Raw genomic sequence first — 57671 nt, 5'->3', positions numbered from 1 at the left:
TGCAGCAGAAGCCGGAGCAGTAGGGACGGCCCACGGATTTGTCGCGCGAGCCAACGCACTGCACAAAGACGATGTTCTTGGGCTCCCTGCCGTCAGAGGGGCGCTTCACATGGCCGCCCGTGGGGCCGGATGCGGAGAGCAGACGCTCGTACTGCAGGGAGGTGATAACGTCAGGGTAGGCACCGCCGCCGTATTCCTTGTACACGGTCCAGTCCATGAGGTCGTAACCGGTGGCGGCAACAATGCTGCCCACTTCTTCGGTGATGATCTCATCTTCCATGTCGTACTTGATGGCCCCGGTGGGGCACACCTTGGCACACACGCCGCACTTGCCCTTGAGAAGCTGGCGGCAGAATTGCGGATTAATGACGGCCTTCTTGGGAATGGCCTGAGGAAAGGCGATGGTGATGGCCGTGGTGTTGCCCGTCAGCTCATTGAAGGTGTCGGGCGTTTTCTTGGCCGGGCACTTTTCGGTGCAGGCACCGCAACCTGTGCACAGGTTCCAGTCCACGTAAGTGGTGCGCTTGCGGATCTTGACCGTAAAGTTGCCCACATAGCCCGAAATGTCTTCCACTTCGGAATAGGCGTAAAGCGTGATGTTGGAGTGCTGGGCCACGTCCACCATCTTGGGGCCGAGAATACAGGCCGAGCAGTCGACGGTGGGGAAGGTCTTGTCCAGCTTGGCCATTTTGCCGCCGATGGTGGCATCGCGTTCCACCAACACAACGGGCACGCCGCCGTCGGCGCAGTCAAGCGCCGCCTGAATGCCCGCAACGCCGCCGCCAATGACCAGCACGCGCTTGTTGACGTCAAAGCTCTTGGCCATGAGGGGCTTGTTGTTGCGCAGCTTTTCCACCGCCAGGCGCACCAGTTCGGCGGCCTTGTTGGTGTTGGCTTCCATATCCTTGCCAATCCACGAAACGTGCTCGCGGATATTGGCCATTTCAAGCATGTAGCGGTTGAGCCCCGCGCGTTCCACCGTGCGGCGGAAGGTGGGCTCGTGCATGCGCGGCGAGCAGGAGGCCACAACCACGCCGTCGAGCTTGTGCTCGTGGATTGCTGCTTCAATGGCCGCCTGGCCCGGTTCGGCACAGGTGTACATGGGGTCGTCGGCATAGACCACGTCAGGATAGGTGCGGGCAATGGCCGCCACCTGGGCGCAGTCGACAGTACCGGCGATATTGCTGCCGCAGTGGCAGATAAAGACGCCTATTCTCATTACCTGCCTCCTTCAGCGCGGCGCAGTTCGTCGAGCTTGCGCATAAGGCCGTTGGGGCTCACGCACAGCTTGTTCAGGCCCAGCTCTTCCTCGGGCAGATCAAAGGCAATGCCCATCATCTGGGTAAAGTAGAGCACCGGCATGCGGAACCTGGTATCCATGGCCGCGCTGGCCTGATCCTGACGCAGGTCGAGGTTCATCTGGCAGAGCGGGCAAGCCACCACAACGGCGTCAGCGCCAAGGCGGGTGGCCAGCTCAAGGATGCGGCCCGAATTCTTGGCCGTCATGGGCCGCTCGGGAATGCCGAACGATGCGCCGCAGCAGGCTGTCTTGAGCGGAAAATCAAGCATCTCCGCCCCGCAGGCCGACATCATTTCTTCCATGAGCGTGGGGTTTTCGGGGTCGCCGAAGTTCATCACTTCGGCCGGGCGGCTCATGAGGCAGCCGTAGTAGGCCACAAGCTTGAGCCCCTTGAGGCTCTGGCGTACGCGGCCTGCAATAGCGCCCATATCCATCTGTGCGGCAATGCCCTGCATGACGGAGGTGACAGGCGGAAACTGTTTGGCCGAAGGGCCGTCGAGCAGTTCGTCAACGCGGCTGCGGAATGCGGGGTTTTCCATACGCTTGGAAGCCAGGCGCAGGTTTGAAAGACAGCTGGGGCAGGGGGTCAGCAGAACCTCGGCCTTTTGCTGGGCGGCGATATCAAGATTGCGTACGCACAACGCAGCCGAAAGCTCCGTGTCCACCGCGTGGGCCGGGGTAGAGCCACAGCAGTTCCAGTCGGGAATATCCACAAGCCTCATGTCCAGGGCTTTGCACACAGCCTGGGTGGACATTTCGTAATCTTTGGATGAACCTCTGGCAGAGCAGCCGGGGTAGTAGGCGAAATTCATGGGCGCACCCCCTCGCGCTTGGCGCGTTCCTTATAGCGCGTAAAGATACGGGTAACCGGCCCCGCCCCGCCGGGCAGAATATGGGGCTTGAGCCCCAGCTTGCCCTTTTTGAGTGCTTCTGGCGCAAGGTCAACGTCGGTAAACACACGGAGTGAGCGCATCATGTAGAGTGCCATGGTGCCGATTTCGTGGGTGCGGCCAAAGGTGCGCACCGTATCCAGGAAGGAGAACCAAAACTTTTCCACCTTGGGAACGGCCACGCGGCCTTCCTTGCGGGCCATGTGGCGCAGGGTCTCCATGACTCCGGCCACATCGATGTTGTTGGGGCACCGCTGGCTACAGGTGGAGCAGGACAGGCACATCCAGATGGAACGCGAATCAAGTACCGCGTCCTTCAAACCCAGCTGTACCGCCCGCATGATCTGATTGACCTGCAAGTCATAAACGAAACCTGCTGGACAGCCGGCCGTACAATTGCCGCACTGATAGCAGGTGGACACTTTCTGTCCGCTGTGCGCGTCCACTTCCTCCGTAAAGGCGGGGTCGCGCAGGCGGTTCAGGTTGATGGCGTCGTTCATGGGAACTCTCTGGTTAGAAGCTGATGGGGTGCCGCTGTGACAAGTCTGTCTACAACGCTACAGCAGAAAAAGTCAAAAATCTAGGCTCGCACCCGTACAAATCATATACTGCGTATCTGCTCTTGTTTATTTTGCGTCTTTTATCACAAGCGTTTGGGCTGCCCGCAAACCCAAAAGATAACTTTCTACGCCAAAGCCGCACACGCTGCCCGCACACACCGGGGCCAGCACCGAATGGTGTCTGAATGCCTCGCGCGCATGGACATTGGACATGTGCACCTCAACCACGGGCACGGGCAGTATGGCCAGCGCGTCTGCCAGCGCGTAGCTGTAGTGCGTCCACGCGCCCGCATTGATGACAACGGCGTTTATGCCTTCGCCCAGGGCTTTGTGAATGCGTTCAACCATCTCGCCTTCGTGGTTGGTCTGAAAGCATTCAACAGTCACGTCCAGCTCTTTTGCTAGCTTTTTCAGCGCGGCATCAATGTCTGCCAGTGTTGCTGTTCCGTACTGTGAAGGATCGCGTTTGCCGAACATGTTCAGGTTGACGCCGTGCAGCACAAGAATTCGCATGGAGGCCTCGCTTTTCGTGTCTGGTTAACGTGACTGCTGCCCCAGGGCAGCCTCAAGGGCACTGCGCGACTCTGGCGGCAGGCCTTGCCCTGTCCACAGGCGGAACTGTGCATCGCCCTGACCAAAAAACATCTCCAGCCCCGAAATGCAGCGGCGGCCAGCGGCACGTGCCTCACGCAAAAAACGTGTTTCAAGCGGGTTGTACACGATGTCGTAAGCGAGGGGTGTTGCTTGGGCAGCACTTGTGGGTGCAAGGGGCGCGGAGAGCGAAAAATCGTAGGGGGTCTCTTCCTCGGCCTTGCCACGCATGCCAAGGGGGGTGGTGTTGATGACCAGCAGGGGCGAAGGTTCGTGGCGGTCTTTCCACAGCAGGGGGGTAAGGCCAAATTCTTCGGCCAGCGACAGGTGCGATTTGTCGGAAGGCGTGGTCACAAAAATTCTGGCAGGGCGTTGCTGCACCGTCTCCACAAGGCCAGCTGCAACGGCCCGTGCCGCACCGCCAGCTCCCAGCAGCAGCACATCCGCGCCAGCAAGGGGCACGTTGGCGAGTGGGGCCATAAAACCCGCCACATCGGTGTTTTCACCGCACAGGTTCTCGCCTTTCCAGTAGATGGTATTGGCCGCGCCCACGCGTCTGGCCAGCGGGCTCACCTCGTCCAGCAGGGGGAGCAACTCCACCTTGTGGGGAATGGTAACGGAACAGCCGCGAATGTTGAGCAGGCGCACGCTTTCCACAAAGACGGGCAGCTTCTGGGGGGGCACTTCCCACTTCATGTACAGGGCATCGATGTCGAGAGCTGCAAAACCCGTATTGTGCAGCAGGGGCGAAAGGCTTTGGCTCAAGGGCCAACCGATGACGCCATAAAGGGCCGTGCCGGTTGCAGGGGAAGCGGCTGCGCTCATGGGGGGCGTGCTCCTGAAAAAAGTGCGGCAAAAACGTGTGTTTTTTATACAATAATCCGCAACACAGTAGAGCACTGTACCCTATGGGACGGTTAGGGGCAATGCCGCAAGGTCTGGATTACCCGCCAAATCCGAGATGCTGGATATGTTGTATCCGCACCGGAGTGTGTGGATATCAAAAAGCCCCGGCGAACCGGGGCTAGAAAGAGTTGTACGGAAGCGGGAGCTGCAGGCCGCGTGACCTGCATTATGAGCGCTTGAGCTCCATGGCCTTTTGCAGCATCTGGTCAGCAGTGGTCACAACCTTGCTGTTGGACTGGAAGCCCCGCTGGTTGATGATCATGTTGACCATTTCCTTGGACATGTCCACGTTGGAATTTTCAATGTTGTAGGCATTGACCTTGCCGTAATTTTCCGTTCCGGCCACGCCCATCTGCATTTGTCCCGAATCTTCAGTGGCAGAAAAAACATTGTTTCCTTCCCGCCGCAGGCCGTCTTCGCTGGTAAAACGGCACACAGGTATCTGCCACAGGTTCATGCTCTTGTTATTGGAAAACTTGCCCACAACAGTGCCGTCTTCACTGATGCTGATGTTGTTCAGCGTGCCAGCGGCGTATCCGTCCTGATTTTTGGAGCGCATAACCGGTGAGGAAGCGGTGTAGTTTGTGGTGGCGTCTGTGGCGCGGGTATAGGAATTGCCCATGCTTGCAAGAGCGGTGGGGTCTGTGCCCACGCTGGCAGCCGTGCCAGGCGTGTTTTGCCAGCCGCCTGTGGCAGAGATGCCCAGGTTCAGGGTGACGGGCGAGCCGTTAAAGGTCATTTGCGGCAGACCTGTGGAAGAAAGCGTGGCCGCGTTCCAGTCGGCAAGATTTGTGCTGCCTGCGGTGGTTGGCGTGTAGGCCGACATGCCCGTGAGCTCGCCTTTGGCGTTGAAACTCAGGGTTCCCGCCATGAGGGCCTGGGCCGTGCCGCCGCTTGTGTCTGCGTCAGAGGCGATGAGGTATTCCGCAGTGGTGCCCGTGCCGGTGGAGGGCGCGCCGTCAAAATAGATGGTGGCGTTGTGGGCCGTGCCGTCGGCTCCGTACAGGGTTACGCTTTGGGCATATCCGTAGCCGGAGCTGCTGATGGGCGGCGTATTGGCGGCATTGTACTGGCCGACAAGGCTGAAATACGGGTTGGTGGCGTCAACGGCAGTGTCCTTGGCCTGCGCGACGTTCAGCCGCAGATCCAAAGCCGTGGTGGCCTTGGCCGGCATTTTGGCAAATCTGTCTATGGTAACCTGAGCCAGACCGCCCTTGGTGCCGTCTTCCGCATACTTGTAGCCCATAAGGGCCATGCCCGCCGGCGTACGCAATACGCCTGAGTTGTCAGGGCGAAAGTCGCCCGCGCGGGTATAATACGCGTCACCATTCTTGTCGGTTACCTGAAAGAATCCCTTGCCGCTGATGGCCATATCCGTGACGGTGTTGGAAGACTCAAGCGCTCCCTGACCGTATCTGGTAAGCACGGCGTCCATCTGCACACCCTGACCCACCTGGCCGAGAGCCACACGCGAATTGGTCTGCGCTCCCCACCAGTCGCCAATGCTGCCCTGCTGCGCATAAAAAACGTCAGAGAACAGAGCGGTCTGCTCTTTGTAACCGATGGTACTCACGTTGGCGATGTTGTTTGAGATGACGTTCATGCCGTCACCCAAGGTCTTCATGCCAGTGGCACCGATGTACAATGATGAGTTCATGCTCTGCCTCCTGCCGGGGGGAATAATTTTCCTCATACCCGGTAACGGCAGGCCGCCCCTGCGGGAGGGCGTACATGCCGCTGTGCCGCAGATATGCGCGGCACGCTTAGTCTGCCGCGTAATAGGGCAGACAAAGTAAAGGGCGAAGAGGAAAAACATTCCTCTCCGCCCTGAATAGAAGCAGAATTCGTGCCAGTGGCAACGCTCTTTGCGCTGTGTCTGAGGCCTATTTTTGCACGGGCAAACCGGCCTGCTGCCATGCGGTGATGCCCTGATTCATGTGCAGAATATTGGTAAGACCTTCTTTTGTCATGGTATCGTATGCACCAGCAGACCGATTGCCCGTGCGGCAGTACAGCAGTACGGGCTTGTCCTTGGGCAGTGTGAGTACCTGCGATTCAAAGTCCGCACCGAAAAAATCCATGTTTACAGCGCCAGCAATGTGCCCCTCGCGAAATTCAGCCGGGGTGCGCACGTCCACAATGGTCAGGCCCTGCGGCGGGTTCTGCAACAGAGCCGCTGCTTCCTTGACGCTGATATCCTTGGCGGAAACCTGAACGGCCACCAGTAAAAGAAGGCAGGCAAAGGCCGCAACAAAACCACGGAGCAGCCCGTGGGGTGTTTTTGCAAACGGTGATTGCATCATGTCGGTTCCCTGTGATTTCTGCGGGGCGGTTTTGCCGCCCCGCAGGCATGATGATTACTTGAACTCGGCGCGGGCCTTGGCAAAGCCGTCGGCGGCATTGCGAATGACCTTTTCGTCCACGCAGAAGGCAAGGCGGAAGTAGCCGGGGCAGCCAAAGCCGGTACCGGGCACGGCCAGCACGCGTTCTTCAACCAGCCTGTTCACAAAGGCCACATCGTCGCCGCCGGGAGCCTTGGGGAAGAAATAGAAAGCGCCCGCAGGCATCTGGAATTCGTAACCGGCATTTTTGAGCACTTCGCCCATGGCCTTGCGGCGGGCTGCGTAGATGCCCAGGTCAACCTGGCTGCCCAGAGCGGCGGCCATGATGTGCTGGCCTACCACGGGCGGGTTCACGAAACCGAGAATGCGGTTGGTGAGGGTAAGGCCAGCCATGAGCTCGGCCTTTTCGTGCAACAGGGGCGACACTGCGGCAAAGCCCACGCGTTCGCCCGGTAGCGAAAGATTTTTGGAGAACGAACTGATGACCACCGCGTAAGGGTAGAGGGGCAGCACCGAAGGAACTTCAGCGTTGTCATAGGCCAGAAAACGGTAGGGCTCGTCGGCCACCAGCCAGATGGGCTTGCCGTATTCCTGACTCTTGTTTTCGAGCAGTTCGGTCAGCGCCACCAGATCCTTGCGGCTGTATATCACGCCGGTGGGATTGTTGGGCGAGTTGATGAGCACCACGCGGGTTTTGGGGCTTATGGCTTCCTCAAGCGCCGCGAGGTCGGGCGCAAAGGTGTCGGGCTTGCTCATGACCGCGCGGAACGTGCCGCCGTGATTGGCCACGTAAAAGCCATATTCAACAAAGTAGGGGGCAAAGCCCAGCATTTCTTCGCCGGGATTGATGACCGCGCGCAAAAAAGCGTTGAGCACACCGGCGGCACCGCAGCCCAGCAGAACGTCATTGGCGGTGAGGGCCACGCCCTGTTCCTTGCTGAGGTGCGCAGCCAGTTTTTCTCGCGCCCACACAAAACCGCCGTTGGGCATGTAGCCAAAGGCAAAGGGTTCAGAAGCGTGTTCGGTAAAGGAGCGCAGGCCGGACACCACGGCAGGAGGTGCTGGCAGGTCGGGGTTGCCCAGGCTGAAATCATAAACATTGTCTGCGCCAAAACGGGCCTTGAGCTGGCCACCGGCCTCAAACATGCGCCGGATCCACGATGAGTGTTCCAGATACCCCGAAACGCTGTCTGCAAGAATGGACATATACTGCTCCCACTGGTTGTTGTATTCGACCTGACTATTGGTTATGCTTCCAAAAGGCGTATAAAGCAATTGTCATTTGGAGGCTCTGATGCGTTTTGAATTTTTAGGCAAAGCCCGGGTCGTGCTTGTTCCTGTGCTGTTGGCAGCGGCACTGTTGCCTGCTTGCGCCTCCAAGGAGACGCAGGAAGTTCCTGACGGCATGGCCGTTACTGTTACCCTGCGCGATGTCCATCGGTGCTCACGCATCTCGCCTGAAATTCAGGTGGCCCAAACTCCAGCCAACACCGATTACTATGACGTGCGGTTGATGGAGCTTACCAGCGATTCCCAGGAAATGTTTCTGGGCGGCGGCAACTGGACCAACGATGGCTCTGGCGTTATTCCGGAAGGTGGCCTGACCCGTCACTACCGTGGCCCCTGTCCGCCCAGCGGCCAGAGCAGGGATTATGTTTTTGTTGTGTCGGCCATGAGCCGGCAGAGCATGCAGCCTATTTCCGTGCGTCTTTTCCGTTTCACCCAGGAATAACCTCTGGCAGACACGCCCTTGGCAGTCCCGTGGACTCAGGGACCCGTGCATGAAAACGGACTTTCCGCCCCGCAGCTTAACCGCGCGGGGCGTTTTTTTGTTCAGGCCAAAACAGCAACAGGCGCTGGGGGCGATAATTCGCCGCCAGCGCCTGTTGCTTGGTATTTTCTAATAATCGTCTTCGTCTTTGAGCTCGGGGGGCACAGCCACAGCACCGGTGATGATGCGACGCCGGGGCGCGGCAGCGGGGGCTTCCGGCGCGGCGGAACGGCGAATGGCCGGTTCGGGCAGCGTATTGTACAGAGCCCAGAAGGGGGGGTAGAGACCGGTCATGATGCCGGGGTTGCCCAGCTTCTGGTGTGGGCTTGCGCATGCGGCAAGGGCAAGGGCCATTGCCCACACCGGATCGGGTGCGTTCCAGCCCGGCTTGAGGCCGGATTGTTCTTTTTTGCACAAGCGGCTGTTTTCATCCAATTCGAGACCCACAGCAGAAAGAAAACTTTCTACCGTAGTTCTGTCGGTTCCGCTGGGCAGCGTGGGCAGGTTGGTCTTCTCGCCGCGCAGGGCGGCACAGGCGGCCAAAGCCAGCGGCAGGGGCGCCCACGCAGCGGGGAAACCAGCGGGCAGGTCGCCCTTGGCATACTGCTTGAGCGGCGCAGAAGCGGTGGCGCAGACCTCGCCGCCTTCCTTGCCAGCCTCGTAGCGCAGGTCAAGGCCGAGCTGTTTGAGCAGGTCCCAGCCAGCTTCTGCGGCGGGCAGGGCAGGCCACTGGCCGCCCAGATGGGCCTCGCCGCCAAGGGCCAGCGGCAGGGCCAGCAAAAAGAGCGCCAGCTCGGCTTCCATGCTGCTTTCAGGTCTGGCGGGCAGGCTGAGCGGGCCGGGGTTTACGCGCACTTTTGCGCCCTCGGTCTGCACATCCGCGCCAGCTGCGCGCAAAATGGGCACCACGCGGGCCACGATGAGCCTGTGATCAGGGTGCGAGGAAAGGTCAAGGGTAATGGCCCGCTCGTAACCGGGGGCCGCCAGCAGAATGCCCTCGGCCAGTTCGGCGGGCACATCGGCGGGCAGCTTTACGGAGTCGGGCAGAATGCCGGAGCATTCAAGGCGTGCGGGCAGGCCGTCGCTTTTGGGAACAACGTGCACAAGGCGCGCACCCAGAGCGGGCAAAAAGTGCCGCACGGCAGAGAAATCGGCCAGTTTCAGGCTGGAATCGCCGGTGAACTTGGCGCGCGAGGGGCGGCCAAGGTAGTGGCCCAGCAGCATAAAGAAGTTCCAGGCGCTGTCGCCGGTGTGGATAACCTTGTCGGCCGCACCCAGCGGGGCCGCCGGACGGGCGGAGACGCCTTCATCCTCGCGGGTAAGCGAGGCTCCGGCCTGGTTGAGCATTTTTACGCAGTCCACAATGGGGTCGTTCATGAGGCCGGGCGCCAGATGCAGCGGTTGGCCCGTGGAGGCGGCCAGCATCAGCCATGCGCGGGTGGCGCGGCAGGCCAGGGGTGCGGGCATGCGCAAACGCACATGCTTGGCTGGCGGCGCAAGGTTAAAGGCCGTGCGCGGTGGTTCCTTCAAAGCAGCGCCGCCATTGTCACCGGCCTCGTCTGCGTCGTTACGCGCAGAGGCTGGGCGGGGCTGAAATTCCACTTCCTGCATAAGCGAAAAAAAGTGGCCGGAAAGGCGCGCATCGCGGCTGATGTGGGAAACAGCGGCCTCCCACGATTCGCGAATGTTTTTTTCTTCGGCAGAGTCGAGCCGGGGCTTGTCGCCGCGCATGCGCTCAAGAAGGTTGTTGCGGCGCAGCAGCAGGCGCAGAATGTCGCGGTCTATTTCGCAAACCACTTCGCGCAGCGGCTTGCGGGCGCGCGAATCGCCGGTGTCATGGCTATTGCGCGGGCTGCGCGGGGCGCGTGGGCCCTGTCCTTCGCGCTTATCACGTGGTGCGCGGGAATCGTTGGAGTTGTCGGTCATGCCTTGTCCTGTACTGATAATGAAATTTGGATAGGAGGGGTTCGCCCGTGGGGCTGCGCTGGAAAAACAACGGGTTGCCGACTCATGGTTAGTTTTGGCCCAGGGGCTTCCCTTATCTGCCCAAGCGTGTTAGCTTGAAATGAGTTCTCTTGCAAGGGTTGTGCGACCAGCACCAATGTATGGTCTGGCAGTAGGCATTTGAAATGCTTGTGACACGCAAGGCTCAAAAATGGCCAAGAGATTTTTTTTCACAAGGCTTCTAAGGCATTGATTCTGTAGTAAATCTGCATGACGGGTCTGTGAAGTTTCCACGAAATTTTGCAGAGGGGGGTTGACGCAAAGGCTAAGTGCTTGTTACTAATTGCGCAAGCCATACGCCCAACTTTCGTTGTGGAGGCGCTCGGCTAACCCCGGCGTGACGGATTTTGCCGCGCGCCTCGCCGAACCCGGCGGGTTTTTCTGAAACACTTTTAAAAGAGTTGGAGGATACGTATGCCGACGTTTGTCGATCCGTCCAAGTGCGACGGCTGCAAGGGTGGCGAAAAGACGGCCTGCATGTACATTTGCCCTAACGACCTCATGATCCTGGATTCTGAGGAAATGAAGGCTTACAATCAGGAACCCGAAGCCTGCTGGGAATGCTATTCCTGCGTTAAAATCTGCCCCCAGGGCGCCATCACGGCTCGCCCCTACGCAGACTTTGCTCCCATGGGCGGTACCTGTATCCCCATGCGCTCGGCCGACTCCATCATGTGGACGGTTAAGTTCCGCAATGGCAACGTGAAACGTTTCAAGTTCCCCATCCGCACTACGCCGGAAGGTTCCATCAAGCCCTTCGAAGGTCATCCTGAAGGCGCCAACATCGAAGATGAACTGCTGTTCACCGAGACTGCCTTGGTCGCTCCCAAGACCGCCCTTGGCAAGAAGTTCGATGTTAAGGACGCTGGTAAGTCCTTCACCTGCATGGAACACGGCCGCTAGGCTATTGCAACCGCTAGTGCGATAAGGAGAAACAATTATGCCAATGATTCCCGTCAAGGAAGCGACGAAGGGTGTGGCCATTGCCGAGCCTGAAGTGAAAGAACATGCTGTTGACCTGCTGATCGTGGGTGGTGGCATGGGTTCCTGCGGCACCGCTTTTGAAGCAGTGCGCTGGGGCGACAAGCACGGCCTGAAGATTATGCTGGTTGACAAAGCCACCCTCGAACGCTCCGGCGCCGTGGCTCAGGGTCTTTCCGCCATCAACACCTACCTGGGTGATAACGACGCCGATGACTACGTCCGCATGGTCCGTACCGACCTTATGGGCCTGGTTCGCGAAGACCTTATCTTCGACTGCGGCCGTCACGTTGACGATTCCGTGCATCTGTTCGAAGATTGGGGCCTTCCCTGCTGGATCAAGGGCGACGACGGTCACAACCTGAACGGCGCTGCCGCCAAGGCCGCTGGCAAGAGCCTGCGCAAGGGCGATGCCCCTGTGCGTTCCGGCCGCTGGCAGATCATGATCAACGGTGAATCCTACAAGTGCATCGTGGCCGAAGCTGCCAAGAATGCCCTGGGTGAAGACCGCATCATGGAACGTATTTTCATCGTGAAGCTGCTTCTCGATAAGAATACCCCCAACCGCATCGCTGGCGCCGTGGGCTTCAACCTGCGCGCTAACGAAGTGCACATCTTCAAAGCCAACACCATCATGGTGGCCGCTGGCGGTGCCGTTAACGTGTACCGTCCCCGCTCCACCGGTGAAGGCATGGGCCGCGCTTGGTACCCCGTGTGGAACGCCGGTTCGACCTACACCATGTGCGCTCAGGTTGGCGCTGAAATGACCATGATGGAAAACCGCTTCGTGCCCGCCCGCTTCAAGGACGGTTACGGCCCCGTGGGTGCGTGGTTCCTCCTGTTCAAGGCCAAAGCCACCAACTCCAAGGGTGAAGATTACTGCGCCACCAACCGCGCCATGCTGAAGCCTTACGAAGATCGCGGCTACGCCAAGGGCCATGTCATTCCGACCTGCCTGCGTAACCACATGATGCTTCGTGAAATGCGCGAAGGCCGCGGCCCCATCTACATGGACACCAAGACCGCCCTGCAGACCACCTTCGCTACCCTTAACGAAGAACAGCAGAAGGATCTTGAATCCGAAGCTTGGGAAGACTTCCTCGACATGTGCGTGGGCCAGGCCAACCTTTGGGCCTGCACCAACACCGCACCTGAAGAACGCGGCTCCGAAATCATGCCCACCGAACCCTACCTGCTCGGCTCCCACTCCGGTTGCTGCGGCATCTGGGTTTCCGGTCCCGACGAAGCTTGGGTGCCCGAAGACTACAAAGTGAAAGCTTCCAACGGTAAGGTCTACAACCGCATGACCACCGTTGAAGGCCTCTTCACCTGCGCCGACGGCGTGGGCGCTTCCGGCCACAAGTTCTCCTCCGGTTCGCATGCTGAAGGCCGTATCGCTGGCAAGCAGATGGTTCGCTGGTGCCTCGATCACAAGGACTTCAAGCCTGAGTTCGCTGAAACCGCCGAAGAACTGAAGAAGCTCGTTTACCGTCCCTTCTACAACTTTGAAGAAGGCAAGGCCGCTTCTACCGATCCCGTGGTGAACCCGAACTACATCACGCCCAAGAACTTCATGATGCGTCTCGTGAAGTGCACCGACGAATACGGCGGTGGCGTGAGCACGTACTACACCACCTCGAAGGCTCTGCTCGACACCGGCTTCAACCTGCTTGCCATGATGGAAGAAGACTCCTTCAAGCTGGCCGCCCGTGACCTGCACGAACTGCTTCGCTGCTGGGAAAACTACCATCGTCTGTGGACGGTGCGCCTGCACATGCAGCACATCTCCTTCCGTGAAGAATCCCGCTACCCCGGCTTCTACTACCGTGCGGACTTCATGGGCCTGGACGACGACGCTTGGAAGTGCTTCGTGAACTCGAAGTACAATCCCGCCACCGGCGAGACCAAGATCTTCAAGAAGCCCTACTACCAGATCATCCCCGACTAGTCGGCGGCACTGATGCCAAATGGGGGCGGCCGCAAGGCCGCCCCCTCTGCTGCAAGCTCTGGCTTTGCCCGGGCTTGCAGCGGCGAAAAACGCGTGCCGGCGGCGGCCCAGCCCTGCCGGAAAAAGAGCGGTTTTCGTGCCACCTGTTCGTGTGCTGCATGCTTGGCATGCGGCGCGCTGCACAAGGCAATTGTTCGGCAAGGGGATGACCGGCAGCAGGCCCCCCATTGCCGGCGGGCGTGGTGCGGGCAGTTTTGTGCGCTGACGCTCGCAGAGGTCGGCCACGGGGCCGCTCCTTTTTTTTCGCGGCGGGAGTCCTTTTCCTTCTTCAGCCGCTATGCAACAACGCAGGAGGATATCCAGGATGTCCAATGCCATTCTCGTCGTGGGCGGCGGCTTTGCAGGCCTCACAGCCGCCATTGAAGCGGCGGAACTGGGCCACGACGTCTTTATCGTCGAAAAGTCGCCCTGGCTTGGTGGGCGCGTGGCTCAGCTCAATAAATATTTCCCCAAACTTTGTCCCCCCTCCTGCGGTCTGGAAATTCAGTTCCAGCGCATCAGGAAGAACCCGCGTATCAAATTTTTCACACAGGCCGAAGTAGTCGGGTTCATGGGCGTCAAGGGCGACTATAAGGTGAAGGTGCGCATCAGCCCCCGCCATACCGCCCCGCACAATGTGGACTTCAGCCTGCTTGCCTCCAGCCTGACCGGCGAAGTGGAAAGCGAATTCGAGCTTGGTCTTGCCACGCGCAAGGCCCTGCACAAGGATATGCCTTTCGCCTTCCCCAGCCGCTATACCCTCGACCTCAACGCGCTCTCCAAGTCTGACAGCGCGCGGGTTGCCGGGGCACAATTCCTGGATGTCAACGAACCGCAGCGCGAGATTGATCTCAATGTGGGCGCGGTTGTTGTTGCCACTGGCTGGAAGCCCTACGACGTTACCCGGTTGACCAACCTTGGCGCTGGCAGTGTGAAGAACTGCGTGTCCAACATGCAGCTCGAACGCCTTGCCTCGCCCTTTGGCCCCACCGGTGGCCGTATTGTCCGTCCCAGCGACGGCAGGGCCCCGCACAGCGTTGCCTTTGTGCAGTGTGCGGGTTCGCGCGACCAGAACCACCTGAACTACTGCTCGTATATCTGCTGTATGGCCACTCTCAAGCAGTGCCTGTACATCGCCGAGCAGAACCCCGATACGCAGATCACGGTGTACTACATCGACCTGCGCGCCCCGGGCCGCTATGTTAAGGTGCTCGAAAAGGTCAAGGCGCTGCCCAATGTCAAGTTTGTCAAGGGCAAGGTTGCCAATGCCGAACAGGCCGAAGGCAACCGCGTGCGCATCACGGCTGAAGACGCCGTGCGCGGCGAAAAGATGACCCTTGATTATGATCTTGTTGTGCTGGCCACTGGCATGCAGCCCTCGCTGTCTGGTGAAAATGCGCCCCTGCCCCTGCCGCTTGATGAAGACGGCTTTATTGCGGGTGGAGATGAGGCTGGCATTTTCGCCGCTGGCTGCGCGCGCATGCCCCTTGACGTGATGCGCTCTGCGCAGTCTGGCACAGCCGCCGCCCTGAAGGCGGTTCAAACGGTGAAAGGGAGGTAGGCGGCATGTCGGGTAAAATTGGCGTCTATTTTGACCAGCAGAACATTGGCGGCGGGCTTGATCTGACCGCTCTGGCCGAGCAGACGAGCCAGAAGTGGGGCGGTCTTGTGCCTGTGGTCAAGGTTGTTCCTGTGCTGGCCCTGGCCGTAAGCGAAATCAAGGCCGACATCGAGGCGCAAGAGCTGGACGGCGTACTGCTGTGCGGCGCTTCTCCGCGCGTTGATTCGGAAATCTACCGCCTGCCCGTGCAGGTGGAATTTGTAAACCTGCGCGAACAGTGCGTGCAGGCCTATAAAAATCCTGACAAAACCCCCGTGGACACAGCCAGCGGCGCGCCGGAGCTTCTGGCGATCATGGCCCGAGACTATGTGAACATGGGTGTGGTTAAACTGCAAAAGAGCGAAGTGCCCGATTCTGCCGCCGTTACCGGCGTGCAGCGCGTGCTGGTTATCGGTGGTGGCTGGACGGGTCTTACCGCCGCCGCAGAGGCTGCCGAAACCGGGTATGAAGTTGTGCTGGTTGAAAAAGCCGACAAGCTCGGCGGCGCAGCCAACAACATTCCCATGGGTTCGCCCCTTGCTTCGCCCTGGACTGACAAGCAGCCCACCAACGTGGCCGACAAGATCAGCAAGGTGCTTGGCAACAGCAAGATTGCGGTGCACATGAACACCCGCATGGAAAAGTTGGAAGGTCAGCCCGGCGAGTTCAAGGCCACCTTTGTGACCCCTGCTGGCTCGCAGACCATCGACGTGGGCGCAGTGGTGCTGGCTACCGGTTGGGTTCCGCTTGACCAGCAGTACCTCGCCTCCATGGGCCTTGGGCAGAGCACCAAGGTTGTGGACGCCGCCACCTTTGGCAAAATGCTGGTAGCCGATCAGGTGAGCGCCCGCCGCATCGCCTTTGTGCTCGACACCACCATTGCCGAAGAAGCTGTCAAGAAGGCTGCCGAAGAAGCTGCTGCCGCTCCTGCGGAAGAAGCCGCCAAGCCTGCCGAAGGCGAAGAAAAGGGTTTTGTGAAAGCGAACCTCGAAAGCTTCCGCCATGTTGCCTACTCCAACGCGGTCAACAGCGTGGGTATGCTTCGCCTTGCCAACACGGTTTGCGAAAAGACCAACGACACCTGTCAGACCTTTATCCTGTACAAGGATATGACCGTCCCCGGCATTCTGGAACGCTTCTACAAGAAGATGCAGGAGCGCCTGGGCGTCATGATGACCAAGGCCGACGTGACCGAAATCCGCGAAGCTGGCGACCACATGGTTGTGAGCTGCAAAAATACCCTGCTGGGTATGGATTTTGACCTCGACGTTGACCTGGTTGTTGTGCCCACGGGCCTTGTGCCCACCACGGCCAAAGACGTCACTGTCTGCTTTGACTATCGCCAGGGCCCGGACTTCCCGGATCTGAACCTGTTTGATGGTTTTGCGGATTCGAACTACATCTGCTTCCCCTACGAAACGCGCCGTACCGGCGTGTACGCAGCGGGTTGCGTGCGTCAGCCCCTGACCATGGACGCCTGCGAAGAAGACGCCAAGGGCGCTGTGCTCAAGGCCATGCAGTGCATTGAGGCTGCCAGCCACGGCGTTGCTGTGCACCCCCGTTCGGGCGACCTTTCCTATCCCGTGTTCAACTTTGTGCGCTGCACCCAGTGCAAGCGCTGCACGGAAGAATGCCCCTTCGGCGCTCTGGACGATGACGAAAAGGGAACGCCCAAGCCCAACCCGGCTCGCTGCCGCCGTTGCGGCACCTGTTTCGGCGCCTGCCCGGAACGCGTTATCTCCTTCGCCAACTACAATATCGACCAGATCGGCTCCATGATCCGCGAAGTTCAGGTTCCCAAGGACTTCAAGGCCGACGGTCCCCGCGTGCTGATTCTGGCCTGCGAAAACGACGCGTACCCCGCCCTTGACATGGCCGGTGCACGCAACAAGCCCTGGAGCCCCTACTGCCGCATCATTCCGGTGCGCTGCCTTGGCTCGGTCAACGCCATCTGGGTGTCTGACGCCATGAGCAAGGGCTACGACGGTGTTATGCTGCTGGGCTGCAAATATGGCGACGACTACCAGTGCCACTTTGTGAAGGGCTCTGAAATCTGCGCCCGCCGTAAGGAAAACATCGCCGAGACGCTCAATCGCCTTGGCGTGCAGCCCGAACGCGTGGAACAGCTTGAAGTGGCCATTGACGAATACGACAAGGTTCCCGACCTGATCGACGGTTTCGTTGACCGTATCATGGCCATGGGCCCCAACCCGTTCAAGGGCATGTAGGAGGAAGGCAGCAATGGCACAATGTTCAATCAAACCTGATATGGAGTTTGTCAGGGCACTGGAAGAATCTGGGGGTGAATCCCTCAAGAAGTGCTACCAGTGCGCCACCTGCTCCGTGGCCTGCCCCCTCGCCCCGGCCAATGCGCCTTATCCGCGCAAGGAAATGGTCTGGGCTTCCTGGGGCCTCAAAGACAAGCTTCGCGCCGACGTTGACCTGTGGCTCTGCCACAACTGCGGCAACTGCTCTGACCTTTGCCCACGCGGCGCAAAGCCTGCCGACCTCATGGGCGCGGCACGCAACGTCATTTACCGCGAACTGACCGAACCCACCTGCGTGGGCAAGCTCATGAGCAAGCCTTCTGGCCTGCCTGTGCTGTTTGCCATCCCCGCAGTGCTGTGGCTCTTTGTGTGGTGGATCCGTGCCGGCTTCAACGGCGGCCAGTGGTTCCCCCGCGCTGCCGATGGCCGCATCGTTTTCGGTCAGGTGTTCTACGGCGACTACACCATCGACCCCATTTTCATGGTCACCTTCTTCGGCGCTGCCTTTATCATCGCCCGGGGTGTCATGAAACTGTGGGCCATGTTCAAGCCTGAAGGCTCTGTGGCCGTTATTGGCAAGCAAAAGTGCTGGATCTGGCATTTGTGGGACGTGCTGTGGGATGAAGCTATCACCCACCGCAAGTTTGACGACTGCGAAGACGGCCCCGCCACCGGCTCCGATACCCCCAACCGCAAGTTTGGTCACATGCTGCTGGTTTACAGCTTTGCCATACTGGCCTTTGTAACGGCTGTGGTTGCTGTGGGTCACTGGGGCGGCAAGGTTATTCCGCTCATCCACATTGAAACGCCCATGTCGCTGACCTTCCCCGTGAAGATACTGGCCAACCTGGGCGCCCTGATGCTGCTGGCCGGTCTCGCCATCCTCACGGTTCGCCGTGTGATGCTGAATCCCAAGTTCCAGGGTTCCAGCTGGTACGACTGGTATCTGCTGGGCATCATCTGGCTGGTGGCCGTAACCGGTGTGCTGTCGCAGTGCTTCCGCCTGGCGGACGCCATTGTGCCCGCTTTCCTGGTGTACTACCTGCACCTGGTATTTGTGTGGATGCTTTTCGCTTACCTGCCCTGGTCTAAACTTGGCCACTTCGTGTACCGCACGGCGGCCCTTGTTTACGCCCGCATGTACGGCAGAAGCTAACGGCGTTGGCCCCCGGCTGCGTGCTGGGGGCCGCCCTTGAAGTTGCGCACAGTTCCCCGTGAGCTTTTACTGAAAAATTACGATCTCCGAGGAGGAGGCCGCCATGTCTGATACATCTCGTAAAGTTTTTCCCGTGGAGTCCGTGCTTGCCCTGGTCGTGGGCAAGGAGGGCGTAGACGTCAAGGAAATCGCCGGTTTCGTTGCCGGTCGTTCCGTTGCCTGTGACACCTGCGCCAAGGCTGTGGGCCCCTTTGCCGCCGCCTGGCTGGCTCGCTGGTACCCCAAATTTGCCGACCTGAACTGGGTTGAAGGCCAGTCCTGGGAAGCCTTTGTCAACACCGGCCGCAGCGTGCTGGGTGACAATGTTTCCCTTACCTGCATGGACGGTCTTACCAAGACCCTGTGCGACAAGGTACTGACCTACCTTGGCGATACCTACGCCAGCATGGCCGCTCAGACCGCCGCTGCCGCTGCTCTTGAAGAACGCGTGCGTGCTCTTGAACCCGCTGAAGCCCGCGCCGCCGCTCTTTCCAAGAAGGTTGACGAACTCGAAGCCAAGATCAAGACCATGAACACCGATATGGGCGGCCTGCGCAAGCAGGTGGCCGAATTCCAGGGCAAGGTCGCCATCAACCATGACGAACTGATGATGAACATCAAGGACGCCATTAAAGACGGCCTTAAGGGCATGGTCGTGGGCGGCGTTGCCGCTGGTGCTGCCGCTGCTGGCGATGATGCCGCACCTGCTGCCGAAGAAAACGCCGTGCCGGACGATTTCGGCTTTGGTTCCTCTGGCGCCAACAACGACGGTTTCGGTTTCTAAAACTCGGCTTGACTGCATGAGTGCCCAGGGTTTTGCCTTGGGCGCTCAGCCAAATAAAAAACCCGCCTTCTGGCGGGTTTTTTATTTGCTATGTTCAGCCATGGTATGCGTTTCGGCGGTCAGCGCCCAAACAGTTCACCAGCGTTCGGGCATGGAGTGGGGCGGCAGCGCATTTTCAGCCTGGTCGCCAAGTTTTTCGCGAAGCTGCCTGATTACAGAGGTGGCGTCGGCAAATTCCTTTTCCAGCTTGTCCAGCTGTTTTTGCTGGGCGGTCAGGGCCGCATCAAGTTCCTTGAGCCGCTCCTCCTGAAAAAAAGTCAGCTCTTCCAGCCGGGTCAGTCTGTCTTCGCTTGAAGTACCGATTGGGGACATGGTTGCCTCCTCATGGAAAGCATTGGAAAATGTTAGGAGCGCCGTCCGCCGTTGCGCCCGCCTGTTCTATCGGGCTGGCCGCCGCGTCCTCTGGAGGTGCGGTCGTCAGAGTCTGGTCTTGTCTTCCGGTTATTCAGAGGTCCTGCTGGCCTTTCCTGCCTGCGTTGGCCCCCTGCCGGGCGGTCATCACCACGCCCCGCTGAGGGGGCGTTTCTACGGCCCGGATCTCTTTGGCCTGAATTGCGCGGATCAGACCCACGAGAACCGGCCTCTTCCTGTCCCGGTTTTCTGCTGGCGGGGCGGGCACGGTCCTGCCCTCTGCTGTCTGCTGCGCCACCACGAGTGCGCGGCCGCGACGGGGCCTCATCGTCCTGCGTACTGGGCATGAGAATGTAATGCTGCCGCATGCGTTGCGCATCGGTGCGGGCCACATAGATGGGTTCGCCCGTCTCGTCGCGCCCACAGTAAAACATTGCCGTGGCGATTGTGCCGGGTGTGGGAATGAAACACTGCGTCTGCTGGGGATTCCAGTGCCGTTGCCGCAGCCAGCGCGAAAGAGTGCGCATGTCTTCATCGCTGCAGCCGGGAAAACCGCTCATGAGGTAGGGTACAACGTATTGCTCACGCCCGGCGGCGCGGCTCTGGCGTACGAAGCTATCCAGAAAAACCTCAAAAACGTCCAGCGAAGGCTTGCGCATGAGTTCAAGCACAGATGGGGCGCAGTGTTCTGGTGCCACCTTGAGCTGGCCGCCCGTAAACTCGCCAGTATATGCCGCAAGAGCATCTGCATCGCGCAGCGCCAGATCGGCGCGCACGCCGCTGGCCACGCGGGCCTGTTTGACCTCTGGCAGGGCCGCAACCTTGCGCAGCAATTCCACATGTCTGCGTTGTGGCGTGATAAACGACTTGCACACAGAGGGAAAACAGCAGCTTGCTCTGCGGCAGGCGCTTTTGCCCCGTATACTGCCGCCTTCATCATGCTGGGCGGTGCGTGCGTCGAGGGCGCAATGCCCCTGCCACATGTTGGCAGTGGGGCCGCCCACGTCTGAAATTGCCACCGGCCCCTTGCCCCGGGCCACGTTCTGTTGGCCCAGCAAACTGGCTTCTGCAAGGATGGACTGCTCGGAGCGCGAGCTGATGCGCCTGCCCTGATGCAGGGCCAACGAGCAGAACGAGCAGCCGCCGCCACAACCCCGGTGACTGGTGATGCTGGTACGCATCATCTCAGCCGCGGGTATTGCTTCCTTGTAGCGCGGGTGGGCCTGCCGGGTGAAGGGCAGGGTGTAGAGATCGTCCATTTCTTCCGTGCTCAGTGGCGGGGCTGGCCGGGCCAGCACAACGGCGCGGTCGCCCACAGGCTCAAAGGCCCAGGCGTCGAGCCGGTGCACCTGCCGTTCCAGTTCCTGCGTCAGTTTGAGCAGCTGAAAAGAATCGGCGAGAATTTCATCGTGCGAGGGCAGGGCTATCCAGGGGTCACCCTCAAGAGCGGCGGGCAGATTTGCCGGATGCCCGGAAGCGTCGAGCTTGTCCATCCATGCGGTGCCGGGAATGCCGCGCAGGTCTTCGCCTTTGTGCAGGCGTTGGGCGCATTCGATAATGGCTTTTTCGCCCATGCCCCAGATAAGCAGATCGGCCTTTGCATCCATAAGAATGGGTTTGCGTAGCGAGTCTGTCCAGAAATCGTAGTGCGAAACACGGCGCAGGCTGGCCTCTATGCCGCCAAGAATGACCGGCAGACCGGGAAAAGCCCGCCGCGCAAGGTTGGCGTAGACCAGACAGGCCCGGTTGGGCCGCGCTCCGGCCTTGCCGCCAGGGGTGTAGGCATCGTCGTGCCGCTTTTTGCGAAAGGCCGTGTAGTGCGCCAGCAGTGAGTCAAGCGCGCCAGCGCTGACACCGGCAAAAAGGCGGGGTCGTCCCATAACCAGCAGGTCGTCAGGATTTTCCCAGTTGGGCTGTGCCACAATGCCGGTGCGAAAACCGTGGCGGATAAGCCAGCGGGCCAGAAGCACGTTGCCAAACGAGGGGTGGTCAACGTAAGCATCCCCGTTGATGAGCAGCACATCCAGCTCGTTCCAGCCTAGCGTGCGCATTTCTTCCATGCTCATGGGCACGAAGCGCGGCTGCCGCAGGGCTCCTTCGGCTGTGCTGGAAGACTCGGTATCGTCCGCCCAAACGTTATTGTTCGAGCCTTGCTTGCGCTGGGGCTGCGTGCGAGAACCCTCGCGCAGCAGGTCAGGAAAATGAGGTTTGCGCGCGGCGGGTTTGCTGTCTGTCGTCTGGGTATTCGGTCTGGCATTGGCAGGCTTGCGGCGCGGCGCATCTTTACGCGAATTGGCTGACGCGTCAGAAGAAAATGGAGCGGCAGCCGTTTTGGAACTGTCGGGCTGCCGCTCGAAAGCAGGGCCGCTCTGGCTGTCGGTTTGACGCCAGGGCTGCGGAAATGAAGGGGAACGTTTATTTGCCATTGGGAGGAGTCACCAGGGGCATATCGGCACTGCCGGGCGCAGGCATCATGGAATTGCCGGGCATGGAGCCCTGGCCGCCCATCATGTTGCCCATGCTGCCGCCCATATGGCCGGAAGAATGGTTGCTCACAAATTCATCCCACTCGGAGCGGTCGATGGCTTTGTCGCCGTTTTTATCAATAACGGCAAAGGCTTCTTCGCGCATATTGGGAAAATACGCCTTGAATTCCTCGTAGGTGACCTTACCGTCCTTGTTGGCATCCATCAGCGCAAATTTATCAACCTTGGCACCATCGGCGGTGGGATTGGCCTGAGCTGATACGGCCCAAAGGCAGAGCACGGCGGCAATGGCTATGTGCAGAAGCTTCATGTGGGATCTCCTTATGGTTTGAGGCAGCAAGACAGACAATGCCCTGCCCGCTGCAATGCATACATAAAGCCTTGCGCCAGATGGGCAAGGCCACAACCCAAGATTGGGCTAATCCTTTCTGAATTCGAGACCTAGCTTTTCCATGCGGTCTATGCACTGGGTCAGGTTGTCGGGCTGGCCGGGCTTGTGGTCGTCGGGATAAAGCAGGGCAGACATATAAAAAACCGAGTTCAGACGCAAAGACATTCTCGCACTTGCCGAAAAGCCTTCTAGGGCCAGTGCGTAATTAAAGCGCGCTTCGCCGGGCAGAGGTTCAAGCAGGGGCTTGGCGTCATCAGCCATGGCGGCCAGCAGCTCTGCCTTGCGGTGCATGAGTTCATTATGGCCGGGGGTATCCCCCGCGTCAAGGCGGGCCAGAGCCTGCGCTTCAGTTGTCATCACTTCCGCATGGCGATTGCGCAGCCAGGTAATCAGGCTTGTCAGGGGCTGTTCGTTGGTGTTGGCGCTCACGGGAATCTCCTTGCTGGGTTCGGCACGCTTTGGTGCACTGCGTGCGTGATGTTTAAAATGATACAGTTCAAAGAAGAAGGCAACGCCGTAACCCCATTTTGCCGCGCGGATATGGGCGGTAATTGACAGCTGTGGGCGTTTGGGAGAACAGTTATACTGGTTCCCCCCTCACTGTGGTTGAGCGTTGTGGAGGGTCATATGGGTATGTCACTTAGAGCCAAACTGGCGAGCGGTTTTGGCGTAATTTTGCTGATTTTTGCCATTACAGGCACAGTGGCCATGCTGGCCATGCGCGCGCAGCGTGAAACGCTGAGTATGATAGGCAGGCATGAGCTGCCCACCATCAACCTGCTGCACGAAGCATCGCTCGGTATGCAGCTGTACCGCAAGGCCGAAAAAGACATTTTGCTCAATCTGGGCGACGCCAAGGCGCTCAAGGGGTATATGGGCAAGCTTGGCGACATTGCAGACGATCTCAAGGAAACCCTGCGCAAACTGCAAGATTCGCTGCGGGGCAATCCGCAGGCAGGGGCCAAGGCTGAAGGGCTTGCACAGGAATCCCTGCGTGCCTTTGCGGCCTACGATGACGTGGTGCGTCGCACCTCAGCCGAGCTGGCCTCCGGATCAAGCCGCTTTGACGCCGCGCAGGCCAATGCCTTTTACACTACCTACAAAGACAACGTGCACACCACGGAAAAAAATCTGGAAACACTGGAAGCCCAGTTCATGGATCGGGTTGTTGCCAGCCAGCGTGAACTGGCCGAGCAGACCCGCGGCACGGAAAAGCTGCTGCTGATTTCCATTTGCGGCAGTGTGCTGTGCGGCGCGGGCATCGGGCTGCTGGTGCTGCTTTCCATAACCCGGCCTCTGGGTCGTGTGGTGGGGTTGGCGCGGGCTGTGGCCGCTGGCGATCTGGAGGCCAGGGCAAGCGGCAGCTACAGCGCAGAAATGGCTGTGCTGCGCGACAGTATCGAAGCAATGGTGGGCACACTTAAAGCCAAGATCGCCGAAGCCGAAGGTCGCAGCGCCGAAGCAGCAGAAGAAGGCAAGCGAGCACGGCAGGCTGCGGAAGAGGCACAGGCCGCCAAGGCCGCCGCAGAGCGCGCAAAGGCCGAGGGCATGATAGAAGCCGCAGGCCAGCTTGAACGCACGGTAGAAGGCATTTCTGCGGTCACAGATGCTATATCTTCGCAGGTGAGGCAGGCCAGCACGGGTGCAGAGCGGCAGTCTGTGCGCGTGGCCGAGGCCGCAACAGCCATAGAGCAGATGAACGCCACAGTGCTTGAAGTGGCGCAAAACGCAGCCAATACGGCCCACAGCACCGAGGCGGCGCGCGGCAGGGCCAGCGAAGGCTCTGTCGGTATGCGGCAGGTGGTGGACGGCATGGACGAAGTGCGCCGCGTGTCTGCCGAGCTCAAGGATTCCATGGATTCGCTGGGTGGCATGGTGAACAACATCGGGCAGATCATGTCTGTTATTTCCGACATTGCCGACCAGACAAACCTGCTGGCCCTCAATGCCGCCATTGAGGCGGCGCGCGCGGGTGAAGCAGGACGCGGCTTTGCCGTGGTGGCCGACGAAGTGCGCAAACTGGCCGAAAAGACCATGGGCGCAACCCGCGAAGTGGGCGAAGCTGTGACCGGCATTCAGAACGGCACGCGGGTGAACGTGGCCAACATGGAACGCGCCCTTGGTGCGGTGGAGCACACTACAGAGCTGGCCGCGCGCTGCGGTGAAGTCTTGCAGGAAATTGTGAGCATGGTGGACAGCGCCAGCGATCAGGTGCGGGCCATTGCCACGGCCAGCGAAGAGCAGTCGGCCACGTCTGAAGAAATTACCCGAGGTGTGGACGAAATAAACGGTATTTCGCGCGATACGGCGCAGGCCATGGCCAGTTCTGCCAAGGCGGTGGAGCAGCTTGTGAGCGAAGCCAATGACCTCAAGGCGCTGGTGAACAGGATGAAGTCTGGCGCGTAGCCGCAAGACAGGCAGACCCGTAAAGTGGGTGTGGTATCAAAAAAACAAGCCCGGCCAAAAGCCGGGCTTGTTGCGTATATCTGCGGGTTAATCCCAGTGACGCTTGTCTTCGATGGGCCTGATCTGCGGGGGCAGGCTGCCGGGAGCCAGCACGCGCAGTTCGGGGCGCAGTTTGATCTTTTCGCGGAACTGGTGCAGCAGCTCTTCTTCGCGCTTGAAACCGCTGGTTTCCACAAACAGGGTCATTTCATCGATGCCGCCGGGGTTGGTGACTTCGATCTGCCAACGCTTGATTTCTTCAAAGCGGCTCATGACCTGTTCAACCTGGTGCGGGTACACAAACATGCCCATGATGCGGGCGGTAGTATCCACGCGGCCCACAATGCTGCCAAGGCGCGGGCTGGTACGGCCGCAGGCGCAGGGGCTGCGGTCGATGTACGAAAGGTCGCCCGTGGCAAGGCGGATCAGCGGGTAGGTCTTGTTGAAGGCCGTAACCACGATTTCGCCCACTTCGCCGTCCTTCAGCGGGATACCCGTGTCGGGATGGCAGATTTCCACATAGCAGCGGTTGGCGATGTGCAGGCCAGTTTTGTGGAAGCATTCGTAACCGATGCAGCCCACGTCGGCCGTGCCGTAGCCCTGACGCATGACGAGGTCGTACTTTTTTTCCATCTGCGAGCGCATCTTTTCAGACAGGCGTTCGCCGGTGACAAAGGCCACTTCGAGGAAAAGATCCTTGCGCAGGTTAAGGCCTTTTTCTTCGGCCTTCTGGGCAAGGTGCATGAGAAAGCTGGGAGTGCCCACATAGCCGGAGACGCGCAGCTTCTGCATGATGTCGAGCTGGGTGGCGGCGTCGGTGGGGCCGGCGGGAATAACCGCGCAGCCCAGATTGCGCAGCGGCTCTTCAAACATGAGGCCAGCGGGCGTCAACTGGTAGTTGAACGTGTTCTGCACGGCGTCGCCGGGACGGAAGCCAACGGAATAGAAGGCTTCGGTATAGCCCCAGTAGTCTTCTCCACGGTCTTCGGGATCGAAAATGGGCCCAGGCGACAAAAAGATGCGCTTGAGTTCGCCGATATCCTTGGTGAGCAGACCGCCCAGGCGCGGCCCCATGGACTGAAGGAAGATAAGTTCTTTCTTCTTCAGGATGGGAATGTGTTTTATATCGGTAAGAGTCTTGAATTTCTCCACATTAAACTGCGCACGGTCGAAGCGCTTTTTAACGTCTTCTGAATAGCGGTAGGCGTAGGAGAGCAAATCTTTGAGCTGAATAAGGCAGTACTGGCGGCGCTCACTCTCATCCAGTACTTCACGGCGGCTGTATATGCCTTCTGTGCGGTCTTTACGGGTCATACCTACTCCATGGGGCGCGGTTGATTTTGCAATTGGTGAACATAGACACTCCATTTGCAAAACGCAAGCTTTTTTTTAAAAATTCAAGTATCTCAGCATGTTATATATAAAATTTTTCATGGCAATTTGCGCTGTTTTCGCGACCTTTCATTTTTGCAGTTGCTCTGCACTGGCTGACGCATCGGGATCATTGCCTTTGTTGTCGTTTTTTGCAGTTGCGCCAGCAAGAGCAATGCAGCGGGCGCGCAGACTGTCGTACACCGGTTCAGAGTGCAGGGCGTTGGCAGTAAAAGCGGCAATGTAGGCCGTAAGCACCACAGCAGGCATGTTGTGGAACGAGCCAGTCATCTCGAGCAGCAAAAAAGCGCCGGTCAGGGGCGCGCGCACCGAGCCCGCAAAAAGCCCGGTCATGCCGAGAGTAAGTACTGTGGCTGTCTGCTCTGCACTTATGACATCTGCGGCCAGCAGGCCAGAGGCCATGCACGCCCCGCCAGTGGAGCCCATGAGAAGCACGGGCATGAGCAGGCCGCCAGACACGCCAGAGGCAAAGCTTATCCACGAAAAGGCCATCTTTACCGCCAGCAGGCCAAACAGACCCAGCAGGGGCAGGGGCAGCTGCTCAAGCTGCAAGGTGCTGATGCCAAAGCCCACCAGCACCTGCGGGCAAAGGTAGAGCAGCGCGCCAGCCGCCATGAAGGGCAACAGCGCGCGCAGAGGGCGGGGCATGAGGGGGCTGCTGTCGGCCCAGAGCGTGAGGCGCAGCAGCACAAGATTATAAAAAGCTCCCAGTACGCCCATGAGCACCCCGGCAGCGGGAATGACCCACCACTGCGTCCAGTGGATGAAGGGCTGCTCCGCAAAGGGAAACACAAGGCCGAACCCAAAAACGACCTGTACCACAAACCATGCGGAAAGCGCGCACACGCCCGTAAACAGCAGCATGGGGGCGCTGAGGATGGTTTTCATTTCTTCAAAGGCAAAGAACATGCCCGCGATTGGCGCGCCAAAGGCCGCTGTCAGACCGGCCACGCAGCCGCCCACAAGGTAGCGGGGCAGGCTTTGCTCATTGCGTTCGCCCCACAGATTCCCGACGCCTGCGCCCACTGCCGCGCCCATCATAATGGACGGCCCTTCGCGGCCAACGGAAAGCCCGCCGCTGAGCGAAACCAGGGTTCCCGCGAACTTGCACAGTAATACGCGCAGCCAGTTCATGCGCATTTGCCCGCGCACCATAAGCTCTATCTGCGGAATACCGCTGCCGCTCACAAGGGGCTCGATGCGCAGAGCCAGCAGGGCCAGCAGGCCAAGAACGGCCAGCCCGCCAAAAAGGCAGGCCGCCACGGCGGGATCATAAATATTGTGGCGGTGTACTGCCTGCACGAGGGCTTCGTTGATATGGTCGTAGCTGAAGCGAAACAGGCCTATGACACCGCCGGTAATGCCGCCAGTGGCCATGGCCTGCAAAATAACGCGCTTGACGCCGATGCTGCGCAGGGCATCAAGATCGCGCAGCGTTGGAGGAATGGGGCTGAAAAAAGGCACGGTGAATCCTTGATTGTTGGCTGTTGACGGGGCCAAGTATGGCCGGAAGGGGTGCGCTTTTCAACCCATTGTAAAAAAAACTCAAAAAAAAGCTTGCCAAAGGCAACACAACTAGATAGAAGACTTTTCCAGCCGCTGTGAAAGAGCAAACGCTCTGGCGGCAAGCCCTAATGGGCCGAGGTAGCTCAGTTGGTAGAGCAGGGGACTGAAAATCCCCGTGTCGGCAGTTCAATTCTGTCCCTCGGCACCATATAGATTTCAAGGACTTATGCAGTATATGCATGAGTCCTTTTTTATTATTACCTCGTCAGTATTGCATTCCTCTTTCTGTTCCCATTGTATTTCCTGTCCATGTGACGCAAGCTTTGTCTGCCCGTAACGCAGCCGTCACCAGCCTGGGAGAGCTTTAGCACATTGCAGAGCCCGCAGGCAGTCTTGCGTGATTTTGGGGAAGGCTGGCCGATGTCATGGGCTTTTTACCGTGTGCTTTCATGCAGGAGGTTCGGTTCATGGCCCAGTTTCGTTGGCACAATGCCGCGCGCGCGGTGTTTATTCTCTGCGTCATGCTGTTTGGTTTTATGGGTGTTGCCCAGGCGGGGCAGGCCAAGTACGTTATTCTGCTCATAGGCGACGGCATGGGCATGGCCCAGCGCAATGCGGCCGAGCTGTATCTGGCCGCGCAAAAGGGCGATACCACCCCCGGCATCGTCAAGCTCAACATGAGCCAGCTGCCCGTGCAGGGCGCTACCACCACCTATTCCATCGATTCGCTCATCACCGATTCTGCCGCCGCCGGTACGGCCATGGCCTGTGGCGTCAAAACCACCAACCGTGGCCTTGGTGTGGACGGCAAGAACGTACCTGTGGTTTCCATTGCCGAGATGGCTCGTGACAGCGGCATGAAGGTGGGCATTGTGACCAGCGTTTCGCTCGATCACGCCACCCCCGGTTCGTTTTACGCCCATCAGCCCAGCCGCAAAAATTATTACGAAATCGGCCTTGAACTGGCCGCCAGCCGCATGGACTATTTTGCTGGCGGCGGTTTTCTTGATCCTTCGGGCAAGAAGTCCAAGATGGAGGGCGACAAACGCAACGTGCTCGACGCCATACGCACCAGCGGATTCCACTACGTAAACAGCGCCCAGGATTTTCGCGCCCTCAAGCCCGGCAAGGAGCGCGTGGTTTTCGTCAATCCGCGCCTGCAGGACGAAGAGGCCATGACCTACGCCATGGACGCGGCGGCGGGCGATGTTTCGCTGGCCGAGATGGCGCGCAAGGGTTTTGAACTGCTCGACAACCCCAAGGGCTTTTTCATGATGGTCGAAGGCGGCAAGGTTGACTGGGCCTGCCATGCCAACGATGCCGTAAGCTCCATCACCGACGTGCTGGCCTTTGACTCCGCCGTGGCCGAGGCCATGCGCTTTATGGCAAAACATCCCGATGAAACTCTGGTCATCGTTACGGGCGACCACGAAACCGGTGGCATGTCCATTGGTTTTGCGGGCACAAAGTACGATTCGTACCACACCCGTCTGAAAAACCAGAAAATTTCCTACGTGGCCTTTGACGAAAAGTTCAGCGCATTCCGCAAGGCGCATCCTCAGGCCAGACTTGAGGACGTGTTGCCCATGGTTAAAGAAAATTTTGGTCTTGTTGTGCTGCCTGAAGCCGAAGCCGCAGCCCTGCCCAAGGAAGGCGAAGCCGCAGGCATGGTGCTGAAGCCCTACGAGGTTGAAGAACTGCGCGCCGCCTTTGAGCGCAGCATGCAGGGCGGTGAACGCAAGAACCAGAGCGATCAGGACTACCTGCTGTACGGCGAATACGAGCCCTTTACCGTTACCCTCACCCACCTGCTCAACCAGAAGTCGGGCATCGCCTGGACAACGTATTCGCATACCGGCGTGCCGGTGCTGACCTCTGCCGGTGGAGTGGGTGCAGAACGTTTTGGCGGTTTTTACGACAATACAGACATTTTTTCGCGCATGGCTGAAGTCATGGGGCTGAAAAAAGCCGCTGCTGCGGTATCCGGCTCAGCCTCAGGGGTTGGTGTTTTGACTCAGGCCGCCAACTAGCCAGGGCAGGTAAAATGTTCGCGGGTCGGGCGGCGGGGCAATGCCTGCCGCTCGGCCTGTTTTTTGTGGTTACAAAAAAGAAGTGTGCAATGGGGTAAGCCATGCGGCAGCATGATGAAAAAAATACCTTGTCGGGCTCCGTAACAGATGAGAGCAGGGCCGGGCAGCCAGCTGCGGGTGCAGTGGAGCAGCAGACGCAGAGACTGATGGCAGAGGCGCACAGGCCCCTGCGGTCAACCCGGCGTGACACCCTGCTGTGCACGGTGCTGGCGCTGGCCTGTATTGCACTCTATCTGCTGCCCACGGGTTTTGAAAACCGCCTGCCCGCAAACGCGGTGCGCTGCCGTGCCACGGTGCTGAGCGTGGACAACGAGCGGGTGCACCAGTATGGCATTGTGCGCATGGGTACGCAGTATGTGACCATGCGCGCGCTGGATGGCCCCTATGCCGGGCAAACCTGGCAGGCTGGCAATGACCTTGTGGGCAAGATGGAGCTGGATAAAGTATTTGCCCCCGGTGACACAGCCTTGCTGGTGCTTACCCTGCGTGACGGCAAGGTGGCCGACGCCGTGGCGCAGGATCATTACCGGCTGCACACCCAGGCCGTGGCCTTTGGCATATTCGCCCTGTTGCTGCTGGTTTTTGCAGGGGTAACCGGGCTGAAGGCGCTGCTTTCTTTTGTGTTTTCTGCCCTGATGATCTGGAAGGCGCTGGTTCCCGCACTGCTGCGCGATGTGGATCCCATTTTGCTGGGGCTGGGCGTGACCACGGCCATCACCGGGGCTACCATTTTGCTGGTGGGCGGCATGAACCGACGAGGGGTAGCCGCGTGGCTGGGCTCGCTGCTGGGCATTGCCACCACCTGTGCGCTGGCCCTGATTTTTGCGGGGCCATTTCAGCTGCACGGCGCTGTGCGGCCCTATGCGGAAACCGTGCTCTATTCCGGTTATCCGCACCTCAACATGACGCGCATCTTTCTTGCCAGCATATTCATGGCTTCTTCTGGCGCGCTGATGGATCTTGCCATGGATGTGGCTGCCAGCATGGCCGAGCTGGCGGCGCAAAGCCCCGGCATTTCGCGGCGGGCTGCGCTGGCCTCGGGCCTGCGGGTGGGCCGCGCCGTGGTGGGAACCATGACCACAACCCTGCTGCTGGCCTATTCCGGCGGCTACATCGCCACCCTCATGCTGTTCATGGCGCAGGGTATTCCGCTGGAAAACGCCCTCAACCTGCCCTTTGTTTCCGCAGAAATAATGAACACCCTGGTGGGCAGCATCGGCCTTGTGACGGTAGCGCCCTTTACCGCGCTTACAGGCACGTGGCTGCTGATCCGGCCAGAGGCTGCGGGGCCAGCGCATGCGCGAGAGCCCGCCAATGCCGCCGGGGCAGCGAGTGGCGGCAACAATGATGCGCCATAGGGAGCGTAGTAGTCGGGCTGGCTGTTTCTAGGTTTGTGAGTGTTGCCCGCTCTTGCTGCACCAGCGCGCAACCATGTCGGCGAGAGCCTGCGGGTCGATGGGTTTGGAAATGTGGTCGTCCATACCTGCCTTGAGGCATTTTTCCCTGTCGCCCACCATGCCGTGGGCCGTAAGGGCGATAATGGGCAGCCCGCGCAACAGGGGGTTGGCCCGCACAAGGCGTGTGGCTTCGTAGCCGTCCATTTCTGGCATCTGAATATCCATGAAAACAGCGGCATAATCATTGAGCGCAAGCATTTCCAGGGCCATGCGGCCATTGTCGGCAATATCAACGGCAAGGCCCATGCTCTCAAGCAGTTCCTTGGCCACAAGCTGGTTGATTTCATTGTCTTCGGCCAGCAGCACGCGCTGGTTTTCAACCCCGGATACAGGCAGGAAGGGCACGTTTTCGTCGGGCTGGCGAATATCGGGCCGCTGCCTTTTGCTCTGTGCCGCTTCCTGAATGGTTTGCAGCAGCATTGTTCTGCTCAGGGGCTTGGCAACCACCTGCTTGATGCCCGCAGCGTTGGCCTGTGCGGTAAATTCGTCCATGTCCGGCATGCTGGCCATGATAATGACAGGCGCGCCCGCGCCATCAAGATTTTGCAACCAGCTTGCCTTTTGCAGGCTTTTTTCGTTGGGGCGTATCCAGTCGATCAGTATTGCCTCAAAAGGATCATTTGCCGCAGCGGCGGCCTGCAGCAGACGCGCGGCATCGTCGCCGTCAATTTCTTCGGTATTCCTCATGCCAAGGCCGGTAAGTGTTTTGCAAAGCTTTTCGCGGGCAGACTGCGAGCGGCTGAGCACCAGCACCCGCATGTCAGAGAGCGCCAGCAGCTCTGTCATGACGCTGTGGCCCGCCTGCGGCAGCTCAAAAGGCACGGTGAAATAGAATGTGCTGCCCTGGTTGAGAGTACTCTCTACAAAGATACTGCCGCCCATTATCTCCACAAGTTTTTTGGAGATGGAAAGCCCAAGGCCCGTACCGCCAAACCGCCGTGTGGTAGACATGTCGGCCTGCGAAAATGCGTGGAAGAGCTTTTCCATCTGTTCTTCGGTCATGCCCACGCCGGTATCACTCACGCTGAAAAGCAGGGTCATCCTGTTGTTTACGGTAGACTGATGCCGCACACGCACCACAACTTCGCCCTGATCCGTAAACTTGATGGCATTGCCAACCAGGTTTATGAGCACCTGCCCAAGACGCAAGGGATCGCCCACAAGGGTAAAGGGAACATCAGGCTCCACATCCAGCTGCAGTTCAACCTTGCCGTCGGCCAGCTTCACGGCATCCAGGCTGGCAAGCCCCTGCAGCACTTCATCCAGCTCGAAATCAACCTGCTCAATGTCCATGCGCCCGGCTTCGATCTTCGAAAAGTCCAGAATATCATTGATGATATGCAGCAGCGATTTGGCAGAATTCTTGATGCTGTTCAGGTAGCCGTGCTGCTTGTTGGTCAGCTCTGTCTGCAGGGCAAGATATGACATGCCTATGATGGCGTTCATGGGGGTACGGATTTCATGGCTCATGTTTGCCAGAAATTCGCTCTTGGCACGGTTGGCTTCTTCTGCAGCCAGGGCCGCCCGCTGCATGACCTTTTGGCTTTCCACCAGATCGGTCACATCGCGGCAGTCTTCAATAACCCCAAGCATTTCGCCCTCGGGTGACAGAAAGGGCGTTGCCACAATATCGCAGTACCGTTCGTCGCCGTCCTTGCGGCGGTGCATGGTTGTTTCTGCGGCCTTGGGCTGGCCATTGAGCACGCGCGTCACCGCGCACGAGGGGCATTTTTCCTTGTCGTGGGTGTATTCCGAGCAGCGTGAGCCAATGACATCTTCGCGCGTATAGCCGTGCAGTTTCAGGTAGGCATCGTTGGCCTGCAAAACCGTTCGGTTGGTATCGAGCACGCGCATGGCGCTGCCAGCTGCGTTGAATATCTGGGCCATTTCTGTCTGGGTGCGCAGGGCCTGCCGCTCTGCCGTGCGCCGCTCCGTAATGTCTGTACCCGTGACAACAATGCCGGAAATATTGCCTTCATCGTCCTTGAGGGGAACCTTGCAGATGTCGATATCGCGCAGCTCGCCCATTGCATTGTGATAGGCCACCTGCTCTGTAAGCGGTTCCCCGGTGCCAAGCACGATGATGTCGGAACGTGTCGCCTCTGCGGCAATTTCAGGGCGTAGAATATCCTCGTTGCGTTTGCCAAGAATGGAATCGGCCGTGCGGCCGATAAACAGCTCAAATTGCCTGTTTGCAAGAATAAACCGGCCATCTGCATCAACCAGCGCAACCATGCTTGGCTGGTTGTCCATTACGGCCTTGAGCTGGCGCTCGCGCTGGCGCAGAGCTGTAAGGGCCTTTTGTGTGGCCTGGCTCTGGCGGGCCAGCCGACGGTTGGCAACCAGTATGACGGCAAGCAGGCTGGCAGCCAGCAAACCCAAAATGCCCCCCACCTGCTTGATGCGTTCCCAGTCCACATTGGTTTCAATGCGCAGGGTCGTCCAGCGCTGGGCCATCTCCATGAGGTTGGCATAGGGAATGTTTTCAAGGGTTTTTTCAAAAATGCTTCGCAATTCGGGCCAGTCGGCTCGAATGGCAATCTGGGCGGCATAACGCAGGTCGGGCAGGCGGGTGTGGCGCAGGTCGTCATGCGTGCCGTTGGTCATGGCATAGCCCACAGATACGGAAGGCCCCACAATGGCATCGTATCGGCCAAGACGCAGGCCGCTAAACGCTTCGTCCATATTCTGCACAGGCACAACAACCAGCGATGGAATCATCCTTTCCATCTGGGCCAAAAGGTCTGGATATGCCAGAACTGCCACTGTTTTTTTGGCCAGATCGCGGGGGCGGATAACGGAAAAACTGGCAGTGGACTTGGTGACCACATCAAGCGGCAGATAAAACAGCAGGCTGCTCAGAGGCGGGGTATCCTGTGGCACCGTGAGCTTTTCGCTAAAGGGCACCATGTCCACGTACTGTGCGGCCAGCGCCGACCCAAGATCCCGGCCGCTGCCGGTATGGTGCAACTGCACGTCCACGCCAAGGATGTCGGCCACTGCCCGCAGAATATCAGCACCAATACCGTCAAACCGGCCCTGATTGTTGATGAAGGCCAGGGGGGCGGCATCTTTTAGAATGCCTATTTTCCACTGTGAATGGGCTTCCAGCCATTGTCTTTCCTGACGGGTGAGGTTCAGGGGGCGGCGCATTTTATCAATTTCGCGCAGCATGGGTACTCTGATCCAGTATTCTTCAATGGCAATGAGTTCCGCACGCGAAATCTGCGACAGTCCCCGCTCCACAAGCGCCATCATTTCCGTATTGCCCTTGGATACGGCGGGGCGAATATCATCTTCATACAGGCGCACTGGTTCTGTGGAAAATTTTTCGTGGAGGCCGAGCCGGTCAATGGCATTGAGCACAGCCAGGGGTGGGCCCACCACGCCCTGTGCCTGCCCTCCGGCCACCGCCAGCACCATGTCTTTGAACGAGGTAAACGACAGCAGGTGCAGGTTGGGGTAGTGGGTACGCAGGTAGGTCTCTATCTGCGAACCCCTGAGCACTGAAATTGTGGACGAAGCCATGCGCTCAAGGTCTGCGTTGATACCCGAGGCCGTAATCAGAACTATGCGCGAGGGATAGAGCGGGGGGCCAAATTCCATAAACTGCGAGCGGTGCGCGGTACGGAAAAGCCCGCTATGGATGTTGGCCTGTCCGGACCGGATGTCGCTGATGGTATCTGCCCAGTCGCCCATGCGAAACTTGACTTCTCGGCCAGTTTTTTCGCCCCACAGGCGCCATATTTCCACCAGCATGCCCGAAGGCTCGCCAAACATGGATGCAAATGAATATGGTTCGTTGTCACGGGGAAGGGTGATGATGACAGGAGGCGGGGAGTCGGAAGCAAGGGCCGGTGCTGGAGGAGCGGCAGCTGCATAGGTTGCAAGTGCTATAAGTAAAAAGATTCCAGCGAAAAGGCCGCGCATAGATTTCCTGCAATCTGTTAGAGTGGCTTGGTTGAGGCCCCTCAGGCGTTGCTAAAAGAGATTGTCTTCAATAATGCAGCGTTCGTAGCGAAAGTACCTCGCAGTTTAATGCAGTGAAAGAAGAGCTGTGTCAATGGCTTGTCCGGCCCAAGCGCAAGCCTGAACCGGACAAGCCATAGTTGTTTTGGTGTTGTTAACCCTGATTTTTCATTTCAGAAATCAGATTTTGCAGTACTTTTGACTGCTGGGCAAGTTCTGAAACGGCGCTGGAAGCCTGTTCCATGGCTTGTGCAGTTTCAGAAGAAATTGCAGAAACCTGCTCGACAGAACGGTTGATTTCTTCACTGGCTGCAGATTGCTGTTCACTTGCGGTTGCTATTGACTGAACCTGATCATTTACCTGTTCAACAAGGGAAACAATCTGCTGCAAGGCTTCGCCGGACCGTATGGAGAGATCGGTGGCGCTTTCAATATTTACAGCGGCCTTATCCACGTTGGCAATGTTCTTGCGTGTGCCTTCCTGAATATCGCGTATGGCTTGTCCCACTTCCTGGGTGGCAGACATGGTCTTTTCGGCCAGCTTGCGCACTTCGTCGGCCACCACCGCAAAACCTCGCCCGGCATCGCCAGCGCGGGCCGCTTCGATGGCGGCGTTGAGGGCGAGCAGGTTGGTCTGGTCGGCGATGTCGGCAATAACGTTCATGACCTGGCCAATGCCTTCGGCCTGCTTGCCAAGAGCGTTCATGTCTTCCTTGATGGCCATGGACTGGGTGCGCACGGTTTCGATGCCCTTGACCGCGTCATTCACGATGGTGGAACCCTCAAGAGCCTTTTGTCTGGTCTGGATTGAAGCGTCGGCGGCCTGCTGTGCGTTGCGGGCCACTTCAAGTACTGTGGCATTCATTTCTTCCATGGCAGTGGCTGTTTCGCGCACGCGACCCGACTGTTCGTCCGCGCCGCGGCTCGACTGCGCAATCTGGCTCGAAAGCTGCTGCGAGGCCGAGGTGACAATTTCTACCACGCCTTCAAGCTGGCCAGCCGCATGCAGCATGCCCTCGGCTTTGGCGCGTTCGGCCTGCGCTCTGGCGGTATGGGCTTCCTGTGTGGCTGCCTGTGCTTCGACCATGGCCTTTTGGGCTTCTTCGCCCTTGCCATGGGCTTCTGCAATCATGGCCTGCAGGTTTGAAACCATGGTGCGCAGCGAGTCGGCCAGCACGCCTATTTCGTCTTGCTGGTTCACCATCAGCTGGCGGCTGAAATCGCCAGCGGCGACGCTTTCGGCAAAGTCCTTGGCACTGACGATCGGGCGGGTAATGGAACCTGCAAAGACCCACAGGCACACAATGCCCAGAAGGGCCACGCCCACGCCCACCATAATCTGGTTAAAGGCATCGTTTTTGGCGCGATCAGCCAGCTGGTGTTCCAGGGCATCGGCGTCTGCCAGCACCACATCGCGTGGCAGTTTTACAAGCACAGACCAAAACTTGCCGGAACGGCCAAGTTTTACGGGGGCATAGGCAATAATGGATTTGCCGCCGTCGTCCAGGCCAGCGAAAGCCTTGCCCTCGCGGATGTTGGGCATGACTTTGTCTGCATTGGGCATGGCATTGGTCAGAGCCTTGCCCACCATGGCGGCATCGCCGCTGTTGGCTACGATGAGCCCGTCGTAGCTGACGATGAGTACTTCGCCCTTGCCATTGTATATTTTGGCATCAACGTCTTCAGCCATCTTCTGCAAAAATGTGAGGCGCAGGTCTGTACCGGAAACACCAAGAAACTTGTTATTGTTGTCCTTGACGGGGGCGGAGAGGGTGGTCAGCCATTCGGTCTTGCCCTGCACTATGTAGGGGAATGGATCAAGTACGCTTTCCTTGCCGGTTTCCTTGGGGCCAAGATACCAGCCGCCCTTGCGCACGCCGTTGGGATGCTTGGCCTGGCTTTCATATTCCACCAGTGCCTGTCGGTTGATCTTGCCCGATGCGTCGCGGTTCCAGTAAGTGATAAAGCGGCCAGATGCGTCGTGGGCTTCCGTATTGGCGTACTGGGCATCATTGCCGTCAAGCGCGTTGGGTTCCCAGGCAGAGTACGAACCCAGATAGGTGGGGTTGTTTTCCAGATTGGCGCGCAGGATTTTGGTGAACAGCTCGCGCAGGTGGTCGCTCTCTATGTTGGCGCGCAACACTTCAAAAATTTTGCCAGTGGTACGGGCCGTATCGATATTGTCCTGCAGAGCGGTTTCCACCACGGTTGCCCGGTCAGAAACAAGCGATTCAAGCGCTGAAACGGCATTCGTTTCAAGTAGATGCGAAACCTGGCTGGAAACAAAGCTTTTGGTGTTGCTTGTGGCGTACACCCCGTAGGCAACAAGCGCGGCAGCAGTAAAAATAAGGCCAAGGCCCGCAGCCAGTGCAATTTTTTGTTTGATGGATCGCATGTTTCCCCCAGGTTGTTTCTTTGTGCACGACTATATTTGTAGATTTTTACCTGCGTTGTGTGAATTGAAATTCAATGTTACTTTTATTGTTCGTTCAATCAGTCTTGTTTCATTATATATCGGTTAAAAATTGGATCAGATTAGGTTGTATTTCAAGTTTATAAATATTAAAACAAATTAACTACAGTGTACAATGCATATTTATAATTAAAAATTTATCTAACAAATAATCACGAATATTTACAGGTACGTGAAAAAAACTTTCGTTGCATACAGCGTGGATAGATCTCCATCAAATGCGTGCTCATTCCTTGGTGGATTTGAATGTCAGTCTGCTGCCCAGGTAAAAAAGCCAGAAAATGGAATCCGTATGTATGTTGTGCTGTAGGGTAGTGCAGACAAAAAAAGTGCCGACAGAGTCGGCACTTGATATTTTGTGGGGTTAGTTCTGTCAGCGACAGGGCGTGATGAACTTCTTATGCTGCTTCGCCCTGGGCCTTCATTTCGGTGATCAGCTTGTTCAGTATCTGCGACTGTTCCAGCAGGTCGGACACTGCACGCGATGCCTGTTCCATGGCCTGTGCCGTTTCAGCCGAAATGGTCGCCACCTGCTCCACAGACTGGTTGATCTCTTCGCTGGCGGCAGACTGTTCTTCGCTGGCGGTGGCGATAGACTGCACCTGATCGTTCACGTGCTCCACAAAGGTAAGAATCTGCTGCAACGATTCACCAGAGCGCACCGAAAGGTTTGTGGCACTCTCGATGGAAGCCGCAGACTTGTCCACATTGGCGATGTTTTTACGTGTGCCTTCCTGAATGTCGCGTATGGCCTGACCCACTTCCTGGGTGGCAGACATGGTCTTTTCGGCCAGTTTGCGCACCTCGTCGGCCACCACCGCAAAGCCTCGCCCGGCATCACCCGCGCGGGCGGCTTCGATGGCGGCGTTGAGGGCCAGCAGGTTTGTCTGGTCGGCGATGTCGGCGATAACGTTCATGACCTGACCAATACCTTCGGCCTGCTTGCCCAGGGCGTTCATGTCTTCCTTGATGGCCATGGACTGGGTGCGCACTGTTTCAATGCCCTTGACCGCGTCATTCACAATGGCCACGCCGTCTACGGCCTGCTTCTTGGTGTGGTTGGAGGCGTCCGCAGCTTGCTGTGCGTTTTTGGAAACCTCAAGCACTGTGGCGTTCATTTCTTCCATGGCAGTGGCTGTTTCGCGCACACGGCTTGACTGCTCGTCTGCGCCACGGCTCGACTGCTCGATCTGGGCAGAGAGCTGCTCCGAAGCCGTATTTATGATGTTTACAACGCTTTCAAGCTGGCGGGCGGCCTGAAGCATACCCTCGGCCTTGGCGCGTTCGGCCTGCTTGCGTGCGGCCTCTGCCTCAAGAGTGGCCTGCTGGGCCTTTCTGGATTCTTCCTCTGCTTCAACGCCTTTTTGTTCAGCCTCGCCTATCTTGCTTTTGAGGGTAGCCACCATGCCCTTCATGGCGCCGAACACGCCAACTTCTGGTCGGGTAGGATCAAACCGTGCTTCCAGGTCTCCCCCGGCTATGGCAAGAGCCAGCTGAGAAAGTGAAGCGGGTTCGTCACCAAGCTGGCGCAGCATGCTGCGGGCCATCAAAAAGCCCAGCCCCAGGCCGATGAGCACGGAGGCCAGTATGCCCAGAATGGTGACCAGACGCGACCTTTCGTACATGCGTGTGCTGCTTTCGTTGAGCTGGTCGGCACGCATGAGCTTGAAGTCCACCACTTTCTGTATGTCCTGAGCCAATGTGCCCAGGGCTTGTCGCGCGTCAGTTGTGGAGAGCTTTTGCGCCTGTTCGTTGAGGGCTGCATCAGTAGTTTTGCCAAGCACCACGACTTTTTCATGCAGGGCAAGCCAGGCCTGGGCAGATTTTGTTACGTTGTTGCACAGCGTTTTGCCTTCGCCAGACTGAAAGAAAATGGGCAGTTCTTGCAGCATGGTGTCAAATTTTTTGCGTTCAACTGCAAGAATGTCAATATAACGCTGAATTTCATCCTGGTCATTGGAGATTATGATGTTTTTTTCTTCACGAAGAATTCTGAGAGCACTGATATTAAGCGCTCTAGAAGCATCAAGCCCTTTTACATGAATCGTGTAAAGAACGTCGATATCGTCTGAAAGTTTACCAAGACTGGTTACTGAATACGCGCCAACAGCAATGGTAAAGAGTGAAAGAATCAAGGACAGGCCAAAGAGTTTTTGCATGGTCGAGATCTTGATCATATACACCTCCACACGGTGTGCCGGCGGTTGCTGGTGAAAATAGCATCGGATAAATTGCTTTTTGTCAGGCTGGTTGCATGCTCTTTCGGCGATTATGGTATTTATAATAGATCAATTTACTAAAAAATAACTGCCAGTAAACAATATTGTATGTTGTATTTAATTATTTGCTAATTAATTAGTATTTGTTTTTTTGCGTAGTTATTGATGTGTATTGATTGTTTAAGCGAACAATCAAGAATCTTTTCCGACTGTAATTGTTGGGAATTATCGAATGCTAGAAATATACTAAGTTTGGCAATTTTTTTACAAAATTGGGCATTGCTGCATGGCATGATGGAAGCGCCCCTGCAACGTTGTGCTTTGCGTGCGTAACATACCAAAGAGCCCGCGGTCTCTCGTGGAGAACGCGGGCTCTTTGGTATTCAATCCTGTGCCTTGTAGGCAAAAGCTGTGGTCTAGATGCCCAGATCGCGCAGCAGGTTGTCAACGGCCATGTTGCCCATGGTTTCCGTAGCTCCAGCGGTAGAGGACGAGCAGTGCGAACCCATCACAAGGTTGTCCAGCTCATACCATGCGGGATTGGTCGGGGGTTCCTGCTCAAAAACGTCAAGGCCAGCACCATAGATGTTGCCTTGCTGCAGGGCCGCCAACAGGGCGGTTTCGTCAATCAGGCCGCCACGGGCTGTGTTGATGAGCACTGCGGTCTTTTTCATGGAGGTCAGACGTTCGGCATTGATGAGGTTGCGGGTTTCGTCGGTCAGCACTGTGTGCAGGGTGATGAAATCCGCCTCGCGGCAGATGCGGTCAACGTCGGCGCGTTCAACGCCTTCCTTGGCGGTCCAGGCATCGTCCCACACCACGTCGTGGGCGAGAACCTTCATGCCAAACCCCTGGGCGCGTTTGACCACGCAGCGGCCAATGGCCCCCAGGCCGATAATGCCGATGGTTTTGCCGTACAGATCGATGCTGGTGATCTTGCCCCAGTCTTTCTGGCGGCAGCGGCGGTCTATAAGACCGGCCTTGCGCGCCACCATAAGCATAAGGGTAAGCGCGTAGTCGGCCACGGCATTGCTGTTGGCCCCAACAGTGCGCGATACCGCAATGCCGCGCTGCTTGCAGGCTTCAAGGTCAATGTTGTCGAGGCCCACGCCGTATTTGGCAATGGCCTTGAGATTGGGTGCCGCAGCCAGCACATCGGCGTCCATGGGGTCAACGCCAAGAATAACGCCCGCGCAGCTGGCCAGCTTTTCTTTCATCTGCTCGGCGGAAAGAATGCCGCCCGTGTCGTTGCGTATTACTTCCAGTCCAGCCTGGGCCAGACGGTCAAAAAGCTCTGGATTTGTTTTGCCAAAAGAGCGGGGTGTTACAAGAATTTTCACAAAAACTCCTTGTGAGGATATGGGCAGTATCTGGCCGGTAACCGGCGAATACAGCCTTACTACTCTGCGGGTATTTGTCAACGCGACGTTTTATTTTGCCCTTGCAACGCGTAATAGCCGCCGGGTAAACCCGACGGCTATTCCTCTTCGCACTGCAAAGCGTATTACGCCTGCACGTCAAGCTTGCCGCCAATGCCCTCGGCGGCCAGCCCTTGACTGCGCATGTTCTGCTCCATTTCCGCGCCTTTATCAATGGTTCCATTGATCAGCGCTGCAGACATGCTGGCCTGAAAGTTCAGGGCGCTCTTGGTCACGCTTACGCTCATGCCCATTTGCACATCGTCCATGTCGTGCTCCTTGGTCGCTTATGCGGCCTCTACATCTTCCCTTATCGGTCTGGTCGCAAAAAAATGTAGGGCATATCGCCTGATCATAAAAAGTTCATTGCTCTCTCGGCATGCCTTCGCCTGGGGCTCATGCTCTTTGAGATATTTTCATGTTGATGGGTCGCGCAGAATGCGGAAAACAAAACTGCAAAAGCATGAAAATGCGCTATGCCCGGCAGAACTGTGGGGCGATGTTGTGGCGGCAAAAAATAAATGGTCTCCGGGTATTAACAGTGGAAAGTTTGATGTTAACTATTGTAACGTTGCCATTGGTTTTTACGCGTCGCTGCGCTGGTGCGGGTTGACCATTGCGGCAGGCGGCAACTCCATGTAGGCTGATACGAATTCCCGGATAGTCGTCAGAGGGCACTCGATGCCGTCTGGCGGACAACGCGCAACCGAATATCTCCCAGGATTTTGCCATGAACACAAAGCAGGATATCACCGCAACCGGCATGCCCCTTATCGACAGCGTGGTTGAGCGTCTCTGCCACGAAAGCTCGCTCAGCGCCGTGTGGCATCGTTCTGGCCAGGGTGCGCCCATGCCGTCGTTGCCCGTGCTTTCCGAAATACTCGAGCGTCTGCGCGCGGCCATTTTTCCCGGCTATTTCGGCGCGGCCACGGTGCGGCGTGAATCAATGCGCTACCACCTGTCGGCCAACCTGGACAGCATTCACCGCCTGTTGGGCGAACAGATCGTGCGCGGTTTCTGCTTTAGCTGTGAGGGGCTTGGTATTCCCTGCACCTCGTGCGAAACGGAAGGCCAGCAGGCCGCACTGGCCTTTATGGACAGCCTGCCGGAAATACGCCGCCTGCTGGCGGGCGACGCCAAGGCTGCCTATGAGGGTGACCCCGCTGCCACCAGCCCCGGCGAAACCATTTTCTGCTATCCTTCGCTGCGGGCCATGTTTCATCACCGCATCGCCCACGAGCTGTACAAGCTCAAGGTGCCGGTGATTCCGCGCATTATTTCTGAAATGGCACACAGCACCACGGGTATTGATATCCACCCCGGCGCGGCCATTGGCGAAGAATTTTTCATCGACCACGGCACTGGCGTGGTTATTGGCGAAACCTGCATCATCGGGCGCAACTGCCGCCTGTATCAGGGCGTGACCCTGGGCGCGCTTTCCTTCCCCAAAAATGCGGACGGCACGCTCACCAAGGGCAACCCGCGCCACCCCATACTGTGCGACAACGTCACTGTTTACGCTGGTGCCACCATTCTTGGCCGCATTACGGTGGGGAAGGGCGCGGTGGTTGGCGGCAACGTGTGGATCACTCAGGACGTGCCGGAAGGCGCGCGCATTGCACAGGAAAAGCCACGTGTCTGATCGGCTCAAGCTGCTTCCTCTACCGCGGCAGGCCCGACCGGGCATACCGTCGGGGCGTCTGCGAAACAGGGCTGTGCCCCTGCTGCTGGTGGCCCTGGCATGCGCAGTGCTGCTGCCTGTGGGCGGGTGCGGCATGAGCGTCAAGCCCAGCGGGCAGGTGGTTACAGAAATAGGCGTTGGCCGCTAGCAGCCACGCCAAACGATTTGGGAGGGTCCCGCCGTTTCATGGGCGCGCAGCAGCGTGCCGTGTGCGGCGGGCCTTTTTTGTTTGAGTCAGTGTAATCGGGGAGCTTGTGAATTGCTGGCTGGTCAGGTGAATTTTCAGGCGCAGGTGGGCTTGCAGTATGGACATGAAGTCCCTTGCATGACATAATCCCGCCTTCTTAAATTCTGGCTGTGGGCAAGGTGTCTGGGCAGATGCGGCGCTGACGGATCGGAAAGTGGAGTTGTCATGGAATTTTTTACCGAAGTTGTGGGCACGAGTATCAAGATATACGCGCTCATGACGCCCCCTGCCGTACTGAGCGCCTTTATCAGCGGCACAAAGGGCTTTGACAAAAAGCAGAAATCGACCGTGGCCGCCAAAACTTCTGCGGCCATCTTTGTTATTGGCGTAACGCTGTTTCTGTTTGGCCCGCACCTTTTTTCGCTTTTCGGCTTCACGTTGGACGCCTTTCGCATTGGCGCTGGTGTGCTGCTTTTTCTTACAGCTGTTTCTCTCATGAACGACGATGGCAAGGATGCGCTCTCCGGCAAAGAGGGCGACATCAGCGTTGTGCCGCTGGCCATACCGCTGGGCATGGGGCCTGCCTCCATTGGCGCGGTCATGGTTATGGGAGCTTCGGCAACCGAAATGCAGCAGGTGCTGGTGGGCGTGTTTTCTCTGCTGGCGGCATCGTTTGGCATGTTCATGCTGCTGTGCATGGCCGATGGCGTGGTGCGCGCCCTGCACCACACGGGCATTGCCGTGCTCTCCAAACTTACGGGTCTGCTGCTGGCCGCCATTGCGGCGCAGGTCATTTTTACGGGAATACGGGCCTTTTTGGGTTAGCTGGCGGCGACTGCAAATGGTATTAACGGCGAAATCTGGGTATTTCGCCGTTTTGATATGAATAAGAGGGTTTTGGCGGTTAAGGGGTAATGCCCGGCGCAGTGGCCGCAGGCGGCCACGCTACGGGCAGGGTGACAGGGTGTGTAAACGGCATGGGGTCTGCTGCCCCGGCGCGGTATTGCTCCCCAAAAAGCTTGGACGCGTAACGGGGCAACACGAGGAGGATGTCATGAGCGTACTGGAAAAAATGTTTAATCCTGCGGCCAGAGGCAGCACGGTTCGGCGCGAAATGCTGGCCGGTCTTACCAGTTTTATGGCCATGTGCTACCTGATTTTTGTGGTTCCCGGCATGCTTTCTGACGCCGGTATGCCCAAGGATTCCGCCGTGGCGGCCACCATCTGGATTACGGTTATCGCTACGCTGATCATGGGCCTGTGGGCCAAGTTCCCCGTGGGCGTTGCGCCCGGCCTCGGTATTACCGCCTTTTTTGCCTACTACGTTTGCGGCCCTGCGGGCTATACATGGCAGACAGGCCTTGGCGCCGTGTTTATTTCTGGCGTGGTCTTTCTGCTGCTTACCGTCACCAGGGTGCGCCAGCTCATCATCAATGCCGTGCCCATGGATCTCAAGTATGCCATTGTGGTCGGTATTGGTGCCTTCATCGCCTTTATCGGCATGAAGAGCTGCGGCCTGGTGGCTGCCAGCCCCGCCACCTTTGTGACCCTGGGCAATCTTGGCGACCCCAAGGTGCTGCTGTCTGTGGCGGGCATCTTCCTTATTGGCGCGCTGCTTTCGCTGCGCGTGCCCGGCGCCATGATCATCGGCATTGTGACCATTGCCATCGCCGGCATGGTGCTTGGCGTTTCTCAGGTGCCGCAGGGCAGCATTTTTAACGCATCGCTGCCCCTGCCCACCGAAACCTTCATGGCCATGGACCTGAAGGGCGCGCTGCACCACGGCCTGATCTCCATCATCTTTACCCTGACCATGGTTGACCTGTTCGACAACATGGGCGTGCTGATCGGTCTTTCGCAGAAGGCTGGCTTTATCCGCGAAGACGGCCACATCGAAAATCTCGACAAGGCCCTGATTTCAGACTCCATCGCTACCATGACCAGTGCCGTCATGGGTGCCACCACCGCCACCAGCTACCTTGAAAGCGCCGCTGGCGTTGCCGAGGGCGGCCGCACCGGCCTGACCGCCGTGACCATAGCCGTGCTCTTTTTCCTCACCCTGTTTTTTGCCCCGCTGGTGAGTATGGTTCCCGCCTACGCCACCGCTCCGGTGCTTATCATCGTGGGCGCCATGATGATGCAGGAAGTGGGACGCATCAAGTTCAAGGACTTTACCGTGGCCCTGCCCGCCTTTTTGACCATCATCAGCATGCCGCTGACCTTCAACATCGCCACCGGCTTTGGCTTTGGCTTTGTGAGCTGGGTGGGCATCAAGGTGCTTTCTGGCCGCTTCAAGGATCTCAACATCGTGATGTTGATCATTGCCATGTGCTTTGTGATCAACTTTGCCCTGCGCCTGCACTAGGCCGATTATTGTTGAAGCTGTAGTGTGGAGCTGCGGCAACGCGCCGTGATCACACAGTAAATCCCCGTTCCGGTTCCTGCCGGACGGGGATTTGTTTTTTTGTAATCGCACGGGCAAAGCGTTCTGCTCCTTGCCTTTGCCTCCGCATCAGGGCATACTTTGCGACCGAAAATAAACGCTCACCAGCCCACAAGGCACATGAGGAATATTCGCACATGGCAATGCTTCTGCAATCACAGCGCCCCGTTAAACCCCTGTGGCGGGAATACGGCGAAGCCCTGTTCGTCGCGCTTATCCTGGCTTTGGTCATCCGCACCTTTGTGGTGCAGGCTTTTAAAATTCCTTCGGAATCCATGGTCAAAACCCTGCTTGTGGGCGATCATCTGCTGGCAAGCAAGTTTTCGTACGGCATCAAGATTCCCTTTACCCACACCTATATTTACAAGGGGGAAGATCCGGTAAAGGGCGACATTATCATTTTTGAATATCCCAACGACCCCAGCGTTGACTATATCAAGCGCATTGTGGGTACGCCTGGCGACACCATTGAGGTGCGCAACAAGCAGCTGTTCCGCAACGGCGAACCGGTGAAGGAATCGTTCATCCGCTTTACCGAGCCGGACCGCATCCAGCCGGTGCGCGACAATTTTGGTCCGGTGACCGTGCCCGCAGACAAATATTTTGTCATGGGCGACAACCGCGACAATTCCATGGATTCGCGTTTTTGGGGTTTTGTTGACCGCAGCGCCATCCGTGCCAAGGCCTGGCGCATTTACTGGTCGTGGGGCGGGCTGGGCGACATTCGCTGGGACCGTATCGGCAAGGCCGTACAGTAGCGCTTTAACTGAAGACTCGGGCTTCTGGCGCGGGCTGCCTTGGCCCACGTGTTTAGTCAGGTAATTACGGCGCGGGTAGGCTTGCAATCCGCGCCGTTTTTCATTGGTGCAAGGGCAAAGGAGTGCGCATGATTGTCCGTTTGAACAGCGGCGGGGTCGAAGGTGTGGATGCCTACCCCGTGGAACTGGAAGTGGACTTCGTGCGGCAGGGCCTGCCCGGTTTTACCATGGTGGGGTTGGCAGAAACAGCCGTGCGTGAAGCCAAGGACAGGGTTTTTGCGGCCCTGCGCGCCTGCGGTTTCAAGCTGCCGCCAGCGCGTATAACCGTAAATCTTGCTCCCGCGTGGCGGCGCAAAAGCGGCGCAAGCTACGATCTTCCCCTTGCCGTGGGGCTGCTCGCGGCGGCGGGCATTATCCCTGCCGAGCCCTTGCAGGGCATGTACCTTGCGGGCGAGCTCTCACTCAACGGCGCGCTGCGCCCGGTAAGCGGCGTGCTGCCGCTGGCCCTGCTGGCGCGTCAGCAGGGGGCCGCCGGACTGGTGGTTCCTCCGGGTAACGGGGCGGAGGCTGCGGTGGTACGCGGGCTCAAGGTTTTTGCGCCCGAGGGGCTGGGACGTTGCGCTGCTTTTCTGGCTGGTGCGGATCCGCTTGAGCCCCTGTGCGAGCCGGTAGCGGACACACTTGAGACCCCGGCCTACAGCCAGGATTATGCCGAGGTCAAGGGGCAGGAGGCTGCCAAGCGTGCGCTTGAAGTGGCGGCTGCGGGCGGCCACAACGTGCTGCTCATAGGCCCGCCCGGTAGCGGCAAAACCATGCTGGCCCAGCGCCTGCCCACCATATTGCCGCCGCTGGATTTTGAAGAATCGCTGGAAGTTACCAAGATTTACAGCGTTTCTGGCAAGCTGCTGCCAGAAGCCGGGCTCATGCGTGTACGGCCCTTTCGCGCCCCGCACCATACCATTTCAGATGTGGCTCTGGTGGGCGGCGGCGGATACCCGCGCCCTGGCGAGGTGAGCCTTGCCCACAGAGGGGTGCTGTTTCTGGATGAGCTGCCCGAATTTCGCAAAACTGCCCTTGAAGCCTTGCGCCAGCCGCTTGAAGGCGGCGTGGCCGCCATTGCGCGCGCTGCCCACAGCGTGAGCTTTCCCGCTGCCTGCATGCTTGTGGCCGCCATGAATCCCTGCCCTTGCGGCTATTACGGCGATCCCACGCACCAGTGCACCTGCCGTGAAGAACAGCGGGTGCGCTATCAGTCGCGCCTCTCTGGTCCCATGCTCGACCGTATCGACGTACACGTGGAAGTTCCTGCTGTGGCCTACGCCGACTTTCGCGGTGCTGGCAGCGGCGCAAGCTCTGCCGAAATACGCGAGCGCGTGCTCAGGGCGCGGGCTGTGCAGCGGGCGCGCTACGGCAGTGACGGGCCACGCTGCAATGCGGAACTTTCCGGTGCGCTGCTCGACAGGCACTGCGCCCTGGCCGCTGAGGGCCATGCGCTTATGGAGGCCGCCGTCAACCGGCTTTCTCTTTCCGCCAGGGCATGCGCGCGGGTGCTGCGCATGGCGCGCACCATTGCCGACCTGGATGACGCTTCGATCATCGCCACCCGGCATCTGGCCGAAGCGGTATCGCTACGCGTGCTCGACAGGGGATAACCGCACCCGCCTCTGGCATCTGCTGCCAGCCATGCGGACAGTCAAAAACAAGAAAACGCCCGTGGGCTCAGGCTCACGGGCGTTTTTACATAAAAATTGTCTGCTCTTTAGCTGGCGTTGTTGGCAACGCGACGGGCGGCCTGACCGTCGGTATTGTTATGGCGCTGGCGGGCGGCTTTTTCCACATGTTTTTTCTTGGTCTTGCTGGCAGCAGATGCCTTGGTCTGCTTGTCGCGATTGGCGGCCTTGGCCCGGTGCACCGTCTGGGTGCCTTCGCCACGGTCTGCAGCTGCGAACTGGTGGTAGGCTTCGCGGGCGTTTTTGCGAATGTCGGGGTGGTATTTTTCGCGCGGCAGGTTGTCCAGGGCGGCCACTACCGTGGGGGCTTCGTTGCCGCACACTTCAAAGCCGGCATCCAGCAGGCGAAAGGCCTCGATGCTGCGCAGCTGCGAATCGGGTGCGCCCATGATGACGGCCAGCAGGCGCTTGTCACCCTTGAGCGCCGTGAAAATCAGGTTGTAGCCAGAGGCGTTGATCCAGCCGGTTTTCAGGCCGTCTGCACCGGGGTACTGGCCCAGCAGCGGGTTTTTGTTCCAGGTGACCCGGCCCCGGTAGTTGAGCACATGCGTATTGTGAAAGCGCAGGGCGTCGGGGTAGGCGTGCAGGTAGGCGCGCGCAAGCGTGAGCATGTCGCGGGCGGTGGTGTACTGCCCCTTGGCGGGCAGGCCGTGGGGATTCACAAAATAGCTGTCGCGCATGCCCAGGGTGCGGGCCTTGGCGTTCATCATGTTGATGAAGGCTGGCACAGAACCGCCCACATATTCCGCCATGGCGGTGCTGGCGTCGTTGCCGGAAGAAACAGCCATGCCAGTAAGCAGCTGTTCAATGGTGACCTGTTCGTTTTCGTTGAGCCCCATGCGCGAACCACCTGTGCGGGCCGCGTTGCGGCTGACAAAGGTAGTATTGTCCATGCTGGCGAGGCCAGAGCTGAGCTGGTCCATGGCAAGAAACATGGACATGACCTTGGTCAGTGAGGCCGGGGGAATATGCTGGTCGGCATTCTGCTCAAAAAGCACGGCGTCGCGGTCGAGGTCGTACAGAATGGCAGAGCACACACCAAGCGAGCTTTCTGCAGGAACGGCCGGGGCGGAAAATGCCACTCCTGTCTGCGCCAGAACGGCGGCGCAAAACAGGAATGCAAGTGCCAGGAGCGAGCGGAGCGGCGGGCAAAAACGACGGGTGCTTGTCATGCACAGTCCTTATGCGTTGGCTGAACGTCAAGCCTCAAGTGCGCTGCGCTACGCGGCGGTAACGGTAAAACCGTATGTCGCGGGCGTATGGATTTGAGGAAGGCCAATGGGAAAAGTTTAGAGATTTACTAAACAGCATTACGCAATGCTTGTGTACTAAAGATAGGCAGTTATGGCAAGCATGCTGATGAATGCGTGTTTATACAGTTTTTGCCCACAGTTGCATGTGTCTGGATGGTTGGCCGCCGCACCGGCAGACAGCCCGTGTTGCAAATGACAGCAGATGCGGCTGACCGGATACCGATGCTGTTTGTATAATCTGAAAATCAATATATGGCCCGTTTCCCGTCCCGTAGCCATTTCGTTTCTGAAACAAGAAGTGGAATGCGTTTGGCAGCCCTATGGCGTAGTGTGCTTTTGTGCCAAAAATACAAAGCAATGATCATGCGGTCAGGATGGCCATATGCATGGCAGCAAAAGCAAGAAAGGAGGTTATCGTGCTCGATATACCACGCATTTTTACCATTACAGAAAGTGAACACCGCATCCATAATCCTTACACGGCAGAGAAACTTGCCACCCTTGGAGCGGTGCTGCGGCTCAAACCTGAAACGCGAGTGCTCGATCTTGGCAGCGGTTCGGGCGAAATGCTGTGCACCTGGGCTCGCGATCACGCAATCACGGGCACGGGCATAGATATGAGCCCCCTGTTCTGCCAGCAGGCTGACCAGCGCGCCAGAGAGCTTGGCGTTGGCGGCAGGGTACGCTTTATCCATGCCGACGCGGCAGGCTACGTTGCCAATGAGAAGGTCGATCTGGCCGCCTGTATTGGAGCCACGTGGATTGGCGGGGGCGCTGCTGGCACAATTGAACTGTTGTCGCGCAGCCTTTGCCCCGGCGGTATGATACTGGTGGGCGAACCGTACTGGCTGCGGTTGCCCCCAACGGAAGACATTGCCAGAAACAGCGACGCTTCCGCCATTGCCGATTTCCATACCCTGCCGGAGCTGGTGGCTTCGTTTGGCAAGCTTGGCTACGACGTGGTGGAAATGGTGCTGGCAGATCAGGAGGGCTGGGACAGGTACGAAGCCGCCAAGTGGCTGACCATGCGCCGCTGGCTTGAGGCCAATCCCAACGATGGCTTTGCCGCAGAGATACGCAACCAGCTCACCATCCAGCCTGCGCGCTACGTAACCTACACGCGCGAGTATCTCGGTTGGGGAGTATTTGCGCTGATGGCACGGTAACACGGCGCAAAAAACATAAAAAAGCCTGTGTGTCCCCAAAATGCGGACACACAGGCTTTTTGTCTTTGTGCGTTGCTGCGGATCAGGCGTCTGCATCCATGCGAAAATCCACACGGATTTTGAACAGCCTGGTGGCAGGCAGGTTAAGAATGGCAATGCCCGTGTCTGCCGAAATGGCGTCAAGCGTGGCCTGCGATTCTTCGCGCGAAGGGCTGATAAGCGTAAACCATATGTTATAGGCGTGTTCGCGCAGGTAGTTGTGCGTAACGCCAGGGCATGCGTTAACCCGCGCCACAAAACCATCCATCTTGTCGTCCGGCACTTTTGCGGCGCACAGGGTGGAAACAAAGCCCAGCTTGGCCGACTGGAAGTTTGCGCCAAGACGGCGAATAATCTTGCGGGCCTTGAGGTCGCGCACGCGTTGCAGCGCTTCTTCTTCGGCAATGCCAAGCATCTGGCCCAGATCGGCGTAAGGGCGGGGCGTAAGCGGAAAGCCTGTCTGGATGATATCCAGCAGTTGCCGGTCTACGCTGTCCATTAGCGCTTCGGTATTGGCAGAGGGGGCCGCGTGGGCCGTTTGCTGCGTCATGGAGTTCCTCGTATGGCTCAGGGGTTTTCCTTGCGGCGCATCTTGGCCGGAATATAGGTGCACAGGGGCTCTTCGCCCATGTGGTCGCCGTCCATGCTGTGGGCGCGGGCGCGGCAGCCGCCGCAGACCTTGTGGTATTCGCACACGCCGCACTTGCCCGTGTAGGTGGACTGGTCGCGGAACTGCAAAAAGTATTTGCTCTCGCGCCATATCTGCGGAAAGGGCGTTTCGCGCACGTTGCCGCAATTCAGCTCAAGGTAGCCGCAGGGCTGCACCTGTCCCACATGGCTGATAAAGCAAAAGCCCGTGCCGCCCAGACAGCCGCGGGTGAGGGCGTCCATGCCAAAGGTTTCGGGTGTAACGCTGATGCCTTCTTCCTTGGCGCGCTGGCGCATGATGCGGTAGTAGTGCGGCGCACAGGTGGCCTTGAGGTGCATCTTCGTGCCCTTGCGAAAATCGTAGAGCCAGTGCAGCACGTCTTCGTATTCCTGCGCAGTGATGACCTGATCGGCCAGGCCAGAGGCGCGGCCCATGGGCACCAGCAAAAAGATGTGCCATGCGGCAGCGCCGATGCGTTCACACAGCTCGAAAATTTTTTTGAAGCTGCTCAGGTTGTTGCGTGTAACCGTGGTGTTGATCTGAAAGGGCATGCCCACGGATTTGAGGTATTCAATGCCGCGCAGCGAGGCCTCGAATGCGCCGGGTACGCCCCGGAAGCTGTCGTGGCTGGCCGCATCCGGCCCGTCGATGGAGATGGAGCAACGGTTGACGCCCGCATCCTTGATTTTTTGCGCTGCTTCGGGGGTGATCAGCGTGCCGTTGGGCGAAAAGGCGCAGGGCAGCCCCTTGCTGTTGGCATAGGCCACCAGCTCGTACACGTCGGGCCGCATCATGGGGTCGCCGCCGGTAAAGATGATGATGGGCTTGCCCACCTGAGGGAAGGTGTCGATGAGGGCCTTGGCCTCTTCGGTAGACAGCTCGCCGGGGTAGGGTTCCGGGTGTGCTTCGGCTCGGCAGTGCTTGCAGGCCAGATTGCAGGAACGGGTCATTTCCCAGGCAATGAGGCGGCAGGCGGGGCTGCCGTCTTCAAGGGTGCGCAGGGGGGCGGTTACGCCGTCCGGGTGGCCGGAAGAGGGATTACCGGCAGCGCCAGCGGGATGCCCGCTGGGGTGGCCTCCCGGATGCCCGCCGGGGTGGCCCATGTTGGTAGGATGGTTGCTCATTATCGTGCCAGTCCTTCACGTAGGATGGTTTCTGTAAAGTAGGTGATGATCATGTCGGCCCCGGCGCGTTTCAGACCGGTGAGTGATTCCATCATCACGGCGCGTTCGTCAATCCAGCCGTTAAGACCGGCAGCGCGGATCATGGAATATTCGCCGCTCACCTGATAGGCGCACAGGGGCACACTGGTATTGTCGCGCACGGTGCGGATGATGTCACTGTACGGCCCTGCGGGCTTGACGATAAGCGCGTCCGCGCCTTCCTCAAGGTCGGCAAAGGCTTCAAGCAGGGCCTCGCGGGCATTGCCGGGGTCCATCTGGTATGATTTGCGGTCGCCGCAGGAAGGGGCGCTTTCCGCCGCTTCGCGGAAGGGGCCGTAGTAGGCCGAGGCGTATTTGACGGCATAGGACATGATGGGCGTGGTCATAAGGCCGCCCTCGTCCAGTGCTTCGCGTATGGCGGCCACGCGGCCATCCATCATGTCAGAGGGAGCCACCATGTCGGCACCAGCCGCAGCATGGCTTACGGCTGTTTGGGCCAGCAGGGGCAGGGTGGCGTCGTTGAGTACTTCGCCGTCGGGCATGAGAATGCCACAGTGGCCGTGTTTCATGTATTCGCACAGGCACACGTCGGTGATGACGTAGAGCTTGGGCCAGCGGTGCTTGAGCAGCCGCACTGCCTGCTGCACGATGCCGTCTTCGGCATACGCGCCAGAGGCGTATTCGTCCTTGAGATCAGGAATGCCAAACAGGATGACGGATTTGAGGCCCGTGTCCACGGCCTTTTCCACCTGTTTTTCCAGTTCGGCAAGGCTGAGCTGGAACTGGCCGGGCATGGAGCCGATTTCCTTGCGAAAGCCCTTGTCGTCGGTTTCCACCACAAAGTAGGGCATGATGAGGTCTTCAACAAGAAGAGGTGCGGTTTCACGCACAATGGAACGCAGTTCGGGGGTGGCGCGCAGACGGCGGCCTCTATGGAATGTGGTCATGGCTGTTGTCCTTTGTTCTGCGTGTGCAGGTCGGTGCTTGGCCAGCCTGTGCAGCAGGTGCTGCCGGTGATTGCAAGTGTATGTGCAGCAGATGCATGACCGCTCGGTTGCGGGCTTGCCCTGCCTGTTTGCCTGTTTTGAACTATGCCCTGCTTTCCGCATAAAAAACAAGCGGCGCGCCAGTGCGGACGTAGCAGGCTACGACCGGGGCGCGCCGCCATGCGTGCACATTCAGCGGAAAAAGGGCTGCGTCTGCGCGCTATTTAATGCCGATTTCCTCATCCGTCAGATAACAGGCAGGGTCCTGCGCCCACTCGTCGCCATAGAAGGCTTCAGCGCGGGCACGGAAGTTGCCGCCGCAGATGTTCAGGAACTGGCACTTTGCGCAACGGCCCTTGACGTGAGCCTTCTTGTCCTTGAGCTTGTGCAGCAGTTCGATCTGCGGATCGTCCCAAATCTGCGAGAAGGGGCGTTCAAGCACATTGCCGAAGGTGTGGTCACGCCAGAACTGGTCTGCGTGCACCTTGCCGTCCCACGAAATACAGCCAATGCCGCGACCAGAGCTGTTGCCCTCGTTGTACTGCAAAAGCTCAAACACTTCTTCGGCCCGCTTGGGATCTTCGCGCTTCATGCGCATCCACACATAGGGGCCGTCGGCGTGGTTGTCGACGGTGAGAATTTCCTTGGGCTTGCCCGCTTCAAACAAGGCGCGGGTTTCGTCCATGATCAGGTCGAGCACCTGACGGGTTTCGGCGTGGTCAAGGTCTTCCTTGATCAGTTCTGAACCGCGTCCAGAGTACACCAGATGGTAAAAACAGGCGCGCGGCACTTCCAGATCGTTGAGCAGGCGGAAAATGCCGGGGATTTCAGCCACGTTGCGCTTGTTGATGGTAAAGCGCAGGCCCACCTTGAGGCCTTCGGCCTGACAGTTGGCAATGCCCTCAAGAGCTTTTTTGAAAGCCCCGGGCACAGCGCGGAACTTGTCGTGCACGGCTTCCATGCCGTCCAGAGAAATACCCACGTAGGAAAGGCCCACTTCCTTGAGTTCGCGGGCTTTTTCCTTGGTGATGAGCGTGCCGTTGGTAGAAATAACCGCGCGCATGCCACGGGAGGTGGCGTGGCTGGCAAGCTCGACCAGATCCTTGCGCACCAGCGGTTCGCCGCCAGAGAACAGCATGACCGGCGCACCGTAGGCGGCCAGATCGTTGATCATGGTCTTGGCCTGTTCGGTGTTGATGTCGTCCGAGCCGTCCACTTCGATGGCGTGGGCGTAGCAGTGCACGCACTTGAGGTTGCAGCGCTGGGTCATGTTCCAGACCACAACGGGCTTTTTGTCTTTGGAGAACTGCAGCAGGTGCGAGGGCAACTTGCCAGATTCGCGTCCGTAACGCAGGGCGTCCGAGGGCTCGACCTGTCCGCAATACAGTTTGGAAATGCCTATCATGGCTTGATCCTTATTGTTCGATGCGTTGTTTCAGCACGGCAAAGGCCTCGTCAATTCCTTCGGCCTTTGTGCCGCCCGCCTGTGCCATGTCGGGTCTGCCGCCGCCAGAACCGCCGCAGGGGGCGGCCACGTCCTTGATGAGGGCGGGAGCAGTGAATTTGCCGTGCAGGTCTTTGGAAACATACAGCAAAAGCCCAACTTTGCCGTCTTCTGCCGTGGCCAGGCAGGCTACGGCATTTTCAGAAAGGCGCGAACGCACGTCGTCCATGATTTCGCGCAGGGCTTTGACGGGAACATTATCCAGCTTGGCGGCCAGAACGCGCACGCCATTTACTTCCTGAGCGCGGGCGGCCAGGTCGGCCCCGGTCACAGGCGCGGCTGCGGCCTTTTCAGAGGCCTTGCGCAGCTTTTTAACATCGTTTTGCAGAGCGGTCACGCGCTCGGCCAGCTGGCCGGAGCGGGCCTTGAGCTGACCGGCAAGAGCGGCCAGTTCTGCACGCTGCTCCACGGCCTGGGCATAGGCATTCCAGCCGGTTACGGCTTCGATGCGCCGCGTACCAGCGGCCACGCCGCTTTCAGACACGATCATGAAGGCTCCGGCCTCACCAGTGCGTTCAAGGTGCGTGCCGCCGCACAGTTCCACTGATTCAGGGTCGCTCTTTTCCGCGCCAGAAACTGTGAGCACGCGCACAATATCGCCATATTTTTCGCCAAACAGGGCCATAGCGCCGCTGGCCATGGCTTCGGCCACGGGCATTTCCCTGGCGGTGACGGGCAGGTCGGCCATGATGGCGCGGTTTACGTCGCGCTCCACAGCGGCCAGCTCTTCAGGCGTGAGGGCGGCAATATGCGAAAAGTCAAAGCGCAAACGGTGCGGGTCAACCAGCGAACCGGCCTGCTTGACATGCGAACCCAGCGCTCGGCGCAGGGCGGCGTGCAGCAGGTGGGTGCAGGTGTGATTGCGGGCGGTGGATTTGCGCTGGTCGGCGTCAACCTTCAGGGTGGCTTCGCCGCCCTTGTGCAGTTCGCCCTTGGTCACTTCAATCTCGTGCACCAGCAGGGTGGGCGCAGGCTTGTGTGTGGTGACCACCCTGGCCTCGCCCGTGAGGCTCGCCAGTGTGCCCATGTCGCCAGCCTGACCGCCGCCCTCGCCGTAAAAAGGCGTGGTGGCGGTGATGGCGTAGCCGGTATCGCCTTCGCCAAGGTCGTTGACCTGTTCGCCCGCACCGTTGAGCAGCAGGGTGATCTGGCTCTTGTCGGTAAGGCGTTCATAGCCCACAAAGGTGCTGCTCACGCCTGCGTCCAGCAGGGGCTTGAAGACGTTTGCGCTGTCTGCCTGACCCAGCAGTCCGCCTTTTTTCTGGTGCTCGCGGGCACGCTTGCGCTGCTCGGCCATGTGTTTTTCAAAACCCGCGCTGTCGGCGGTAAAGCCGCGTTTTTCAGCCACGTCGGTAACGATATCAAGCGGGAAGCCGTAGGTATCATACAGCTTGAAGCAGAATTCGCCGGGAATCTGCGTTTTACCGGCGGCCTTGAGGGCTGCCAGTTCTTCGTCCAGCAGTTCCAGGCCCTTTTGCAGGGTGAGGGAGAAGCGCTGTTCTTCCTCGTGCACCGCGCGGGCGATAAAGTCGGCGTGTTCGGTCAGCTCGGGGTAGGCGTCGCCCATGACTTCGGTGACCTTGCGGGCTACCTTGTGCATGAAGGGCTCGTTGACGCCCATGAGCGTGGCAAAACGCAGTGCGCGGCGGATAAGGCGGCGCAGCACGTAGCCTCGTCCCTCGTTGGAGGGCAGCACCCCGCCCGCCACAAGAAAGGCGGCGGAACGGCTGTGGTCGGCAATGACGCGCAGGGCCGTATCCACATCGTTGGTGTCGGGAGCGCTGAAGCTGTAGCTCACATTTGCCAGCGAAGCAGCATACTGGATGATTTCCTGAAACAGGTCGCAGTCGAAGTTGGAGCGTTTGCCCTGGGCAACGGCGGCCATGCGTTCAAGGCCCATGCCCGTATCGATGTTGGGATTGGCCAGGGCCACGCGCGTGCCGTCGGCAGACTGGTCAAACTGCGTGAACACAAGGTTCCAGATTTCGAGGAAACGGTCGCAGTCGCACTTGCCAATGCCGCAGTCGGGGCCGCAAGACATGTCTTCGCCCTGATCAACGTAGATTTCGGAGCAGGGGCCGCAGGGACCGGTATCGCCCATGGTCCAGAAGTTGTCCTTTTCGCCCATGCGCACAATGCGGTCGGCGGGCAGCCCGGCAACTTCGGCCCAGATGGCGGCGGCTTCGTCGTCATCGCGGAACACGGTGACCCAAAGCTTTTCCTTGGGCAGTTCAAGCTCGCCCGTCACAAATTCCCATGCCCAGGTGATGGCCTCGCGCTTGAAATAGTCGCCAAACGAAAAGTTGCCCAGCATTTCAAAAAACGTGTGGTGGCGCGCGGTGCGGCCCACGTTTTCGAGATCGTTGTGCTTGCCCGAAACGCGCAGGCACTTCTGACAGGTTGTGGCGCGGCTGTATGCGCGTTTTTCTTCGCCCAGAAACAGCTTTTTAAACTGCACCATGCCCGCGTTGGTGAACAGTAGGGTGGGGTCGTTGGGCGGAATGATGGGGCCGGATTCCACAATTTCGTGCTGGTGGCGGTGAAAAAATTCGAGGTAGCGGCGGCGTATTTCTTTGGCGGTGAGCATTTACTGGCTCCGTAATGGGGTCTGCGCGGGCAGTGGCCCCGCCCCCCCCCGCGCGCGGGAGGCGCCGCGCCCCCGCCGGCCGCCGCGGCC

The 57671-nt window shown here is 58.6% G+C and carries 44 protein-coding genes, 1 tRNA gene and 1 pseudogene (1 of these 46 only partly in view); 20 read left to right on the top strand and 26 right to left on the bottom strand.

Going from position 1 to position 57671, the window contains the following annotated elements:
• The 8 genes and pseudogenes from F8N36_RS15050 to F8N36_RS15015 all read right to left on the bottom strand — a co-directional run.
• Positions 1-1219: the 5' portion of a CoB--CoM heterodisulfide reductase iron-sulfur subunit A family protein gene (locus F8N36_RS15050; protein ID WP_291333739.1), read on the bottom strand. The gene continues 743 nt to the left of window position 1, outside the view; the window shows 1219 of its 1962 coding nt (coding positions 1-1219); its start codon is at positions 1217-1219; its stop codon lies off the left edge, out of view.
• On the bottom strand, positions 1219-2112 hold the full coding sequence (locus tag F8N36_RS15045) for a CoB--CoM heterodisulfide reductase iron-sulfur subunit B family protein (protein ID WP_291333737.1): 894 nt from the start codon (positions 2110-2112) through the stop codon (positions 1219-1221). Before F8N36_RS15045 ends, F8N36_RS15050 begins: the two co-directional genes overlap by 1 nt.
• A pseudogene (locus F8N36_RS15040) lies at positions 2109-2732 on the bottom strand (4Fe-4S dicluster domain-containing protein); the annotation flags it as partial. The gene F8N36_RS15045 and the pseudogene F8N36_RS15040, both read right to left, overlap by 4 nt.
• Before the next feature lie 84 nt (positions 2733-2816).
• A complete protein-coding gene (gene aroQ / locus F8N36_RS15035; RefSeq protein WP_291333735.1) occupies positions 2817-3263 on the bottom strand; it encodes a type II 3-dehydroquinate dehydratase in 447 nt (148 codons plus the stop codon).
• A gap of 24 nt (positions 3264-3287) precedes the next feature.
• Positions 3288-4166 (bottom strand): shikimate dehydrogenase, encoded by an 879-nt coding sequence (locus tag F8N36_RS15030; protein ID WP_291333733.1) that lies wholly within the window; start codon positions 4164-4166, stop codon positions 3288-3290.
• Between the two features lie 247 nt (positions 4167-4413).
• The gene (locus F8N36_RS15025; protein ID WP_291333732.1) at positions 4414-5904 is read right to left on the bottom strand and encodes a flagellar hook-basal body complex protein; all 1491 of its coding nucleotides are present in this window, start codon (positions 5902-5904) and stop codon (positions 4414-4416) included.
• Positions 5905-6130: 226 nt separating this feature from the next.
• Positions 6131-6550 (bottom strand): rhodanese-like domain-containing protein, encoded by a 420-nt coding sequence (locus F8N36_RS15020; protein ID WP_291333731.1) that lies wholly within the window; start codon positions 6548-6550, stop codon positions 6131-6133.
• Between the two features lie 54 nt (positions 6551-6604).
• Complete coding sequence (locus F8N36_RS15015; RefSeq protein WP_291333729.1) at positions 6605-7795, bottom strand: pyridoxal phosphate-dependent aminotransferase; 1191 nt, start codon at positions 7793-7795, stop codon at positions 6605-6607.
• 88 nt (positions 7796-7883) lie between these two features.
• Between F8N36_RS15015 and F8N36_RS15010 the strand changes: the two genes are divergently transcribed.
• Together F8N36_RS15010 and F8N36_RS15005 are read left to right on the top strand one after the other, a co-directional pair.
• Positions 7884-8321, top strand: coding sequence for an MbtF (locus F8N36_RS15010; protein WP_291333728.1), 438 nt, complete (start codon positions 7884-7886; stop codon positions 8319-8321).
• A 49-nt stretch (positions 8322-8370) separates the two neighbouring features.
• Complete coding sequence (locus F8N36_RS15005; protein WP_291333725.1) at positions 8371-8493, top strand: hypothetical protein; 123 nt, start codon at positions 8371-8373, stop codon at positions 8491-8493.
• Here F8N36_RS15005 and F8N36_RS15000 read toward each other — a convergent pair.
• The gene (locus F8N36_RS15000; protein ID WP_291333724.1) at positions 8490-10286 is read right to left on the bottom strand and encodes a 3-phosphoshikimate 1-carboxyvinyltransferase; all 1797 of its coding nucleotides are present in this window, start codon (positions 10284-10286) and stop codon (positions 8490-8492) included. The genes F8N36_RS15005 and F8N36_RS15000 overlap by 4 nt on opposite strands.
• 492 nt (positions 10287-10778) lie before the next feature.
• Between F8N36_RS15000 and aprB the strand changes: the two genes are divergently transcribed.
• The 6 genes from aprB (at position 10779) to F8N36_RS14970 (ending at position 19178) form a co-directional block, all read left to right on the top strand.
• The gene (aprB, locus tag F8N36_RS14995; protein ID WP_291333722.1) at positions 10779-11267 is read left to right on the top strand and encodes an adenylyl-sulfate reductase subunit beta; all 489 of its coding nucleotides are present in this window, start codon (positions 10779-10781) and stop codon (positions 11265-11267) included.
• Positions 11268-11304: 37 nt separating this feature from the next.
• Positions 11305-13293 carry an adenylyl-sulfate reductase subunit alpha gene (gene aprA, locus F8N36_RS14990; RefSeq protein WP_291333721.1) on the top strand — a complete coding sequence of 663 codons (1989 nt, stop codon included), beginning with the start codon at positions 11305-11307 and terminating at the stop codon, positions 13291-13293.
• Between the two features lie 364 nt (positions 13294-13657).
• Positions 13658-14893, top strand: a complete 1236-nt coding sequence (locus F8N36_RS14985; RefSeq protein WP_291333720.1) for an FAD-dependent oxidoreductase — start codon at positions 13658-13660, stop codon at positions 14891-14893.
• 5 nt (positions 14894-14898) lie between these two features.
• Positions 14899-17160, top strand: coding sequence for an FAD-dependent oxidoreductase (locus F8N36_RS14980; protein ID WP_291333718.1), 2262 nt, complete (start codon positions 14899-14901; stop codon positions 17158-17160).
• 13 nt (positions 17161-17173) lie between these two features.
• The gene (gene qmoC / locus F8N36_RS14975; protein WP_291333717.1) at positions 17174-18355 is read left to right on the top strand and encodes a quinone-interacting membrane-bound oxidoreductase complex subunit QmoC; all 1182 of its coding nucleotides are present in this window, start codon (positions 17174-17176) and stop codon (positions 18353-18355) included.
• Between the two features lie 103 nt (positions 18356-18458).
• Positions 18459-19178, top strand: coding sequence for a hypothetical protein (locus tag F8N36_RS14970; RefSeq protein WP_291333714.1), 720 nt, complete (start codon positions 18459-18461; stop codon positions 19176-19178).
• A 135-nt stretch (positions 19179-19313) separates the two neighbouring features.
• Here the strand turns inward: F8N36_RS14970 and F8N36_RS14965 are convergent, their stop codons facing one another.
• The 4 genes from F8N36_RS14965 to F8N36_RS14950 all read right to left on the bottom strand — a co-directional run bounded on the left by F8N36_RS14965 (position 19314) and on the right by F8N36_RS14950 (position 22895).
• Positions 19314-19550: a SlyX family protein gene (locus F8N36_RS14965; protein ID WP_291333713.1), complete on the bottom strand. Its 237-nt coding sequence runs from the start codon at positions 19548-19550 to the stop codon at positions 19314-19316.
• Between the two features lie 32 nt (positions 19551-19582).
• Positions 19583-21655 (bottom strand): YgiQ family radical SAM protein, encoded by a 2073-nt coding sequence (locus tag F8N36_RS14960; RefSeq protein WP_291333888.1) that lies wholly within the window; start codon positions 21653-21655, stop codon positions 19583-19585.
• 349 nt (positions 21656-22004) lie between these two features.
• Positions 22005-22385 (bottom strand): EF-hand domain-containing protein, encoded by a 381-nt coding sequence (locus tag F8N36_RS14955; RefSeq protein WP_291333711.1) that lies wholly within the window; start codon positions 22383-22385, stop codon positions 22005-22007.
• Positions 22386-22493: 108 nt separating this feature from the next.
• A complete protein-coding gene (locus F8N36_RS14950; protein WP_291333709.1) occupies positions 22494-22895 on the bottom strand; it encodes a hypothetical protein in 402 nt (133 codons plus the stop codon).
• Between the two features lie 198 nt (positions 22896-23093).
• Between F8N36_RS14950 and F8N36_RS14945 the strand changes: the two genes are divergently transcribed.
• Positions 23094-24872: a methyl-accepting chemotaxis protein gene (locus tag F8N36_RS14945; RefSeq protein WP_291333707.1), complete on the top strand. Its 1779-nt coding sequence runs from the start codon at positions 23094-23096 to the stop codon at positions 24870-24872.
• A gap of 87 nt (positions 24873-24959) precedes the next feature.
• On the opposite strand, the gene F8N36_RS14940 is transcribed toward F8N36_RS14945, so the two are convergent.
• Together F8N36_RS14940 and F8N36_RS14935 are read right to left on the bottom strand one after the other, a co-directional pair.
• Complete coding sequence (locus F8N36_RS14940) at positions 24960-26225, bottom strand: AMP-binding protein (protein ID WP_022659670.1); 1266 nt, start codon at positions 26223-26225, stop codon at positions 24960-24962.
• A gap of 147 nt (positions 26226-26372) precedes the next feature.
• The gene (locus tag F8N36_RS14935) at positions 26373-27767 is read right to left on the bottom strand and encodes a chloride channel protein (RefSeq protein WP_291333704.1); all 1395 of its coding nucleotides are present in this window, start codon (positions 27765-27767) and stop codon (positions 26373-26375) included.
• A gap of 174 nt (positions 27768-27941) precedes the next feature.
• On the opposite strand from F8N36_RS14935, the gene F8N36_RS14930 reads away from it, so the two are divergent.
• From F8N36_RS14930 to F8N36_RS14920, 3 genes are all read left to right on the top strand, one after another.
• Positions 27942-28017 (top strand) — tRNA-Phe (locus F8N36_RS14930).
• A 259-nt stretch (positions 28018-28276) separates the two neighbouring features.
• Complete coding sequence (locus tag F8N36_RS14925; protein ID WP_291333703.1) at positions 28277-29839, top strand: alkaline phosphatase; 1563 nt, start codon at positions 28277-28279, stop codon at positions 29837-29839.
• 101 nt (positions 29840-29940) lie between these two features.
• On the top strand, positions 29941-31257 hold the full coding sequence (locus F8N36_RS14920; RefSeq protein ID WP_366247061.1) for a YibE/F family protein: 1317 nt from the start codon (positions 29941-29943) through the stop codon (positions 31255-31257).
• Between the two features lie 27 nt (positions 31258-31284).
• Here the strand turns inward: F8N36_RS14920 and F8N36_RS14915 are convergent, their stop codons facing one another.
• From F8N36_RS14915 to F8N36_RS14895, 5 genes are all read right to left on the bottom strand, one after another.
• Positions 31285-35286, bottom strand: a complete 4002-nt coding sequence (locus F8N36_RS14915) for a transporter substrate-binding domain-containing protein (RefSeq protein ID WP_291333702.1) — start codon at positions 35284-35286, stop codon at positions 31285-31287.
• Between the two features lie 193 nt (positions 35287-35479).
• Complete coding sequence (locus F8N36_RS14910; RefSeq protein WP_291333701.1) at positions 35480-37720, bottom strand: methyl-accepting chemotaxis protein; 2241 nt, start codon at positions 37718-37720, stop codon at positions 35480-35482.
• 476 nt (positions 37721-38196) lie between these two features.
• Positions 38197-39975, bottom strand: coding sequence for a methyl-accepting chemotaxis protein (locus F8N36_RS14905; RefSeq protein WP_291333700.1), 1779 nt, complete (start codon positions 39973-39975; stop codon positions 38197-38199).
• Positions 39976-40433: 458 nt separating this feature from the next.
• Complete coding sequence (locus F8N36_RS14900) at positions 40434-41357, bottom strand: phosphoglycerate dehydrogenase (protein ID WP_291333699.1); 924 nt, start codon at positions 41355-41357, stop codon at positions 40434-40436.
• A gap of 164 nt (positions 41358-41521) precedes the next feature.
• Positions 41522-41704 carry a hypothetical protein gene (locus tag F8N36_RS14895; protein WP_291333697.1) on the bottom strand — a complete coding sequence of 61 codons (183 nt, stop codon included), beginning with the start codon at positions 41702-41704 and terminating at the stop codon, positions 41522-41524.
• Between the two features lie 169 nt (positions 41705-41873).
• Between F8N36_RS14895 and F8N36_RS14890 the strand changes: the two genes are divergently transcribed.
• The 7 genes from F8N36_RS14890 (at position 41874) to F8N36_RS14860 (ending at position 48156) form a co-directional block, all read left to right on the top strand.
• The gene (locus F8N36_RS14890; protein WP_291333695.1) at positions 41874-42077 is read left to right on the top strand and encodes a hypothetical protein; all 204 of its coding nucleotides are present in this window, start codon (positions 41874-41876) and stop codon (positions 42075-42077) included.
• Positions 42078-42165: 88 nt separating this feature from the next.
• Positions 42166-43077 (top strand): serine O-acetyltransferase EpsC, encoded by a 912-nt coding sequence (gene epsC, locus F8N36_RS14885; protein ID WP_291333693.1) that lies wholly within the window; start codon positions 42166-42168, stop codon positions 43075-43077.
• Positions 43070-43264 (top strand): hypothetical protein, encoded by a 195-nt coding sequence (locus F8N36_RS14880; protein WP_291333691.1) that lies wholly within the window; start codon positions 43070-43072, stop codon positions 43262-43264. Before epsC ends, F8N36_RS14880 begins: the two co-directional genes overlap by 8 nt.
• A 264-nt stretch (positions 43265-43528) precedes the next feature.
• Entirely contained in the window at positions 43529-44128 is a 600-nt protein-coding gene (locus F8N36_RS14875) for a MarC family protein (protein WP_291333689.1), read from the top strand.
• A 229-nt stretch (positions 44129-44357) separates the two neighbouring features.
• The gene (locus tag F8N36_RS14870) at positions 44358-45668 is read left to right on the top strand and encodes an NCS2 family permease (RefSeq protein ID WP_291333687.1); all 1311 of its coding nucleotides are present in this window, start codon (positions 44358-44360) and stop codon (positions 45666-45668) included.
• Positions 45669-45883: 215 nt separating this feature from the next.
• Entirely contained in the window at positions 45884-46504 is a 621-nt protein-coding gene (gene lepB, locus F8N36_RS14865; RefSeq protein WP_291333685.1) for a signal peptidase I, read from the top strand.
• Between the two features lie 128 nt (positions 46505-46632).
• Positions 46633-48156 (top strand): YifB family Mg chelatase-like AAA ATPase, encoded by a 1524-nt coding sequence (locus F8N36_RS14860; RefSeq protein ID WP_291333683.1) that lies wholly within the window; start codon positions 46633-46635, stop codon positions 48154-48156.
• Between the two features lie 107 nt (positions 48157-48263).
• Here F8N36_RS14860 and F8N36_RS14855 read toward each other — a convergent pair whose 3' ends face one another.
• The gene (locus F8N36_RS14855; RefSeq protein WP_291333681.1) at positions 48264-49406 is read right to left on the bottom strand and encodes a D-alanyl-D-alanine carboxypeptidase family protein; all 1143 of its coding nucleotides are present in this window, start codon (positions 49404-49406) and stop codon (positions 48264-48266) included.
• 497 nt (positions 49407-49903) lie between these two features.
• On the opposite strand from F8N36_RS14855, the gene F8N36_RS14850 reads away from it, so the two are divergent.
• Positions 49904-50653, top strand: a complete 750-nt coding sequence (locus F8N36_RS14850) for a class I SAM-dependent methyltransferase (protein WP_291333679.1) — start codon at positions 49904-49906, stop codon at positions 50651-50653.
• Between the two features lie 82 nt (positions 50654-50735).
• Here F8N36_RS14850 and F8N36_RS14845 read toward each other — a convergent pair whose 3' ends face one another.
• From F8N36_RS14845 to alaS, 5 genes are all read right to left on the bottom strand, one after another.
• Complete coding sequence (locus tag F8N36_RS14845; RefSeq protein WP_291333677.1) at positions 50736-51242, bottom strand: AsnC family transcriptional regulator; 507 nt, start codon at positions 51240-51242, stop codon at positions 50736-50738.
• A gap of 17 nt (positions 51243-51259) precedes the next feature.
• Positions 51260-52465 (bottom strand): heme b synthase, encoded by a 1206-nt coding sequence (gene ahbD / locus F8N36_RS14840; protein ID WP_291333675.1) that lies wholly within the window; start codon positions 52463-52465, stop codon positions 51260-51262.
• Positions 52465-53451, bottom strand: a complete 987-nt coding sequence (gene hemB / locus F8N36_RS14835) for a porphobilinogen synthase (protein ID WP_291333673.1) — start codon at positions 53449-53451, stop codon at positions 52465-52467. The genes ahbD and hemB overlap by 1 nt, the downstream gene beginning before the upstream one ends.
• A 259-nt stretch (positions 53452-53710) precedes the next feature.
• The gene (gene ahbC / locus F8N36_RS14830; protein WP_291333670.1) at positions 53711-54895 is read right to left on the bottom strand and encodes a 12,18-didecarboxysiroheme deacetylase; all 1185 of its coding nucleotides are present in this window, start codon (positions 54893-54895) and stop codon (positions 53711-53713) included.
• Positions 54896-54905: 10 nt separating this feature from the next.
• Positions 54906-57581, bottom strand: a complete 2676-nt coding sequence (alaS, locus tag F8N36_RS14825) for an alanine--tRNA ligase (protein ID WP_291333668.1) — start codon at positions 57579-57581, stop codon at positions 54906-54908.
• Positions 57582-57671: the final 90 nt, after the last annotated feature.

It is taken from the genome of Desulfovibrio sp., assembly GCF_009712225.1.
Taxonomy (GTDB): Bacteria; Desulfobacterota; Desulfovibrionia; order Desulfovibrionales; family Desulfovibrionaceae; genus Desulfovibrio.
This window is presented reverse-complemented; position numbering and strand designations above follow the sequence as displayed.

Excerpts from the sequence above, each read along its gene's own strand:
- F8N36_RS15045 (WP_291333737.1), bottom strand. The coding sequence starts at position 2,112 with ATGAATTTCGCCTACTACCCCGGCTGCTCTGCCAGAGGTTCATCCAAA.
- aroQ (WP_291333735.1), bottom strand. The coding sequence starts at position 3,263 with ATGCGAATTCTTGTGCTGCACGGCGTCAACCTGAACATGTTCGGCAAA.
- F8N36_RS15030 (WP_291333733.1), bottom strand. The coding sequence starts at position 4,166 with ATGAGCGCAGCCGCTTCCCCTGCAACCGGCACGGCCCTTTATGGCGTC.
- F8N36_RS15025 (WP_291333732.1), bottom strand. The coding sequence starts at position 5,904 with ATGAACTCATCATTGTACATCGGTGCCACTGGCATGAAGACCTTGGGT.
- F8N36_RS15020 (WP_291333731.1), bottom strand. The coding sequence starts at position 6,550 with ATGATGCAATCACCGTTTGCAAAAACACCCCACGGGCTGCTCCGTGGT.
- F8N36_RS15015 (WP_291333729.1), bottom strand. The coding sequence starts at position 7,795 with ATGTCCATTCTTGCAGACAGCGTTTCGGGGTATCTGGAACACTCATCG.
- F8N36_RS15010 (WP_291333728.1), top strand. The coding sequence starts at position 7,884 with ATGCGTTTTGAATTTTTAGGCAAAGCCCGGGTCGTGCTTGTTCCTGTG.
- F8N36_RS15005 (WP_291333725.1), top strand. The coding sequence starts at position 8,371 with ATGAAAACGGACTTTCCGCCCCGCAGCTTAACCGCGCGGGGCGTTTTT.
- F8N36_RS15000 (WP_291333724.1), bottom strand. The coding sequence starts at position 10,286 with ATGACCGACAACTCCAACGATTCCCGCGCACCACGTGATAAGCGCGAA.
- aprB (WP_291333722.1), top strand. The coding sequence starts at position 10,779 with ATGCCGACGTTTGTCGATCCGTCCAAGTGCGACGGCTGCAAGGGTGGC.
- aprA (WP_291333721.1), top strand. The coding sequence starts at position 11,305 with ATGCCAATGATTCCCGTCAAGGAAGCGACGAAGGGTGTGGCCATTGCC.
- F8N36_RS14985 (WP_291333720.1), top strand. The coding sequence starts at position 13,658 with ATGTCCAATGCCATTCTCGTCGTGGGCGGCGGCTTTGCAGGCCTCACA.
- F8N36_RS14980 (WP_291333718.1), top strand. The coding sequence starts at position 14,899 with ATGTCGGGTAAAATTGGCGTCTATTTTGACCAGCAGAACATTGGCGGC.
- qmoC (WP_291333717.1), top strand. The coding sequence starts at position 17,174 with ATGGCACAATGTTCAATCAAACCTGATATGGAGTTTGTCAGGGCACTG.
- F8N36_RS14970 (WP_291333714.1), top strand. The coding sequence starts at position 18,459 with ATGTCTGATACATCTCGTAAAGTTTTTCCCGTGGAGTCCGTGCTTGCC.
- F8N36_RS14965 (WP_291333713.1), bottom strand. The coding sequence starts at position 19,550 with ATGTCCCCAATCGGTACTTCAAGCGAAGACAGACTGACCCGGCTGGAA.
- F8N36_RS14960 (WP_291333888.1), bottom strand. The coding sequence starts at position 21,655 with ATGAGCATGGAAGAAATGCGCACGCTAGGCTGGAACGAGCTGGATGTG.
- F8N36_RS14955 (WP_291333711.1), bottom strand. The coding sequence starts at position 22,385 with ATGAAGCTTCTGCACATAGCCATTGCCGCCGTGCTCTGCCTTTGGGCC.
- F8N36_RS14945 (WP_291333707.1), top strand. The coding sequence starts at position 23,094 with ATGGGTATGTCACTTAGAGCCAAACTGGCGAGCGGTTTTGGCGTAATT.
- F8N36_RS14940 (WP_022659670.1), bottom strand. The coding sequence starts at position 26,225 with ATGACCCGTAAAGACCGCACAGAAGGCATATACAGCCGCCGTGAAGTA.
- F8N36_RS14925 (WP_291333703.1), top strand. The coding sequence starts at position 28,277 with ATGGCCCAGTTTCGTTGGCACAATGCCGCGCGCGCGGTGTTTATTCTC.
- F8N36_RS14920 (WP_366247061.1), top strand. The coding sequence starts at position 29,941 with ATGCGGCAGCATGATGAAAAAAATACCTTGTCGGGCTCCGTAACAGAT.
- F8N36_RS14915 (WP_291333702.1), bottom strand. The coding sequence starts at position 35,286 with ATGCGCGGCCTTTTCGCTGGAATCTTTTTACTTATAGCACTTGCAACC.
- F8N36_RS14910 (WP_291333701.1), bottom strand. The coding sequence starts at position 37,720 with ATGCGATCCATCAAACAAAAAATTGCACTGGCTGCGGGCCTTGGCCTT.
- F8N36_RS14905 (WP_291333700.1), bottom strand. The coding sequence starts at position 39,975 with ATGATCAAGATCTCGACCATGCAAAAACTCTTTGGCCTGTCCTTGATT.
- F8N36_RS14895 (WP_291333697.1), bottom strand. The coding sequence starts at position 41,704 with ATGGACGATGTGCAAATGGGCATGAGCGTAAGCGTGACCAAGAGCGCC.
- F8N36_RS14890 (WP_291333695.1), top strand. The coding sequence starts at position 41,874 with ATGCGGAAAACAAAACTGCAAAAGCATGAAAATGCGCTATGCCCGGCA.
- epsC (WP_291333693.1), top strand. The coding sequence starts at position 42,166 with ATGAACACAAAGCAGGATATCACCGCAACCGGCATGCCCCTTATCGAC.
- F8N36_RS14875 (WP_291333689.1), top strand. The coding sequence starts at position 43,529 with ATGGAATTTTTTACCGAAGTTGTGGGCACGAGTATCAAGATATACGCG.
- F8N36_RS14870 (WP_291333687.1), top strand. The coding sequence starts at position 44,358 with ATGAGCGTACTGGAAAAAATGTTTAATCCTGCGGCCAGAGGCAGCACG.
- lepB (WP_291333685.1), top strand. The coding sequence starts at position 45,884 with ATGGCAATGCTTCTGCAATCACAGCGCCCCGTTAAACCCCTGTGGCGG.
- F8N36_RS14860 (WP_291333683.1), top strand. The coding sequence starts at position 46,633 with ATGATTGTCCGTTTGAACAGCGGCGGGGTCGAAGGTGTGGATGCCTAC.
- F8N36_RS14855 (WP_291333681.1), bottom strand. The coding sequence starts at position 49,406 with ATGACAAGCACCCGTCGTTTTTGCCCGCCGCTCCGCTCGCTCCTGGCA.
- F8N36_RS14845 (WP_291333677.1), bottom strand. The coding sequence starts at position 51,242 with ATGACGCAGCAAACGGCCCACGCGGCCCCCTCTGCCAATACCGAAGCG.
- ahbD (WP_291333675.1), bottom strand. The coding sequence starts at position 52,465 with ATGAGCAACCATCCTACCAACATGGGCCACCCCGGCGGGCATCCGGGA.
- hemB (WP_291333673.1), bottom strand. The coding sequence starts at position 53,451 with ATGACCACATTCCATAGAGGCCGCCGTCTGCGCGCCACCCCCGAACTG.
- ahbC (WP_291333670.1), bottom strand. The coding sequence starts at position 54,895 with ATGATAGGCATTTCCAAACTGTATTGCGGACAGGTCGAGCCCTCGGAC.
- alaS (WP_291333668.1), bottom strand. The coding sequence starts at position 57,581 with ATGCTCACCGCCAAAGAAATACGCCGCCGCTACCTCGAATTTTTTCAC.